The organism is Lampropedia aestuarii (genome assembly GCF_004803635.1).
Taxonomy (GTDB): Bacteria; Pseudomonadota; Gammaproteobacteria; order Burkholderiales; family Burkholderiaceae_C; genus Lampropedia; species Lampropedia aestuarii.
Genome location: NZ_SSWX01000005.1, coordinates 1 through 57,671, shown reverse-complemented (window position 1 = coordinate 57,671; position 57,671 = coordinate 1). Strand labels below are relative to the sequence as shown.

Below are 57,671 nucleotides of genomic sequence, written 5' to 3'. Positions count from 1 at the left end.
GGCGGAAAGCCCAGCGCCAACAAACTGGCCTTGACCCCTTGCGAGCAACCAATGATGCGGTCGGTGCGCTGCGCCAACCACAGCGACTGCTTCAAGCGCCACCAGGTGTAGCGCTCGCGGCTGTTGTGCTCAACATGCACCAAGTGCTTAACCCCGGCCCACAAGCCTGCATATCGGCCCCAAATATGGTCACTGAAGCCATGTGCGACCAGGATATCAGGCTGCCACTGCAGGCACAATTGACGCAATTGCCACACAGTGGCCATATGCGGCCAATGCGTGACCACCTCAACATGCACGCCTTGCGCACTCAGCGCATGCACGCGTTGCATATCGGTTTGGGGTTTGCGACGCAGCACCAGCATGGCGTCAAACTCACCGCTTAACGCGTGCGCTTGCACCAAATCCAATGCAACCTGGGTGGCTCCAGAAAAGCCGCCAGTGACAAAATGCATGACCTTGGGTCGGCGAGGCTGCGCGCCAATCGGCAGGGTTGCCGCAGCATCTGCCATTACATCCCCCCCACCCATTGGCAGCGTGCACGCGCAAGCCAGCACCCGATGAATGGGTTGGCCTGGGTCATACAGCACACTGCGCTCGTCACGGCATTCCTGTCAGATGCCGTCAATGGCCGCGAAACACTTCGCCTGCGCGCAAATGGTAAGCGTTGCCGCAATAAGGGCAGCGCGCACTGCCGGTCTGAGCCACATCCAAAAAGACTCGGGGATGGGTGTCCCACAGCTTCATACCTGCTTTAGGGCTAGGGCAGAATACGCCGCCATTTTCATTGAGGTCTTTGGCCAGCAGCTCGATACTGGAAGGGGTGGACGTGGTTGCGTTGCTCATAATGTCATCAATAGTAAGGTCACTCAAACAGATCGGCCCCAAAGGATAACTCCAGCAAGCAAGCTTGTGAGGACAATCGGCCCATTGGCGAGATTGTAGAGGCCTATTGGTTCAGTCTGGGCGCCTTGTCTCTAAACCGTGCAATGCAGCCCAAAAAAGCACCAACATGAACAAATAACTCATCGTGCCGCTATTGTGCGCAAAAAAGACTTGGCTGAAACCAAACGTGATGTACATCAGGACAATAGCAGATCCGCACAAGCGCAGCCAGAGCACAGCGCTGGCTGCCTGGTCGGCAGTGGCCGCAGGCATTGGCTGCAAGTGCTGCCGTACACGCCTCATGCGCGCAGCCGAAGGCCAAAACAAAGCCAGCGGGATCGCATAGAACAGCAGCAGCATGGCCACGCCCAGACTGCCGCGCTTGGCCCACATATCCAGCACTTCATTGTGCGCATGGTCATAGTAAGTGGTCGAGACATCAAATAGCCCCGCATCCACCAAACGCGCTTTCTCTTGTTTGTAGCCAGCATCGCCCCAACCCAGCAGCGGCTTCTCCTGCCCCAAATACCAGGCCAGTCGCCAGTGCTCCAAGCGATGGCCAATTGACGAGCTGGCCTCACCCTGGCTTTGGTAGGCCGCCACCTCCGAGCCCATCAAATCAATGCGCTGCTTGATCGTTGCCGTATTGCTCAGCAAAGGCAGGGCCACCAGCAAGGCCATGGCAGCCAACATCCCAAGCAACTGGCGCTGGTGTGTGGCGCGGCACTCGCGCAGCACGGGCCAGCACAGCAGAGGCAACCACAGCAAAGCCAGCCAGCCACCGCGCGAGAGCGACAACACTGAGGCCTGCAGAGCCAACAGCACAGCAATCGCATACAGGCCCATCCAGCCCCAGCTGAAAGCGCGCACATGGCACATCAGCGCCAATGCCAGCATGGCGGCCAGCAGCAAGGCCAAATTGCCAAACTGGATGGCATTGGTATAGCCTGAGGCGCGATCCAGCCCCTGACCATAAACTTGCCACAAAGCAATCAGACCTGCACCAAGACAGCCGACCAGTAAGCCGCTGCGCAGCGCTTTGTAGGAAGGCGGGTAAGCGACGGCAAACAACAAGCATGGCAGCGCCAGCGCATATTTAGAGAATTTGTCCCAGCGCGCCGAACTGCCCTGGCCATCACTTTGCAGTACCCAGACCAGGCCCATCGCCAAGATGGTGGCTGCCAGTACCAACGTGTCGCGGTCAGGTCTGTGACGTGGCCAGCGGTGCAAACTCGCCAAGCTGGCCAGCAATAAAACCACAGCCCCCCATGAGTAGCCTGACGGCAGCCACAAGGCCAGCGCAGGCAGCATGAAGGCGGCGGTATTGCTCAGCGTGTTCCAGCACAGCGGCACGCCATGCCACTCACGCACCACAGACCTTGGCGCCAGAGCGTCAGCTGAAGAAAGAGAATTGAGCGGCATAGAACGAGCGTGTGTTAGCCGACACGGCGCTGAACGTCGTCGCTGAGCTGTTCGTAGTCATAACGCAGTGCGGCATAACGGAAAAAACTCTCCAAGGCTTTGAACAGGCAGTACAAAAAGCCTGCGCCGCCGCCCAGAAAGCCCAAACGCATGAAGTAATACCGGAAAAAGGCCATGCTGCCAGCGGCCAGACCGCGCAGCACACCACCGCGCTTGCCCTGGGCCTTGCGTTTGGTCGCGCCCAGCATTGCGTACTGCACCATTTTCGCCATCGAGGTGCTGACATCCGGGTTGGTGTAATGCACCAACAAGGTCTGAATGTCGTGGCGCGCCACCTCGCACTCGCGCAGCACTGCTTCTTCGTGAACCACGCCTTCAAAACGCTCGATCAAGCGCCTTGGAAAGAGCCGCTCCACACGCGTGCGCGACATGCTGGCTGGCAAGACACGCCCAAAAGCGACCAACTGCCAGCGAATGCGCCAAATGCTTTTCTGGTCATTGGCGGCCACAATGCGCAATATTTCATCGCGAAAATCGGGCGTGATAACCTCGTCGGCATCGAGAAAAAAGACAAAATCACCCGTGGAATGCGTGAGCAAATGGTTGCGCTGAACCGCAAAACCGCGCCACTCCGGGTAGATAAACACCTGCGCGCCCTTGGCACGGGCAATTTCAACGGTTTTATCGGAACTGCCAGCATCCACCACCACCACCTCATCAGCAAACGAAGCGCTGTCAATGCACTGGGCAATCCAGCGCTCTTCATTGAACGCCAAAATCGCCACAGTCAGGCGCGGCGCTGCCGCACTGGCGCCGTGCGCAGGCTCAGGCGCTGTTTGAGGGTGTTCGAAAGAAGAAGGCACGCGAAGGAATGCTTATGAATGTAGTGAAGGCCGTACTCTAATGCACGCCAACAGGATCGGGTTGACGCATCAATAAAAATGGTAAACCGATGGTGCAAACGGGCAATTATCCACCTCTGGGCATGGCAAGTTACATATTTCTGGCGTTAGCTGTTAGATTGTGTTGCTTCCGTGCTCTCTGGACGGCCCATCTGCCACTGCTTGAGCTTGCCGTCGACAAAAATCGCATCAACCCATGCGCCGCCCGGATCGGTCCAACGATGGCAAACTTCGCGGGCATTCAAGTCACCTTGGGGTTCACTGATTGAGCGCGTCATCTGCACAACTTGCAACAAACTCATGCCTTCTTTGAGGCGGGAATTGATCATGACTGCGCTTGAAATGAGGCCTTTGGGAGCGGTCGATGCGGCTTTGAGCACCTTCATCACACGCGTCAAATACAGCAACACCACAAATACAATGGCACCGAGCACCAGCATAAAGCCGCCCCAGCCACGGTTGGAGTAGCCCACCATCAGCAAAGCCACGGCAACGACCAGCGACAACAAAATTTTGATATTGGATTGCATGGGGTCCTATTCTATCGGCGCGCTCATGCAGTGCATGCAGCAAATACTTTAATTCGCAACGCAGCACCCAAGCTCAGCCCTGCTGAGCCGCTTTGGTAAACACCTGCTGCAACTGCAGCACTGCCTCTTGGCCACTGAGCACCGCAGCCTCCAGCGTGGCCGGGTATGGGCCGTCAATATAGTCACCACAGGCCAGTAAGGTAGGCCATGCCGCATCTATTGCCATGGCGGGACGCTGTACGCCGGCTATGCAGCGAAAGGTTGCGCGCTTTTCAACAATCGTGGCCACATGTTCAAAGCCAGCCGATGTGCTGCCGGCCCCCTGGGCTTGTAAGCGCGCTTGCAGGCGCTCGGCTTGCTGCAGGACAGCCTGGCTAAGCGCAGCCTTGTCACCGGCCATGGTACTGGCCACCCAGGCCGTGACCCCCGCATCGCCAGTCAAGCGCTGGCGGTCAAACACAAACTGCGCTGGCCCATCGCCAACGGCCAACATCGCCTTGGGCAGCGGTGGCTGATCGGCTGGCTGCAAAGACTGCAGAAACACTGTACCAATGGCCTCGTATTCAAGCTGCTGGGCGCGGCTCAACCAGGCCTCTATAGAGGCCGCTTGCGGCAAGTCCACTGAGACTGGCTGGCTGGCAGCAGCGCCAACCAATGCACCACCCTCTGCCTGCGCCAAGCGTGACAACAAGCGCACCGCCTCCCAAGCAGGACAGGCCAGCAGCACGGCATCAAAGCACTGGCCTTGGAGCTGCCAGGCCGCGGCCGATCCTCCGACCCGCTCGGGTGCCACCGGCTCCAAGCGGTCGATCCGCTGCCCCAATACCAATTGGGCGCCACGCTGCTGCAGCCACTGCCAGGCCGGCTGCGCCAGCACATCACCCAAAGGTTTGGCAGGCAGCAACATGTCGGCACTGCCCGGCGCACCAGCCAAGCTGTCTTGCAGCACGCGTAAAAATACCTGCGCGCTGGCTTGCTCAATCGGGGTATTCAAAGCAGCCACGCACAAGGGATCGACCCATTGCTGCACCAGCTCCTCTGGCAGTTGCTGGCACAGCTGTGTCACCGTCATGCTGCTGGGCGCCTGGAAGCCTTGGCGCTGCCACTGTCGCAGAGCGCGCAGCAACGCCCAGCGCGTCTGCCAGCGCCAGCCTCGGGCGCTCATAATGGCCCAGGCTCCCGCCAAGGGTTGCAGCGCAGCCGGCCAGTCAGGCAAAGCCAAACCATTGCCCGCTGCATCTCTCAAATCCAAAGGCACTCGCTGTAAACAGGCACTGGGATCTGCGCCCACGGTGCGCATCAGGTCCAATGAGGCGCGATAAGCCCCAATCAGAATGTGCTGGCCATTGTCCAGACTCAAACCCTGGGCCAATGCAGCGCCCGATCTGACCTTGACAGGCACGTTACGGGCCCGCCCGCCTGGCTCGCGGGCGGCCTCGTACAGGCTCACACGCATGCCGGCCTGCGTGGCCGCAACGGCTGCGGCCAGTCCAGCCCAGCCTGCACCAATGATGGCCACTTGAGGAGCAGCGCGCGTTGGACTCATGCCAGCCTGGGTCAGCGTGGGATGCGACCAAGCGCCTGCACTTGCCAAGCCAGCCAAAGTTTGCGCAGTGGCGTCAGCTGGATGCGTTGGTGCAACACCTGGAAGTTGCTGCGCTCGATCTCGCGCAGCAAGGTGCGGTAGATGCTGGCCATCATCAAACCGGGTTTTTGGCTGCGCAAATCCTGCTCGGGCAGCAATTGCAAAGCTTGGTCATACAAGCGGTGAGCGCGTTCGGCCTGGAATCGCATCAGCGCGACAAAGCGGTCTGAATACTCGCGTTTGGTGATTTCGTGGGCCTTGACGTTGAATTGCTGCAATTCGTTGACCGGCAGGTAGATCCGTCCGCGCAGCGCATCTTCGCCCACATCGCGAATGATGTTGGTGAGCTGAAACGCCAACCCCAGGGTCTGGGCGTACTGGCTGGTTTGCGGCTGGCTTTGGCCAAAGATCTGCGCCGAGACCTCCCCCACCACGCCCGCAACCAAATGGCAGTAACGCTGCAAGGCGACAAAATCCAGGTAACGGGTTTGCTGCAAGTCCATCTCGCAGCCTTCAATCACTGCCAGCAATTGCTTGGCTTCAATGCCAAAAGGTCCGGTAGCAGGCATCAAAGCCTGCATGACTGGGTGCGAGGCTTGGCCTGCGTAAGCTTTTGTGACCTCACTGCGCCACCAAGCCAGCTTGGTCGAGGCCACGCCCAGATCGCTGACCTCGTCAACCACATCATCGACTTCACGGCAAAAGACATAAAACGCCGTAATGGCATCACGGCGCTCTTGCGGCAAAAACCGAAAGGCATAATAAAAGCTGCTGCCAGATTCTGCGGCTTTTTGTTGGACATACTGCTGTGGGCTCATGGGCAGCGATTGTCCCATGAGCGGCTGCCTGCGCAGACAAAACTGCACAGGCAATGCGTCTTTACTTTGATCCTGCCCGCACAAACAGCCCGCCTGAGGCCACTGGTGCGCCTCACATCCACAGAAACGCCAATGCAGTCTGCGCAAAAAACAGATGCAGCCCATGCATCTGCATGCGCCAAACGGGCAACGCTGCAATGCGCTTTTTTGTGCCTTGCCCTTCGGGCTAGACCCCAAAGACACATTGCTTTGTTAAAAATCCTCGCCGGGCAGGTAGCCCAACTGCCGTTTTGCCCCGCAACGTCTCTTTTTGGGCTCCAACACGGTCTGCGTCGAAATTGTGAACAGCCTTTTAAGCCAGCAGGCCCACTTGTCGCAAGCGCGCCTGCAGCAGTTGCGCAAACTCGGCATAACCTTGGGCATTCGCATGGACTTGGTCTGAGCGCAGCCGCTCCTGCGCCAATACCTCAGACCAGGCGCCCGCGAGCAAAGGCACTCCCAACTGCTGAGCAAGCTCGGCATACATCGCGTGGTCTTTGAGCCAGCCGGTCGATGCCAGCAGGTTCACCTCCGGCACGCCGACCAACAGCACCTGGGCCTTGGCATCCAAGCAAGCGCGCACGATCGCCTCCACATTGGCCTTGGTCGCTTGTGTCGACTGCCTGCGCAAAAAATCATTGCCACCAATGCCCACAATGACCAATTCGGGCTGGTACTGCGCCAATAAGCTGGGCAAACGCGCCAAGGCCTGGGCCGAGGTATCGCCCGAAACGCCCGCATTGACCACATGCCAGCCCGTGCTGTCAGCCAGCAGGCTTGGAAAATCCTGCGCAGCTGCAGCCCCCACGCCTTGGGTCAGTGAATCGCCCAAAGCCAACACCGTCGCCCCGGCTGGCACAGGCTGGGCCACCAAGGCGCGCTCTGAACAAGCGCTCAAGGCCCATAATCCGCAGGCAGCCAATAGCCCTGCGCCCATGCGCTGCATGGTTTGGCGCCGCGTCCATGCACTCGTATGGCCTTGCCACTCTTGCTGTGTTGTCACCCGCCTCACCTTTCCATGTATTGAGATTGACGCCACCATCCTGCGCGCTTTAGAACGTGTTTACGATCTTTTTACAGACCGCGTTGGAGTCCAAAAGGATACGATGCGCGGCAAAAACCGCCATCGGGCTAGCTGCCCGANATCGGGCTAGCTGCCCGACGAGGATTTTTAACAAAGCAGCGTGCCTTTTGGGCTCCAACCCAGAGGGCAAGGCACAAAAAAACGCATTGCGGCGTTGCCCGTTTTGCTCATACAGACGTATGAGCTGCAGCAGGCGCCTTGCACTGCCTCTTTTTTGTGCCTTGCGCGACTGCAAAAAGATCGAAAACACGTTCTTATGCCACAATTTGTGGTTTCATCGATTTGTACGTGTATATGGTTAACGCCGACTCTACTGATATTTCTCCTTGGGACAGTGTGCGCCGCGCCAAGCGCATTGTCGTCAAAGTCGGCTCTAGCCTTGTCACCAACCAAGGCCAGGGGCTCGACGCCGAGGCCATTAGCGAATGGTCGCGCCAACTCAGCCAGATTGTGCATGGCGATGCACAGGGCCAAGGCAAGCGCGAGGTGATCATGGTCTCCTCCGGCGCGATTGCCGAAGGCATGAAGCGCATGGGCCTGAGCAAACGCCCCAAAGAGCTGCATGAGCTGCAAGCGGCAGCTGCCGTCGGCCAAATGGGCCTGGTGCAAATGTACGAATCCATGCTGCGCCACTACCAGTTGGGCAGCGCCCAAGTGCTGCTAACGCATGCCGACTTGGCCGATCGCGAGCGTTATTTGAATGCCCGCATCACCTTGCTCACTTTACTCAAGCGCGGCATTGTGCCGGTCATCAACGAAAACGACACCGTCGTCAACGACGAGATTCGCTTTGGTGACAACGACACGCTAGGCGCCTTGGTCGCCAATCTGGTCGTGGCCGATTTGCTGATCATTCTGACCGACCAGAATGGTTTCTACACCGCAGATCCGCGCAAAAATCCCGATGCCACGAAGGTCCACCTGGCCCAAGCCGGCGACGAGGCACTCGAAGCCATGGCCGGTGGCGCAGGCTCGAGCATTGGCACTGGAGGCATGCTGACCAAGATCATCGCCGCCAAGCGCGCTGCCCGCTCTGGCGCCTCAACCATCATTGCCTGGGGTCGGGAGCCCGATATCTTGCCGCGTCTGATGTCCGGTGAGCAAAACATTGGCTCCTTGCTGTATGCGCCAATGCACAAGCTGCAAGCGCGCAAGCAATGGATCGCCGACCACCTGCAATTGCATGGCTCTGTCGTGCTGGATGCTGGCGCGGCCAAAAAAATCAAATCCGAAGGAAAAAGCCTGCTGCCCGTTGGCATGACCGAGGTGAAAGGCAGCTTCACACGCGGCGAGGTGATAGCGATTGAGGACCCATCGGGCCACCAGATTGCACGCGGCCTAGCCAACTACAACGACCAGGAAGCGCGCAAGCTCTGCCGCCAATCCTCCGATGCCATTGAGTCGATTTTGGGCTATGTCGCAGAGCCCGAGATGGTTCACCGCGACAACTTGGTATTGATATGAAAAAACGCCTGCACAGAATTGGCTGTGCAGGCGTTTTGAAAGCGCTCTGAAGATCGGTGACAGCGAGTGCTTATTGCTCTGGCTCTGGCACTTGCGGCAGCAATTCATCAATGCCGTAGACCTGGGCCAGCGACTGCAATGTCACCGACATGCCTTGTACACCGGCAAAAGCGACCCCCAGGCTTTGCGTTTCACGATGCACGGCCAGCAATGCGGCCAGCGCAGAAGAGTCAAACTGCTTCAAGGCTGAGGCATCTACGGCGACTGTCTCGCCCGAGGCTTTGGCTTGTTTCAGTAAGGGCTCAATGTCTCGGACCCAGCCCACTACCTCATCACGCGTCAACCGAACTGGCAATTGCAAATTGAGCATATCGTTTTGAATGGAATCCAATGAACTGATATCGTAGCGGATAACGCTGCACAAAGGGCAAATACACGCACAGCCTGCCATGCCCTCTAGGCCACGCTCCTGCTGCGCCTGAATTACTTCACGTCACCCTTTTTCAAGGCGTCAATCAAACCTTCAATCCCTTTGGAGTTGACGATTGATTGGAATTGCGAGCGGTACGAATCCACAATCCAGGCACCCATCACATTGACGTTATAGACCTTCCAGCCATGGCCTTGGCCTGGCGTGCGCTGAAGACGGTAATCGAGCTTGATCGGCTGATCGCCACCACGCACTTCCGTGCGCACCAAGACGTCGTTTTCGTCAGTTTGTGCGCGCATCGGCAGCACCACCACTTTCAAATCACCAATCTGGTCCAATGAGCCGGCATAAGTGCGGATCAGCATGGCTTTGAACTCATTGATCACTTGCGTGCGTTGCTCCTGCGTGGCGTTGCGCCAAGCCGGACCCACAGCTGCTGCTGTCATGCGTGGAAAGTTGATGTGCGGCATGACCAGGCGGTCAACAGCCTCGCGTGCGGCATTCAGGTTGCCCGAGCGCACGCCGCTATTGTCATGGATTTCCTTGAGCACATCGCTGGTCACTTTCTCGACCAACTCGTTTGGCGCCATATCCTGGGCTTGCGCCAAGCCAGGCATGGCCATCACAAATGCACAGCCACTCAACGCAGCAGCAGCCAACCATCGGTTCATTTTTTGTATAAACATCGTGCAATTTCCCCAATTTCTAGCCGCCACGGTGTGGCGGCATGCAAGACTGTTGAACGTTATAGGAATCATTCATCAGCCAGTTAGTTCCCTCAACCAGCTCGGCAAAACGAGCTACCAACATCATTTGCCAATGGCAGGCTGGGGAGCCTCAGCGGCTGGTGCATCCTCCGGCTCATCCGGAATACGGCCAGCCTCAAGATCTTCCAGCGCTTCTTCTTCATCATAGTAATCGTCATCCAGCATGCCGCCATCGTCATCAGAGTCCAGGGCTTTGCGCTGGGCCAGGTAGAAATCGCGCATCATGATGTACGGATCGAGCGCAGCACTCTCAAGCAAGTCGGTCGTGCCTAGCAAATTGGCGCGCGAGTCAATCACGCGCAGCCCCGTCAAAGCATAACGATGGCTGTCAGGGTGCAGTTGCGCCAATGGGTTGCCGTAGTAATCGACCGGCCAAGCCACCGTATCACGCACAGTCGATGGGCCTAAGAACGGCAGCATCAAGTACGGGCCAGTCGCCACCCCCCAATGCCCCAAAGTCAGACCGAAGTCTGTCTTATAGCGCTCCAGGCGCATCTCGGTGGCTACATCGAGCAAGCCGCCCAAGCCAAAGGTCGAGTTCACTGCCACACGGAAAAAGCTGCTCATCGCAGCCTCACCCTTGAGCTGCAAGCTGTTGTTGACCAATGACCAGACATCACCGAGGTTACCAAAGAAGTTGCTCACCCCGGTTCTGGCAGGCGAAGGCACCACATCTTGGTAGCCACGGGCAATCGGCTGCATGATGTTGCGATCCAGCGCCATATTGAAGCTGTAGATGCTTCGGTTAAAGGACTCATATGGATCTTGTGGTGACTGGCCATAGCCCTGCTGCGAGCCAGTCGTGGAGCAAGCTGCCAGCAGTACAACAGCTGACACAGTAGCGGCGCCATGCTGTAGCAAGCGGCGCCCCAAAGCAGGGGCTGCTGGGCTAGTAGCGGTGTTCAAAGTGGGCGATTGGATAGTCATATGCATCATCTCAAGCATCTCTCAAGTTCTTAGTACCGCAACACACCAAGGAGCAACCATCTGCCCGGTACGCGTATTAATCGATACGGCCATCATTGCCTGCATTGTGGTCAGCTTCAGCACCGGCTTCCGAATTGGCCTTGGAGTCATTCGAGGCTTGGCTGAACATGAACGCCGAGATCAAGTTCTCCAACACAATTGCTGACTGGGTCGCAGAGATGGTATCGCCTTGAGCCAAGTTCTCATCTTCGTAGCCAGGCTCCAAACCCACATACTGATCTCCCAGCAAGCCACTGGTGAGGATTTTCAATGCACTGTCTTTGGAGAAAGCATATTGATCATCCAAATCCAACACCACTTTGGCGCGGTAGACATGGTCGTCGTAGGTGATGGACTGCACACGCCCGACCACCACACCGCTGCTGCGCACTGCGGCACGAGGCTTGAGTCCGCCAATATTATCGAAGTAGGCTGAGACCTGGTAGGTATTGGTGCGCCAGTTGGTTTGCAGCAAATTGGCCGCCTGCAGCGCCAAAAAAGTCAGCGCGGCAAACCCAATAATGACAAAAAAGCCGACCCAGATGTCTAGTTTTGATCGTTGCATTTTAATAATTCCCTACTTGTTCAAAAGCAAGCTGTATCACTGTCAGCCGCATCAAATGGTAAACATCACCGCGGTGAGCAAGAAGTCCAGCGCCAATACACTCAGCGAGGCAATCACCACAGTGCGGGTTGTGGCCTGCGACACCCCTTCCGGAGTGGGTTTGGCCACATAGCCTTGCAGCAGCGCGATGAAGGTCACGGCGACTCCAAACACGATACTTTTAATAAAGCCATTGCCAACATCGGCCACCAAGTCCACGCCCGATTGCATCTGACTCCAAAAGGCACCGGCATCTACGCCCAGCATCACCACCCCGACCAGCCAGCCGCCGATGATGCCCACTGCATTGAAAATCGCCGCCAAAATCGGCATCACAATCACGCCCGCCCAAAAACGCGGCGCCAAAATACGCTGCACGGGGTTGACCGCCATCATCTCCATCGCGCTGAGCTGCTCGCCTGCACGCATCAAACCAATCTCAGCGGTCAATGAAGTCCCTGCCCGCCCGGCAAACAACAGCGCAGCAACCACAGGCCCCAGCTCACGAATCAGGCTGAGGGTCACCATCAGCCCCAGCATTTCCGCTGAGCCAAAGCGCTGCAAGATATAAAACCCCTGCAAGCTCAGCACCAGGCCCACAAACAAGCCAGATACGGCAATCAAACTCAGCGAGCGATTGCCCAGGAAATAGATTTGATCCACCACCAGCGAGAAGCGCTTGAGCGACAACACACCCGGAAAGCACAGCAGCGCAAACAAACGCGTGCCCATGCCCCAGCTGGCCATCAACTGGCGCGTGCGAAAACCGACCTCTGAGGGATGCCACCACTTCATGCGGAATGCCTCCTGTTATGTGGCGCCTCTGACAAGAAATCTTGTGCCAAGGACTGACCGGGGTAATGGAATTTCACCGGGCCATCGAACGCACCTTGCACAAACTGCTGCACCAGTGGATCTTGGCTGTGGCGAATCTGCTCGGGCGTGCCCTGTTCGGCAATGGCGCCATTGGCCAAAATCACCACATGGTCGGCAATCGAGAACGTCTCATCCAGATCGTGCGAAACCAGCACACTGGTCGTGCCCAACGCATCGTTGAGGCGGCGAATCAGACGCGCGGTCGTGCCTAAGGCAATCGGATCCAGCCCGGCAAATGGCTCGTCATACATGATCAATTCAGGATCCAAAGCAATCGCCCGCGCCAGCGCGACGCGCCTGGCCATGCCGCCCGAGATCTCGCTGGGCAGCAAATCCCTGGCCCCGCGCAAGCCCACTGCATTGAGTTTCATCAAGACGATGGAGCGCAGCAAATCTTCCGGCAAACTGCTGTGTTCGCGTAGTGGGAAAGCAACGTTCTCAAACACCGTCATATCGGTAAACAAAGCACCGAACTGGAACAGCATGCCCATACGCCTGCGCAGCGCATACAGGCCTTTGGTGTTTTGCGCCCCAACATCGACGCCATCAAATAGCACCGTGCCTGGCGCCGGCCTATTTTGCCCACTGATCAAGCGCAGCAACGTGGTTTTACCACCACCCGATGCCCCCATGATCGCGGTCACTTTGCCAAGCGGAATTTGCAGCGACACGTCGCGCAATATAGGCCTGTCGCCGTAACCAAAATGAAGCCGGTTGATTTGCACCAAAGAGCGGGCACCATCCGGCTGGGATGAGTCAATAGTCATAGGTGAGGGATATCAACTTGCGCCCGCACTTGCGGCCGCACGCGCCTATTCAGGCATTTATTGGGAAGGCACGCAGACATGGCAGACAGCCACTGGCCAACACGACTGGCGGCCAGCATGCGCATCCCCTACAGCCAGGTGGGATCAACCAAGACAGCCCGCTCGAAGGCGCCATTCTACAGAAGCGGCTTGCGACACGCCCGACAAATACGAATTGACTGTTACTTAGCCAGCAAAGCCGCCAGCATCAAGATAAGCCTGCTCCTGCGCGGTAGTGGTGCGCAGCAACTGTGGATTGCGATGGGGAAAGCGGCCAAACTGCGCAATGATGTCGCGGTGCTCAATCGCAAAGGCGAGCGAATTGCTTTGCAGCTTTTCGCATAGCGCGACACAGTGCTCTTGGTCTGGCAGATTTTCTGCGTGCATCAAGGGCAAATAAAAGAACAGCCGCAATGGCGCTTGCACCTGCTGGTCTAAACCTGCCTCCAGGGCCAGGTGCGCGTAGTGCAGCGCCAAGGCATCGGTCGCGAACATATGGGCCGTGTCGCGAAAGCTGTTGCGTGGGTACTGGTCCAGCAACAAAATCAGCGCCAGCGCGGACAAGGGCTGCTGCAACCAGTCGTCATATTCGCGGCGAGCCGCAGCAAAATGCGCCTCCCAGAACGACTCACGCAGCAACGCATCGAATTGTTCGTCCTTGCTAAACCATTTCTCTGGCCCTGCAGCGAGCCAAAAATCCACCATGGCCTGTGCCTGTGCAGGCATTTGAGGCGGCCTCAGCGCAGCAGCGCTGGCGGCATTTGAAGTCGTAGTAGAAGAGATCATGGTTCTGATTGTGCTGCATCGCAAAAGACCAGACCCATGCACAGCCAATTTGCATTTTTCTGGTATTTGGCTATAATGCGCGGTTCGCTCTTTTCCAAAAGGCAATTTGGTGCAGCTTACTTGATGCGGGCTACAGAGGTGCAAACTTTTGGTGCGCTTTGAATCGGGGCGCTGCTATCAAATCTTAAGGGTAAGAAGGCTGGCTGATGGGCTGCAGCAATGCGACCATCAACTGGCTGCGAATCAGTATAGCTTTTGGCTGAAGGCGCCACTCATGGCGCCAATCTGCAAAAGCGTTTTCTCAAAAGGTAATTTCAATGTACGCAGTCGTAAAAACTGGTGGCAAACAATACCGTGTTGCTGCTGGCGAAAAAATTAAAGTAGAACAGATTGCTGCGGACGTAGGCCAGGAAATCGTGCTGGATCAAGTGCTTGCCATCGGCAGTGGCGCTGATCTGAAAATTGGCACGCCTTTGGTTTCCGGTGCCAGCGTCAAGGCAACTGTGGTCTCTCATGGCAAGCACGACAAAGTGCGCATCTTCAAGCTGCGTCGTCGTAAGCATTACGTGAAACACCAAGGCCATCGCCAGCGCTACACTGAGCTGCAAATCGGCGATATCGCTGCTTAATGCAGCAGCACGAAAGGTTTTAAAATGGCACAGAAAAAAGGCGGCGGCTCTACGCGCAACGGACGTGATTCCAAGCCAAAAATGCTGGGCGTGAAAGCCTACGGTGGCGAACTGGTAAGCGCAGGCTCCATCATCGTGCGCCAACGTGGCACACGTATGCACGCTGGCTCTAACGTCGGTATCGGTAAAGACCACACTCTCTACGCTTTGGTAGACGGTCACGTGGTGTTCCGCAACAAAGGCGCTTTGAACAAGCACACGGTTGAAGTGACTTCTGCCTAATTCAGGCAGAGCACATGGCAATCTGTGAATAAAAGCCCCGCTTGCGGGGCTTTTTGTTTGCGTCATGCCAAGCACTGCCTATTGCAGCGCTTGTGCAACACAGGTTTGATACAAGGACAGTCATTATGAAGTTTGTCGACGAAGCATATATTGATGTCGCAGCAGGCGACGGCGGCAACGGCTGCGCCTCGTTCAGACACGAGAAATACAAGGAATACGGCGGCCCCGATGGGGGCGATGGAGGCCGTGGCGGCCATATTTATGTAGTGGCTGACACCAACCTCAACACCTTGGTCGACTACCGCTATGCGCGGCGCCATGAAGCCAAGCGCGGCCAGCACGGCATGGGCTCAGACATGTTTGGCGCTGCTGGTGATGACTTGGTGCTGCGCATGCCTGTTGGCACCATCATCATCAATGCAGACACCGATGAGGTCATGATGGAGCTGCTCACACCGGGTGAGCAAGTGATTCTGGCCAAAGGCGGCGACGGCGGCTTTGGCAATATGCATTACAAAAGCTCGACCAACCGCGCGCCACGGCAGAAAACCATGGGCCGCGAAGGTGATCGTTTCAGCCTGAAGCTGGAATTGAAAGTCTTGGCCGATGTAGGGTTGCTAGGCATGCCCAATGCGGGTAAATCGACCTTTATCACGGCCGTCTCAAACGCGCGCCCCAAAGTGGCCGACTACCCGTTCACCACCTTGCACCCCAACCTGGGCGTGGTGCGCGTGGGTCCAGAGCAAAGTTTTGTAGTCGCCGATATTCCCGGCTTGATTGAAGGTGCCTCCGAAGGTGCTGGACTGGGCCACCAGTTCCTGCGCCACCTGCAGCGCACAGGTTTATTGCTGCATATTGTCGACGTCGCGCCATTTGATGACAGCATTGACCCTGTCGCACAAGCCAAAGCCATCATTGAAGAGCTGCGCAAATACGACGATGAATTGCATGGCAAACCACGCTGGCTGGTACTCAACAAAATTGACGTACTAGACGAAGAGCAGCGCAAGGACATTCGCAAACGCATGATCAAGGGCCTGAAATGGAAAGATCCGGTGTATGAGATTTCAGCGCTGGCGCGAGAAGGCTGCGAAACCTTGATTCGCGACATCTACCAATACTTGCATGCCCAGAAACCGCCAACTGAAGAAGAAGTGCTGGCGAGCTTTGATCCGCGCTTTGATCGCTAAAACGCCAAGAACCATTGCTAAATTCACATCAAAAAGCAGCAGCACCATCGGCTGCTGCTGCTTTTTTTTCACGATGCCACACCAGTACAACAGATACGACCAGGTTGTATAGCAACCGTATCAAAGGTGGTGTGAGCCGCTCTTAGAGCCTGTTGGATATGGGGCAATTACGCCCTTGCTTTGCGCCGCACGCCCAAAGCGCCCGCAATGGCCATCAATGCGGCCAATAAGCCAAGCATCCAAACACCGTCTACTGGCACTGGAGTCAGATTGCCTATCGGCGGTGTCAGCGCAGTCGGCACCCCCAAACCGCCTGGATCAACAATGCGGCCATTGGCCTCCAAATCGCTGTCGCCCAAGCCACCATCTTGAATCTGGAACTGGATCTGTTGTGCGCCGGTGCGTGTGAACGGAATGGTGTACCAATGCGCAGTCTGGTTGCCTGCGGTTGGGCCCCACTTCCAGTATTGGGCATTGGCAGGCACTGGCCCTGGCAAGTTCAAGGTCACTGTGACCGAGCTTCCCACAGCACATTCCTCCACCGCCCATTGCAGCAACTGGTAAGGAAACTGCACGTTGGCCGGTGACGTCACTGGCGCCACCATAGCTGGAGCACCACCGGTCGCTAGCGTACAGGTTCCACCACCTCCAGCCAAAGAGCCGCTGAGCACCTGGCGCGAGTCAGAGCCTGGCAGCTCGAACTCAAAATCTGCAATCGGCTCGGGTTCGGGCTCTATCGGCGATGTGTCGTCACTCCCCAAATTAAAGCCCACCAAGACCGGGTTGTGGTCACTGGCACGGTAAAAATCAGGCAAGTAATAGCCGCTCGCTTGTGCCAAGGTTTTGAAGTTGTAGTTGTAATCCAGCAATGTAGGCTCTTCAGCATTGACGGCCCACTCCAGCACCACGCCAATTTTGTCCTCCAAGCTTGCGCTGGTCAAAATATGGTCCAGTGAACCCCATAAACCGGCAAAGGAGTACGAATACGAGTCACCGCCTTGTTTTTGCAGCTGGTAGCCTGCAGTCTCCAAAATGCGAATCGGATCTTCTTGGCTATAGGAGTTAAAGTCCCCCGTCAGCACCGTATGCGCTTGCGCAAAGCCGGTGGGGTTTGACGCCAACCATGCACTGAGCTGCTGGGCTGCGAGCATCCGCGATGGATTATTAGCGCCTTGGCCATCCCCCTGATCTCGTTCACCATTGATGATCGAGCCTTTGGATTTAAAGTGGTTAACAGCCACAGTCACCAGGGCATCTGGATCGTCTTCCTCCAATGCCAAAATTCTGAAGGTTTGCGCCACCGGTACGCGGCTGCCATGCGCCGCAGTGAACGCATTATTCTCAGGCTTGCTCACATCAGGGGCAACGGCTTGCCCTTGGGGAGCCACGCGCTGCGTGTTGTAGATGAGGGCTACGGCAATGGCATCGGTGCCCAGGGCTTGCAAGGCACGCACACCATCGGTGACACCATTGGCTCCTACATAGGCATACACCCCAGTGCCTGCTTTTTCATTGAGCGCGGCCACCAGCGTAGCCAGCGAGCCATTGGCGTCAAAACCATCGTTCTGAATTTCATTGAGACCATAGACATCCGCGTCGATCGCCAACAACTGCGCCACCAATTTATCTAGCTGCCTCTGGTATTCATCGGTAAAGGTTTGTCCTTCGATGGTGACACTGGCATCAGCGCCACGCCCCTGATGCGAGATGTTGGTGCCGGGCACCGTGAACGTGGCATTGCTTCTCGTCACAAAAAAGTTCAACACGTTCACGCTAGCGACCGTGAGCGTGCTGCCTTGCATGGCTTGTTGCAAGGCAGCTGCCGTAGGCCGCTCGCTGCCAGTGAAGATGGGCGTTTGCGTGGGCTGAATGCGGTAGTCAATTTCATGCTCGGCTCGGTTGTCCTGAAACTGGTCTAGCAAACCGGTGATACACCTTGTCTGGTCGCCAGCGCGCAAGGAATTCGATGCGCTCAGCGGCTCTCCATTGCGGCCTAAGTGATAGGCTGGATTTTGTGCAGAAATGCCATCATCCAAAATAATGCGGTTGAGCTTGACTTGCTGCAAGTACGCCCGATTGAGCTCCACGCTAGGCGCGTTGTGCTCAGTGAATTGCGTCTGGCGCTGGTCAGCGCTGAGCACGATGTTGCCATAGCGGCCCAACGAGTAGGTATCGGTTACCACCAATGGCTGTTCATTGGCCGCGCATACCTCGACCACCATGCCTTCACGGCGTGCCCAGACATTTTCACTCGCCACCGGCAGCGTAATGGTTTCAGGTGTAGGCAAGGTTTCTGCTGCGCCAATCTCGACCTGCCGGATATTGCTCAACTGCGTTTGTCCTCTGAACTCTGTCACCGTGCCAATCAGCGTCACCCGCTTGCCAACCATTTGGGCATCCACGCCAGGCGGGAGTGCATTGCCGTAATAAATGAAAATACCTTCAGAGGTCTGGGCATTGGCATCGCGCTCTGCCTCCTGCAAGGCAAAGCCACTCATGCCAGGCAAGAAGGCCGTAGCAATCGCAGATACCTTGACGGTTTGGTTCAGCAAAGGACTGGTGGCAGCGCCGCCTTGAATCGCTGAAATGCGCGTGATGGTCTCTGGATCCAACGGTGGTGGGTTGCCTGTGCCGTCGTCCAGATCGGCACAATCGGGCGCATTGCTGACCACCAAAGCGGCAGGAGCGCGAGAGGGGCTTGTTGCGGCACGCCCAGTCCAGTTGCTCTGCGTGGCAATCGCCGCCATCAGCTGCTCGGCAGTGCCATTGGTCAAACCGGTGTAGTCTTGCGCCGCCTGTTGGTTGCGCAATGCCAGGGCGGTCTGGCCATTGACCAAACCTGCAGGCAGCGCCGATGTATTGCTATTGATTGCATTCGCATCCCAAGCGCCGGAGGGCACGTAGTTCAAGCCAAAAATCAGCTTTGGCTGTGTGTTGCTGCCTTGGTAGGCAATCACCGAGTCGCCTGCGGCCGCAATATTGAACTGCCCCGCCTGCGTTGCTGAACCGGCATCGGCTGGGACCACTATGGGACTATTGCCGTCGGCGTTGAAACTGATCACCTCGCCTGCAGCAACATCACGCGCCGCCAGCCACGTCACCACCCCTTCACCTGACCTAAAGCCGCCAGCGCTGAGCCAACCGTTGTCGGTGAACTGGATCTGCGTGCCGGCCTTGGCATGGCACAGCAGCACAAAAGAAAGCGGTTTGGTGCCTGCCGAGCTGATCGACACCAACCCTAGCTGAGCGGCTGCCACAGCCGAAGGAGCGGCTTGGCTCAGGCCTGCCAGAGACAGTGCTGCAACCAAGCCAAGCGCTCGGTACGTGTGCACGCCCACTGAGGCGCATAGCTTGAGCGGCCTGCGCCACGCAGACAGTGCCTGCTGCTGTGGCAAGGGGGAATATTCATAAGACATGGTGGCTATCCATCGCGTTGGTGAAAATGCGATTTGTAGTAGCCTTGTATTGACAGCACGTGCAAGTTGTATGACAGCCCTGTCATAAACCAGCGATCCAATAGCGCAATCGCCGTGGAACATACGACAGGCCTGGCATTGGCTTTGAAGCATCACAAAGAGAACAATTGTCTTTGGAGCCCTATCCGCGCACGACCTAAGCGCACGATCCAAGCGTATGTCCAGCCAAGCATGTACCACTCATGCCGCACCAAAGCGCCGCAAAAGCCAATCCCCCGCAAGCGCGATGGCTGGCGGGGGATTGGCGTACTCAGCCGAAGTCGGGGCTTAGTTGCGTGTGCGGCGGCGAGCTCTCGCTGCGCCAATACCTGCCAGCACAGCACCCAACGCACCGAGCATCCATGGGCTATCCACAGGCACAGGCGTCAGCGAGCCGGTTGGTGGCACCACAGCCGCAGGCACACCCAATCCACCTGGATCGACAATGCGGCCATTGGCTTCTAAATCGCTATCACCCAAACCACCGTCTTGGATCGTGAACTGGATTTGTTGCTCACCGGTTTGTGTGAAAGGAATCGTGTACCAATGCGCTGTCTCGTTGTCAGTCGTTGGGCCGTACTTCCAGTACTTGGCATTCGCAGGCACTGGCTCAGGCAGGTTGAGAGTCACCGTCACACTGCTGCCGGTGGCACAGCCCTCCAGCTCCCAGGCCAGCAACTGGTATGGGAACTGCACATTGGCTGGCCAAGTGCTTGGCATGGCTGCAGCAGGCGCACCACCTTCGGCGGGCACACAGCTGCCACCGCCGCCAGCCAGCGAGCCGCTGAGCACCGCACCATTGCTGGCACCTGGCACATCGAATTCGAAGTCTGCAATCGGCTCTGGCTCCACAGGCCCAACACCGCCACGGCCCAGCTTCAAGCCGACCAGGATTGGATTGTGGTCACTGGCACGGTAGTAGTCAGCGCTGTAGTAGCTGGTGGTTTGTTCAAGTGTCTTGTAGTTGTAGTTGTAGTCCAGCACAGTGGGCTCTTCCGCGTTCACGGACCACTCCACAACCCCACCAATCTTCTCTGCCAGGCTGGCACTGGTGAAAATATGATCCAACGAGCCCCACAAGCCATCAAAGGAGTAGGAGTACACATCGCCGTCTTGTTTTTGCAGTTGGTAACCTGCACTCTCCAAAATGCGAATTGGATCTTCTTTGCTATACGAGTTAAAGTCGCCGGTCAGCACTGTGTGCGCCTGCTCAAACCCGGTTGGGTTCGTGGCCAGCCATGCGCTGAGCTGCTGGGCAGCAACCATCCGCGATGGATTGTTGGCACCCTGACCATCACCTTGGTCAGTCTCACCATTGATCACCGAGCCTTTGGATTTAAAGTGGTTCACAGCCACGGTCACCAAGGCATCTGGGTCGTCCTGCTCCAGTGCCAACACCTGGAAGGTTTGCGCAACAGGCACGCGGTTGCCGTGGGCAGCCGTGAATGCACTGTATTGTGATTGCCTCACATCAGGCGCTACTGCCTGGCCTTGCGGTGCGACACGCTGGGTGTTGTAGATGATGGCCACCGTAATGGCATCTGTGCCCAAGGCTTGCAGCGCGCGCGCGCCATCGGTGATGCCATTGGCACCTGCATACGCATAGGTACCAGCACCTGCCTTGGCATTGAGCGCGGCCACCAAAGTCGCCAATGAGCCATTGGCAGCGAAGCCGTCGTTCTGGATTTCATTGAGGCCATAAATATCGGCATCCAAAGCCAGCAACTGCTCGACCAGTTTGTCCAGCTGACGCTGGTATTCGTCAGTGAATGCTTGCTCAGAAATGCTGATGCGGGCTTCTGCGCCACGGCCTTCATGCGAGGTGCTGGTGCCAGGCACCGTGAACGTCGCAGGATCTAGCGTGACAAAAAAGTTCAGCACATTCACGCTGGCCACTTTGAGGTTGCTACCCTGCACCGCTTGCTGCAATGCGGCTGCCGTTGGCCGCTGTGCACCGGTGAACATCGCCTTTTGCGTGGGCTGGATGCGGTAGTCAATTTCATGCACCGCCTTGTTCTTGTCGGTGAATTGGTCCAGCAAACCGGTAATACAAGAGGTCTGATCGCCACCGCGCAAGGTATTGGATGCACTCAAAAGCGCGCCATTGCGCCCCAGGTGCTCGGCTGGATTCTGAGCCGAAATGCCATCGTCCAAAATAATCCGGCTGAGCTTGACCTGCTGCAAATAGGCCTTGTTGTTCTCAAGGTTGGGCGCACTATGCTCGGTGAATTGGACCTGGCGCTGGCCTGCGCTCAAAACGATGTTGCCATAACGGCCAAGCTCATAACTGTCGGTCACCACCAATGGCTGGGCATCCGCCCCGCACACCTGCACCACCATGCCTTCACGTTGCTCCCAGACGTCTGAACTCGCCACTGGCAGCGTGATGGTTTCAGGCGTTGGCAGTGCTTCTGGCTCGCCAATCACCAACTGGGCAATGCCGCTGAGCTGGGTTTGGCCTCGGTACTCCGAAACCTTCGCATTGAACGTGACACGTTTGCCAACCAAGTCTGCACTCACCCCCTGTGGAGGCGTATTGCCGTAATAAACAAAAATACCTTCTGAAGTGGCGGGATTGCCATCGCGGTCTGCATCGGCCTCTTGCAAGGCAAAACCACCGATGCCGGGCACAAACGCCGTCACCACCGCTGAGACCTTGACGGTACTGCCATCCATGGGGCTAGCCGCACCCGTGCCTTGGATGGCGGAGATGCGCGTGATCGTGTCTGGATCATTGGGCTGCGTCGTTTGCTCTTCCTCGGCGCAATCGGCGGCATTGGTGACTGTCAAAGCAGTTGCTGCAAGAGATGGGTCACCGCCTGGACGCGACGCCCAGTTGTTCTTGTCGGCAATAGCCGCCACCAACTCAGCGGCTGTGCCAGTACGCAAGGCACCAGTGTAGTCTTGCGCATGCTGTCCACTGCGCTGTTGCAGTGCAACAGCTGATTGGCCATTGGTCAGCGCTGCAGGCAATGAAGAGGTATTGGAGCTGCTGGCATCGGCATCCCATGCACCTGATGGCACATGGTTAAGACCAAAGATGAAAGCGGGCTGCTCAAGCGTGCCTTGGTAGACCAGCACCGAATCGCTCCCAGCCACATTGAATGTCTTCGGCGCGGTCACTGTGCCTGCATCGGCAGGCTCGACGGCTGGCGAGCCGGTGTTGCCAGCGCGCAGCGTAATCACTTCACCTGCGGCAACATCTCTGGCCGCCGTCCAAGTGGCCACGCCTTCACCAGATCGGAATACGCCTGTGCTGGTCCAACCATTGTCGGTGAAGTGGATGGTCGTGCCGGCTTTGGCATTGCACATCAGCACAAAAGAGATTGGATCAGGATCAGTAGAGTTCACCGAAACCAAACCCAACTGCCCAGGCGCAATCGCCGAAGGCGCAGCATGGCTGACACCCGCCATGCACAGCGCAGCAGCCAAAGCAACGGCCCGGTAGCTAGGCGCACTGATGGCGCCGCGAGACTTCAATGCGCTGCGCTGCGCAAACGAAGCGCGCGTCGTTTGCAACGAGGAGAATTCAAATGACATGGTGGCTATCCATCGCGTGAGTGAAAACGCGATTTATAGCGATGCAATCTGACAGCAATTCAACAATTAAATGACAATTTGACAACAATCCCAAGGCATTCCTCTCCGCCTCGATGCCACGCTATTGCGATTCAAGCGCGCAGTCGCTCCTGTATGCACAGCTGCGACATTGCATTTGCTTACACAATTGGTGTCAGTAGATCGTCAACAGGCTCTTAGGAGATTCACCAAAGCAAGGTAGAGCTGCTCACCGGCGCTCCTCAAGCCATTGCCACATCGCAAAGAAAAAGGCGGGTCATTGAGCCGCCTTGACACATTACTTCGGTGTACCGTCTGAGGCTTTGCGATTGAGCAATGCATACAACAGGATCGCACCAAAAGTGGCAGTACCAATGCCTGCCATCGCAAAGCCACCGAAATGCAGTGTGAAGTCACCAGTGCCCAGGATCAAGGTGATCGCGGCCACAATCAGATTCTTGTTTTGCGAAAAATCGACCTTGTTATCGACCCAAATTTTTGCACCAGCAATCGCGATCAAGCCAAATACCACAATCGAGACGCCGCCCATGACCGGCACAGGAATGGCGCGGATGACCTCACCAAACTTGGGCGAAAAGCCCAGCAATACCGCCACCACGGCAGCCACCAAGAAAATGGCGGTGGAGTAAATGCGGGTGGCCGCCATCACGCCAATGTTCTCTGCATAGGTGGTCACGCCAGTACCACCGGCACTGCCGCTGACCATGGTGGCCACACCGTCACCAATGAACGCACGGCCCATGTACTGGTCAATATTGCGCCCAGTCATTGCAGTCACCGCTTTGATATGGCCCAGGTTCTCTGCCACCAAAATAATCGCCACCGGCGCAATCAGCAGCATGGCACGGCTGTCAAACACAGGTGCCGTGAAGCTTGGCAAGCCAAACCAAGCGGCGTTGGCAATGCCTGAGAAATCCACGGGTTTGCCCAAACCCAGACCATTGGTCAACGCGATATAGCATATCGAGGCCACAATCAGGCCAATCAGAATCAGCAAACGCTGCACCATGCCCCGCGTGAACACCGCTACCAAGGCCACGCACACAAAAGTCAGCGCCTGCATCCAGGCTTCAAAGTTGTTGCTGGCCATGTTCTTGACCGGAATGGCCGCCAAATTCAAACCGATCACCGCCACAATAGCGCCCGTCACCACCGGTGGCATCAGCCGCTCAATCCAATCCGTGCCAATGGCGCTGACAATAAAACCAATCAAGGTGTAGATCAACCCGCACGCAATAATGCCGCCCAAGGCAGGGCCAATATTGGCATTGAGCCCCGGCCCTGCATAACCGGTGGCAGCCACCACGACGGCAATAAAGGCAAAGCTCGAGCCCAGATAACTGGGCACTTTGCCGCCGGTAATCAGGAAAAAGATCAAGGTGCCAATGCCGCTCATCAACACGGCGATATTGGGGTCAAAACCCATCAAGATCGGCGCCAGAATGGTCGAGCCAAACATGGCCACCACATGCTGCACGCCCATGATGCCAGTTTGCGGCCAAGGCAGCCGCTCGTCAGGAGCGATCACACCTCCATTGTCCAGTGCTTGTGATGATTTTTTTGTCCATTGAAACATGCGGGCCTCTTACCAAAACGGGTCGATTGCAGGGGTAATTTTTTGCACCGCGAGAATACACGCATCTGCTGCGAATGTGCACCATTTTGCGAACCAAATGGACAAAATATACGCAATAGATTGACGTTTAACACCCCCAACATCCAGCTCGTTCGGGGCTGGCAAAGATCGATAAGCTCAAAGCAGGTGCCCAGTCTTCAAAAAAACTGGCGCAAGCCCCACCTGCTTTTCAAGGCGCCGCCAAAGGCACTCATAGAAACAACGAGAAAAGCACGAGTTCCATGGGCGGCACAAGACAGACTCACCGCAAGTCAGTACAGCGGCTTCCCAGCGGCTTCCTATTGCTGGGCGCGCTCAGAGCCTGTTCACCACTGGATTCAGTGACCGACCTTGCTTGAAATAGGCCTGCAGATTCTCGATTGCCAGCTCCAGCATTGCTCGGCGTGTGGCTGCTGTGGCGCTGCCCAGATGGGGGCTCAGCAGCAGATTGGGCGCTTGCAGCAATTGGGGGGGTATTTGCGGCTCGCCCTCAAACACATCCAAGCCCGCACCCGCAATGCGCCCTTGTTGCAAGGCCTCTGCCAGAGCCAAGTCATCGACAACACCGCCGCGCGCGGTATTGATCACAATGGCGCTGGGCTTCATCAACGCCAGCTCGCGCCGCCCAATCAGGTGGTGGGTATCGGCGTTATAAGGCAGCTGCAACACCACAAAGTCAGCACGGGCCAGCAGCTCATCCAAAGGCAGGTATTGCGCGCCGTATTCGGCTTGCTGCGCTGCGCTCAAAGGGGTGCGCTGGGTATAGAGCACCTCCATATCAAAACCGGCAGCACGGCGCGCAATTTGCCGGCCAATACCGCCCAACCCCACAATCCCCAGTGTGCGGTGGTGCACATCCAGCCCCAATAGCGGGGCGATGGGTTGGCGCCATAAGCCTTGCCGAATAAAGGCATCGGCAGCAGCCAATTGCCGTGCTGCGCCCAACAGCAATGCAAATGCATGGTCAGCGGTCGGATGCTCGACCACGCCCGGAGTATTGCTCAACTGCACACCAGCGCGCTGGCATGCAGCCACGTCCATGTGGTTGGTGCCCACGCCCACGCTGGCAATCATGCGCAAGTGGGGTGCAGCGCTCAAATCGGCGGCCTGCACGCTGGTGAAAACACTGATCAGTGCAGCATCGGCTTGCGCCAAGCAGGCCTGCCATTCGGCCGCCTGCCAGGCCCTGTCAGATGGCGCAAGCATAGGCTGCGCCCAGCTTTGCAGGTCTGACAGCAGGTCTTGGGGCAAGGGCAGCGCAATGGCTATTTTGGGTTTCATCACAATCCTTACAAAGGCAATTCTGGCGCTCCAGCAAGCCAAAGGTTTGCGCTTGCGACCAGGCTCAAGGGTGGTGTTGGCAGCGCTTAGGCGCGTTTTTGTGCCTGCGGTGTGGGGCTGCTTGTCGGCTCCTGAGCCACAGACCACAGCAGCCATTTCTGGCGCCGCGCTTCATCGGCTTGTTCGGCTTGGCGCTCTTTGACATGGCCGTAACCACGAACCGATTCTGGCAAGGTCGCAATTTGCACAGCCAGATCGAGATTGCCAGCGTGCAGCTCGGCCAGAATGCGCTCTATGTCTTGCTCGTATTGCTGCAACAAGCGCTGCTCCAGTGCCCGCTCGGCACTCCAGCGAAACGGATCGAGCCAAGTGCCACGCAGACCGCGCAATTTGGCCAAGGTTTTAAAGACCTGCATCATCCAGGCCCCGACAGCGCTTTTTTGCACGGCGCCGGTGGTTGTATTACGCCGCGCAAACGGCCCCGATCCAAGGTAAAACTGCAGGCGAAAGCCGCTTTCAAACTGCTCCTCCAAGGCGCGCTGAAAATCGGGGTGGGCATACAAACGTGCCACCTCCCACTCGTCCTTCACCGCCAGTACGCGGTGGTAGTTATGTGCAACAGCGGCAGTCAAACGGCCTTGGTCCGAGACGGCCTGCTCAGCCAGGCGCACACGCTCCAACAAGGCCAGATAACGCGTTTGCAAAGCGGGCTTGCCATACTCTTGCAAATGCTGTTGGCGATGGGCCATGATTTCTTGGGCGCTTTTGTTCTTGCGCGGCACGAACTGCAACACTTTGGCTGGGCTGCGCGCCTTCGCCAATCGCTCGACCTGCGGCAAATCCACGGCGGCGCGGCGCCCCCACAGAAACGCTTCTTTGTTCATCGCAATCGCCACTCCATTGAGCTCAATCGCCCGCTCAATGGCGGCATAGCTCAAAGGGATTTGACCTAGCTGCCAGGCAGCGCCCAGCATGAACATATTGGCGGCGATCGGATCGCCCATCAATTCCTGCGCCAGGCGCTGGCCCTCTAAGAGCAGCAAACGCTCGCCCACACGTGCCCGCAGCTCATCCATCAATTGCGCAGTATTGACGCTCCAGTCAGGGTTGCGCGCAAAGGCTGCTGTCGGAATCAAATCGCTGCACACCACGGCTGCGCCATGCGCAGGCTCAATGGCCGCGAGCGAATCGTCAGAGCATGCGACCAGTAAATCACAGCCAATCAAGGACTGGGCTTCGCCTGCGGCAATGCGCGTGGCATGCAACATCTGTGGCTGAGGCGCCCAGCGCACATGCGAATGCACTGCCCCATACTTTTGCGCCAGGCCGGTAACATCCAGGTTGGAGCTGAAAAACCCATCCAGATGGGCGGCCATCGCCAGCGTCTGGCCAATCGTCACCACACCCGTGCCGCCAATGCCAGCAATCAATACGCTATGGGTTTGGGTCAGCACAGGCCACTGGGGCTCGGGCACGTCCCCCTGCCAGGCCAGCGTCGTGCCAGTTGCCGCGCGCTCTGGTGACTGGCCGCTGGCACGCTTTTTCAGGACTGCCCCTTCAACGCTGACAAAGCTGGGGCAAAAACCTTCGGTGCAAGTGAAGTCCTTATTGCAACTGCTTTGGTTGATGCGGCGCTTGCGGCCCAGCTCGGTCTCCAGCGGCTCAATCGACATGCAATTGGACACCTTGCCACAATCGCCACAGCCTTCACACACCGCTGGATTGATAAAGCTACGCCGATTCGGATCAGCCCATTTGCCGCGCTTGCGCAGGCGCCTGCGCTCAGTCGCACAGGGCTGGTCATACAGAATCACCGACACGTTCGGGTACTGGCGAAACTCCAGCTGCACGGCCTCCAGCTCGCTGCGGTCATACACCTGCACACCTGCCGGCAAGGCCATGCCCTGGTACTTCTCGACCTCGTCGGTGACCACGGCCATTTTCTTCACCCCTTCGGCTGCCAAACCGGCCAGGATTTGCAGCGGCGACAGGCCCGTCTCCACCGACTGCCCGCCCGTCATAGAGACAAAACCGTTGTAGAGAATCTTGTAGGTCATCGGCACGCCAGCCGCAATCGCCTGGCGCACGGCCAAGAAGCCCGAATGCGAGAACGTGCCATCGCCCAAGTTGGCAAACACATGGGGCTCACTGGTAAACGGCTGCTGACCCAGCCACATCACGCCTTCGGCCCCCATGTGCGAGACTGTGGTGGTGGTCAGCGGATCGGCCAGCATGGCCATGGTATGGCAGCCAATTCCGGCCAGCGCCCGGCTGCCTGCGGGCACGCGGGTCGAGCGGTTGTGTGGACAGCCAGAGCAAAAACTTGGGGCGCGTTGGGGTTTATTCATGACTGGCTCTCCAATGGGGTGGTGGCAGCAAATGCAGCGGCTGGCAGGTGGGCTTGCAAAGCACGGCGCAGCACCTGGGCAACCAAGGGCGGCGAAACCTCGCCATAATCGGGAAAGGCCATCGCGCTGCGCAGCGGATCAAACACGCTGCCATCAAAGTACTTGCCCACCAACTGCGGTGCCTGCGCCTGGCCGTACAAAATAGTGCGCAATTGGTCTTCGAGAATGGGGCGTTTTTCCTCGACCACCACAACCGTATCCAAGCCTGCGGCGAACTCGCGCACGATCTGCGGATCCAGCGGCCAAATCATGCCCACCTTGAGCAAGCGTATGCCCCAGTCCTGCAGATGCTGCTCACTCCAGCCCATTTGAGCCAGCGCTTGCAGCAGGTCTTGCCAGGCTTTGCCAGCGGCCACAATGCCCACCTTGGCTGCCGCCGGGTGCACGGTAATGCGATTGAGGCCATTGCATTGCGCATAAGCAAGTGCCGCATGAATTTTGTGCACATACAAACGCTGCTCTTGCGGCAGCGCCATATCCACCGCGCGAATGTGTACGCCATGCCCTTGTGCGTCCGCAGGCATGGCTGGCTGGGCTGGGGTGTGAATCTGCGGCGCATCGACGCTCACGCACACCGAGCCACCGCCTTCGACCACGTCAGTGACCACCTTCAAAGCCACCCAGCAGCCGCTGTAGCGGCTCATGGCGATGCCATGCAAACCATAGTCCAGCAGCTCCTGGGTGTTGGACGGATACAAGATGGGAATGCCCACGGCCATGAAGATCGGATCGGAGAAGTTCGCCACCGTCGAGCTTTTGGCGCCATGGTCATCACCCGCCAGGCAAATCACCCCACCGCGCGGCGCAGTGCCCGCCAAATTGGCGTGGCGCAGGGCATCGCCTGAACGGTCGACCCCAGGTCCTTTGCCATACCAAATACCGAATACACCATCGACTTGTGCCCCAGCGAAGTTGCCCACTTGCTGGCTGCCCCAAATCGCAGTCGCTGCCAAGTCCTCGTTCAGGCCGGCGCGAAACACCACATTGGCTTTTTTCAGCTGCGCCTCAGCCGCCCACAACTCCATGTCGTAGCGCCCCATTGGCGAGCCTCGGTAGCCCGAAATATAGCCTGCGGTATTCCAGCCCATCGCCGCATCCCGCGCGCGCTGCTGCAGCGGCAGCCGCACCAGCGCTTGCATGCCCGTCAAATACACCCAGTCGTTTTGCACCTCGTATTTATCATCCAGCGTCGTGGCACGACGCGCCAGCGTGTCGGTCATTGTCATCTCCTTGGGGCGCACAGTTTTGCGTTGTTATCAGGGCATTTTGGAGGCCCTTGTGCATTGCGTCCAATGAATTAATTGCCTAAGATCAATGCAATAAACGCAACAAAACCCCAGAAAAACCCGCATGCTCCCTAAGATCAAAGACCTGCAGCACCTGCTTTTTTTGGCCGAAGAAAAGCACTTTGCCAAAGCCGCGCAACGGGCTTTTTTGTCGCAATCGGCATTTAGCCGCAGCATTGCAGGCCTCGAAGCGGAGCTGGGTCTGAAGCTGTTTGACCGCGCCTCCCGCCATGTGCACATCACCACCGATGGTGCCCGCATCTTGAAACTGGCGCGCCACCTGCTGGCCTCAGCAGCCAACCTCAGCCGCGAAGCCGAGTTGCTGCGCTGCGGCGAGGCGGGCGATATCGCCATCGGCTCTGGTCCCTACACCAGCAACTTGCTGACCGTGCCGGTGATTGCCGCGGCCCGCCAGCGCCTGCACCATGTGCGTTTTCGGCTCGAGGTTGACCATACCGCCGCCCTGCTGCAAAAGCTCGAAGACGAAGAGATCCATCTGTTTCTCTCAGACATCCAAGAAATACCGATGCAAGGGCCTTGGTCGGTGGAGCCGCTGGGCTGCTACACCAGCAGCGTGCTGTGCAGGCGCGGTCACCCGCTGGCCAAGCGCCGGCAGCTGCCGTTGAGCGTTTTGCATGACATGGATTTGGCCTCGGTGCATATTCCCCGCCCGATCCGCCGCAACCTGGCCAATGCACTAGGCTACGCGCTGCCCGAGCAAGTGCCGATCGCCTTTGAGTGCGAAAGCGTGGCGGCCTTGCGCGACTTTGTGCTGAGCAGCGATGCCGTGCTGCTGGCCCCACCCGAGTTATTCCATCACGAGCTGCATGCAGGCCTGCTTGAGACACTGAGCATTACCCCTTGGCGCCTGCCGCATCACAATCCTTTGCGGGTGGATTTGGGCATGGTGTGGTTTGCCGAACGCACCCCGACCTCGGCCATGCGCACGCTGATGGAGCTGGTGCGCCAAGAGTCACAACAGCGCCTCTCACAAGGTTTAAAGGCCTATCGCGCACCGGCTTAAGCACCGCCTGACAAGCATCTGCTGGCTAGGGAAAACCTGCACGTTTGAGACCACCAGATTGTCTAGCACTTGACATTCTTGGGCCATGCCTCGGCCCTAGAGTTCAGGCACAAGGAGAGGGCTGGCATGCCATTGAACCAGCCCGAGCAATCACGATGACACAACCGACTCAACCGCAGCCCGACACCACGGCCTACGACCCCGCCCGCCGCTCGAAAATCGTCAAACACGGCCTAGAACGCGCACCGCACCGCTGGCAACTGCGCACCACCGGCCTGGACGATGCCGCCATCCAACAGCCTTTCGTGGGCGTAGTCCACACCTATGGCGAAGTCAGTCCCTGCTCCCAGTCCTTGCTGCCGCAAGTGCAGGCTGCGAAGCTCGGTATTGAAGTGGGCGGTGGCACTGCCCGCGAATTCTCCACCGTCTCGGTCTCCGATGTGCTGTCCCAGCAGCACGATGGCATGCGCTACAGCCTGATGTCGCGCGAAATCATTGCCGACTCGGTCGAAGTGGTGATGAAAGCCCAGTCCTACGACGCCCTGGTCGGCATTGGCGCCTGCGACAAAACCATTCCCGGCCTGCTCATGGCCATGGTGCGCATGAATGTCCCCAGCCTCTTTTTGCATGGCGGCCAAATGTTGGTGGGCTGGCACCAGGGCGAGCAGGTCAATCCGCTGCGCATGTTTGAAGGCGTGGGCCGCGTGCACGCTGGCGAGATCAGTGCAGCGCAATTGGAAGACATGGGCCGCAATATCGTCACCACCTCAGGCGCCTGTCCTGGCCAATTCTCCTCGGGCACCGCCGGCAGCATCGCCGAAGTGCTGGGCTTTAGCCCCTTAGGCTCTTCTGGCATTCCAGCGGCCTTCTCCCAGCGCCAAGCCGTCGCTCGCCGCGCCGCTGAGCAGCTGATGGCCAATGTGCTGCGCGATGGCCGGCCGCTGCCACGCGACTTGGTCACCCGCAAAGGGCTGGAGAATGCCGTGGCCGTGGTCGCAGCCACGGGTGGCTCCACCAATGCCACACTGCACTTGCCCGCACTGGCCCATGAAGCCGGCCTCTCATTCACCTTGGCCGATATGCAAGAGGTGCTGCAGCGCACGCCCACCTTGGCCAGCCTGATGCCAGGCGGGCCGCATGTGCCTTATGAGCTGCATCGCATTGGCGGCATTCCGGTGGTCCTCAAAGCCTTGCTAGACGGTGACTTTTTGCATGGGGACGTCCCCACTCTCGACGGGCGCTTGCTGCAGGATGCGCTGCGTGATGTGGCCGCACCAGACGGCACGATTGTGCGCGCCCACACCGATCCGTTCCGCGCCAGCGGCGGTCTGGTCGTGCTGCGCGGCAATCTCGCACCCGACGGCGCGGTGATCAAAATCGCCGGACTGACACGGCTTGAGTTGGAAGGCCCGGCGCGCGTCTTCGAAAGCGAGGCCGATGCCCTGCAAGCCATCAGTGCGCGGGCGTACGAAGAAGGCGATGTACTGGTGATTCGCAACGAAGGCCCACACGGCGGACCGGGCATGCGCGAAATGCTCTCCGTGACCTCGGCCATCGTCGGCCAAGGCCGTGGACAAACGGTGGCCTTGGTCACCGATGGACGCTTCTCAGGCGGCACCCGCGGTTTGTGCGTTGGCCATGTCTCGCCCGAGGCCTCGCAAGGCGGGCCACTGGCCCTGGTACGCAATGGCGACCGCATCCGCATTGATGCCAGCCAGGGCAGCTTGGCCCTGCTGGTGGACGAGTCCGAGCTGGCACGCCGCAAAGCCGCTTGGAGCGCACGCCAGCGCCCCGAGCCTTTGAGCGGCGTGGATGAAAAATACGCCCGCTTGGTCGGCCAAGCCGATCGCGGTGCGGTCACGCACTCTGGCGCAGCCGGCACCTCCACACCGGTCTAAGCGCTGAGCCTTTTAGCGCATGGGGACGGGCCGTGGCCAAGCCCCCATGCGGCTGCTGGTGCGGGGCCGATCCCACTGCCTCACGCGGCAGAACTGCGACTTTTTTGCCTAACGCCGCAACAGACGGCATTTACTTCACAATCATTGGAGACATACCATGACAGCCTCAACCTTGGAGTCCCGTGCGTCCGCCGCCCCGCTGGACACCACCATGCGCAAAATCATCCGGCGCATTGTGCCCCTGCTGTTCGTCTGTTATGTGATGAACTTTTTGGACCGCATCAACATCGGCTTTGCCCAGCTGCAGATGAAGCAGGACCTGGCCTTTTCAGATGCCATTTACGGCCTTGGTGCGGGCTTGTTTTTTATTGGTTATTTTTTCTTTGAAGTCCCCAGCAACGTGCTGCTGGAGAAAATTGGCGCACGCAAAACCATGCTGCGCATCATGGTGCTGTGGGGTCTGGCCTCAGCGGCGACGATGTTTGTGCAAACCCCGATGCACTTCTACATCGTGCGTTTTTTGCTGGGCGTGTTTGAAGCAGGCTTCTTCCCCGGCATTATTTTGTACCTGACCTTTTGGACCCCAGCGGCCTACCGGGCCCGAGTGCTGGCCCTGTTTATGAGCGCACTGGTGGTCTCCGGCATCATCGCCGGGCCTGTGTCAGGCTGGATTTTGCAATCCATGGATGGCTACGCCGGTCTGCGCGGCTGGCAGTGGATGTTTGTCATCGAAGGCCTGCCAAGCTGCCTGCTGGGCTTGATCGTGTACTTTTACCTGGACGACAAACCCAAAGACGCCCAATGGCTGAGTGCGGCAGAAAAGCGGGCGGTGATCGACACCATTGCCGCTGAAAACATGGCCAGCTCAGGCGGCCAGGCACAGCAGCCGACTTTGCGCAGCGCCTTCAGCCAGCCCTTGGTGTATTTGTTTGCCTTCGTCTATTTTGCGATTTTGGCCGGTGGCTACATCATTGCCTTTTGGCTGCCGATGACGATTCGCGAACTGGGCGTGTCGAACTACCTGCACATTGGCCTGTACTCTGCCATTCCTTACACCGTCGCGGGCTTGGCCATGATTGTCTTGGGCAAAAGCTCCGACCGCCTCAATGAACGGCGCTGGCACGTGGCCTTGCCCGCCTGTTTGGGTGTAATAGCCTTGGTGGTCCTGCCCATGGCCAGCAAGCAGTTCGCCATTTCACTGGCCTTGTTGGCCGTGGCCACGGCCGGTTTGTACTCCTCGCTGCCGCCTTTTTGGACCTATGCCACCACCACATTGTCACGCGCAGAATCGGCCGCAGGCATCGCCATCATTGCCAGCGTAGGCAACCTGGCCGGTTTTCTCAGCCCCTTCGTGATTGGCAAAATCCGCACCGAAACTGGCAGCGCCACGATGGGCATTTATTTGATGGCCACGATAGTTGTGCTGGGGGTTTTCGCGCTGCTGCTGGGCACTAGACAACGCGCGGCGCAATCGGCGTTGCAAGGTGCTGCGGCATGAGCGCCATCAGCCAAAAAACCGTGCGCGCCAACGGCCTGGACTTTGCCTATCTGGAAGCTGGCACAGGCCCACTGGTGTTGCTGCTGCACGGTTTTCCCGACAATGCCTGGACCTGGCAGGCACAAATAACTGCGCTGGCCAACCAAGGCTGGCGCGTGGTGGCACCTTGGCTGCGCGGCTACGCGCCGAGCCAAATACCCAGCCAGCCCTATTACGACCGCATCACCCTGGCCAAAGATGTGCGCGAATTGATCGGCGCACTCAACCACGGCCAGCCCGCCCATATCATTGCTCAGGACTGGGGCGCGGCGATTACTTACGGGGTGCTGGCCATGTACCCGCAGGCGGTGCGCAGCGCCGTCGTGATGGCCATCCCGCATGTCAACGCAGCGCTGGGCGATGCGCTCAGCCCGGTGCAAATACAGCGCGCTTTTCATTGGTGGTTTTTTCAAATCGATGGCATGGCCGAGCACGCCGTGCCACTCAATGACTACGCCTTCATTGATTTTCTCTGGCGCGACTGGTCCCCCAAACACCAGGAACATGCGCATCTGGCGCACATCAAGCGCATGCTGGCCGAGCCGGGTTGCTTGTCTGCCTGCGTCGGGTATTACCGTGCCTTGCTGCGCAGCGACTACCGCGACCCCGCCCACGCAGCCCTGTGGCACCAGCTGGATGCACCGATTGCCACGACCACCTTGGCGGTGTGCGGTGCAGACGATGTGCGCGCCGAGGTGATGTCCCAACAAGCCGGATTTTTTTGTGGCACCTACCGCTACCAGGAAGTCCCAGGCACGGGCCACTTTCTGCACCGTGAAGCCCCCGAGGCCGTCAATGCGCTACTTCTCGACTGGCTGGCTGAACACGCCCATACCGCCCCTGCCCAAGCCGTCATTTAACCCTTTGGAGCCTATCTCATGACCTCTACCCCACACACTGACATGCCCAGCGGGCTCATCCCAGGCTTTGAACGCCGCACACTGCTTGGCGCTGACGAAGTCCCCATCGATGTGCTCATAGGCGGCCAAGGCCCAGCCTTGCTGCTGCTACACGGCTGCCCACAAACACGGCTGTGCTGGAGCGAAGTGGCCCAGCAGTTGGCCACACAATTCACCATTGTGCTGCCTGATCTGCGTGGCTATGGCCGCTCTGGCAAGCCCGCCGGCAATGCCGACCACAGCAACTACGCCAAACGCACCATGGCGCTGGACCAAATAGCGGTGATGCAAGCCCTAGGCTATAGCCGCTTTTTGCTCGCCGGCCATGACCGCGGCGGCCGAGTCGCCTATCGGCTGGCGCTGGACCACCCCGAGGCCGTGGCCGCCATCGCGGTATTGGATATCGTCCCCACTCTGGATGTGTGGAACGCGCTCAACAGCACCAGTGCCATCCGCATGTGGCATTGGTCCTTGTTTGCGCAAGACGGCGGTCTGCCAGAGGCCTTGCTGGCCGGCAATCCGGAGTTTTTTGTGGATTGGGGACATCAATACCAATCCGCGCCCGGCTTTGAATTTCCCGCCGCCCACATGGCCGACTACCGCGCTGCGATCCGCGATCCGGCCTGCGTGCATGCGATGTGTGAGGACTACCGCGCGGGCTGGCACCTGGACAAACTGCACGACGCACAAGATCTGGGCCAGCGCTTTATTCAGGCGCCGTTGCTGGCCTTATGGGGCGAGCACGGTAATATCGCCAAAGCCGAGCCGGTGCGCATCTGGCGTCAATGGGCCCACCACGTGCAAGGCAAGGCATTGCCTGGCGGGCATTTTTTACCCGAAGAAGCAGCCGATGCCGTGGCCGCTGAGCTGCGAAATTTTTTCAGTGCAGTGGCCTAACAGCGGCCTCACGCGATCTCTATAAAAAGAAAGGTTGCCCCTATGCAAGCCCCTAAAGCCCTGGCTTTTGATGTGTTTGGCACCGTCGTTGATTGGCGCAGCAGCATTGCGCAGCAAGCCAGCGGTTTTGTCGCCCAGCACCTGCCACACATCAGCCCAGAACAATTTGCCGATGGCTGGCGTGCGCTCTACCAACCGGCGATGGCTGCCTGCCGCAGTGGCGCACGTGATTTTGTGGCGCTGGATACCTTGCACCACGAAATGCTGCAGTTGCTGCTAGCACAGCACGGCCTGCCAGCGGCACTGCAGCACTCTGCGGAAGTGGCCGAGCTGGCACTGGCATGGCGGCAATTGCAGCCCTGGCCAGACGTGCCACAAGGCTTGGCACAACTGCGCCAACTGCTGCCTGTGGTCACCTTGTCCAATGCCAATGTGGCTTTGATGGTGGCCATGAACCGCTTCAACGGCTTGCAATGGGACGCGGTATTGGGCGCTGAGGTGTCACAGCACTACAAGCCCGCCCCTCAGGCTTATTTGCGTACCGCCGAGTTGCTGCATCTTCAACCGGGCGAGCTGTGCCTGGTGGCCTGCCACCACAGCGACTTGGCAGCAGCGCGCGACTGCGGCCTGCAAACAGCCTATGTGGCACGCCCCAATGAATACGGTGGCGCCCCCGCGCCCGACCGCGCTGCCGAGCAGGTCTGGGACTTCCATGCCAACAGCTTTGGGGAGTTGGCAGAGCAGCTGGCTGCCGTGCTGTAAGCGGCCTGCCGGCTCTGCCGCCACGAGCGCTGCAGATGCCCCTATGATGCGGTTTTCAAAGGGCAATCTCGCGTACCCATGGCCTATACCAAGTTTGATTTACTGCAATGGATGGAGCCAGAGCTCAGTCGCGCCTTTGTGGCCAAGCTGCGCAAACGTCTATACCGTCCTGGGCAATTGATTTACCAGCAAGGCTCGCCAGGCACAGAAATGTTTCGCCTGGTATCCGGCCATGTGCGCATCTCGGTGTTGCGCCCAGACGGCAAGCACATCACCTACACCCTGTTTGAGCCTGGTGATTGCTTTGGCCAGACCAGCTTGGTCGACCATGAGCCGCGCCCACAAACGACCGAAGCCAGCACGGCTGTCGAGGTGGGTGTTTTGAGCCGCAGCGCCTTTGTGCAGCTCAGCACAGAATTCCCTAGCTTTGACCGCACCATCATGCGCTTGCTGTCCGCGCAGTTGAGGGTGGTCTCGCACAGCTACGAAGGCGCCAGCCTGGATGCAGTCACCGTGCGGGTTGCGCGGCAGATTTTAGCGGTGCATCGCGGCTTGCCCTCTAACGGCGCCGCTACCCGTGCAGCGGGCAGTGCCTCTAGCGCCAGCAGCACGGTGCGTTTGTCGCAATCCGAGCTGGCCGCGATGGTTGGGGCCTCGCGCCAGTCGGTCAACAAAGTCTTGCAAGCGTTTCGCCAGCATGGCTGGATTCGCATTGACTACGGCGGCATTACCGTTTTGGATGCGGCTGGTATTCAGCAGGCCTGCAACAGCCAATAGCACCAGGCACTAAACTTGGCACTAAGCGTGCACCACGCATTGGACGCAAAAAAACGCCCGCATGGGCGTTTTTTATCGCACGCAGGCCGTCACACTCGCACAGCCAAGCCGTGGCCGCCTATTTCTCTGCGAATGCCCGCTCCACTACAAATTCGCCTGGCGTCGAGGTATTGCCTTCAATGAAGCCACGGTGCTCGAACAGATTTTTCAAATCAAACAACATGGCAGGGCTGCCGCAAATCATGATGCGGTCTTCTGCGCGGTTGATGGCGGGCAAGCCCAAATCGGTGAACAATTTGCCATTCTCAATCAAGGTCGTAATACGGCCTTGGTTGCGGAAATCTTCACGCGTCACGGTGGGGTAGTAATGCAGGCGGCCTTTGACAAACTCACCCAAAAACTCGTGCTCTGGCAAGGTGTGGTTAATCAGTTCCTGGTATGCCAGCTCATTCACAAAACGCGTGCCATGCACCAGAATGACTTGCTCAAAACGCTCATAGGTTTCAGGGTCGCGAATCGTGCTCAAGAACGGCGCCAAGCCAGTACCAGTTGAGAGCAGGTACAAGCGTTTGCCTGGTAACAAATAGTCCAACAGCAACGTGCCTGTGGGCTTCTTGCCCACCAGCAATGTATCGCCCACCTGGATGTGCTGCAAGCGCGAGGTCAAGGGGCCGTCCGGAACCTTGATGGAGAAAAACTCCAAATGCTCTTCGTAATTGGCACTGGCAATACTGTAGGCGCGCAACAAGGGCTTGCCATTGACCGGCAGTCCAATCATCGTAAAGTGGCCGTTGGAGAAACGCAGTGAAGGATCACGCGTGGTTTTGAAACTGAATAAGGTGTCGTTCCAGTGGTGGATGGAGAGAATCTTCTCTTCGTTGAATGCAGCCATGTTGCGCTTCCAGTAATTGATACACGATGGGCCTGCTGCAGCACGCAGGCATTCACTTTTTTCCACACGCAGGCCGTTAAGCCAAAAACGTGCAACGCAAAAGTGGCGATTTTCCCTGTTTTTTTAAAACTTCAGGTTATATGCTGCTTTCATCGCGAGAAATGCAATGCACAAGCGCAGCAAAGCGGTCCTGATCGCAAGACCACTGTGCTGCACCACGAGTGCAAATCCAAGTGATGGTTTATGCGTTGGTGCTCAGCCAAGTTGCTTGGCGGCGCTCAATCGCATCGATGTACAAGGCGGCCACATCGCAACCGGTTTGATTGAAAATCTCCTGAAACCCGGTGGGGCTGGTGACATTGATTTCAGTGACAAAATCCCCAATCACATCAAGGCCAATCAAGAGCAAGCCACGCGCGGCCAAACGTGCACCAATCGCCTCGGCAATCTGCACATCGCGCGCGCTCAGCAGCTGGGCTACGGCTTTGCCGCCCACGGCCATATTGCCGCGGATTTCGTTGCCTTGCGGAATGCGTGCCAGTGCATACGGCACGACCTGGCCATCAATGATCAAAATGCGCTTATCGCCCTGCTTGATCGCCGGAATGTAGCGCTGCACCATCACCGAGGTGCGGCCATGGTCATTGAGGGTTTCAATGATGCTGCCCAGATTCATACCGTCAGCCCCCACCCGGAAAATGCCCATGCCGCCCATGCCATCAAGGGGTTTGAGAATGATGTCGCCATGCTCGGCATGGAAGGCGCGGATACGCTCTGGATCACGCGTGACCAAGGTCGGGCCAATCCACTCTGGGAACTCCAAAATATCTAGTTTCTCAGGATGGTCACGCAGCGCAGCAGGCTTGTTAAACACCTTGGCGCCTTCGCGCTCGGCCTGGCTGAGCAAATGGGTGGTGTAGAAGAACTCGCTGTCAAACGGCGGGTCTTTGCGCATCAGCACCGCATCAAAGTCCGCCAAGGCCAGTGTGTGCACTTGCTGCAGCTGCCACCAAGCCTCTGTGGCGCTGCCAGCGGCATATGCGGCCATATCGACCTCAGGCAACGCAATCGTTTCCACCTGTGCGGTCACACGGCCGCCCTGCAACCAGAAAATATCGCTTGGCACGCAGACCGAGACCTCATGGCCGCGACGCTGTGCCTCGCGCATCATCACGTACGTCGTGTCTTTGTAGATCTTGAAGCTCGCCAGGGGATCCACCACAAATAACAGTTTCATAAACGCTTTTCTTTGACTATTCAACCTCTGCACAAGCAGCAATAGACGCCAGTCTACTGCCTGCCACATTGCAGCGACAAGCAACGCACAGCTGTAAGACAATTACCTCAGAGCCTGCTGGCAGGCTTTTCCAAGTCGTCATGGCGTCCCAAAAGATGCCATGCATGGCGCTTTTTATCTGAAAAAAGCAAACCTCACTGTATGCAGGTCTTCATGGCACACTCGGCGTCTGTTGCGCGCAGACAAGCCAATCCATGGCCAGGCCCTGAAGAAACAAAGTGTTCATAATAGGTATGCAGGACATCTTAGAACGTGTTCATCCTCTCAATGCAGCCGCAGAAGCTGATGAACAGGCTCTTACGCTTTGAACTTTCATGGTGCAGCCCAGCACAGACCCAATATGTTTCCAGATACCAAAACCGAAATTGCCCACGCCGCAGCTGCTTTGATTGTCGAAGAAGGCATGGAGAGCGGTCCGGCAAAAAAACACGCGCTCAAGCAGCTCGGCCTGCGCGCCAATACGCCGCTGCCAGACAACCAACTTATTGAAGAGGCCGTGCGCGAATACATTGCCATTTTCAAAGCCGAGGAACAACCGATCGAGCTACAAGCGCTGCGCCAAATTGCACAGCACTGGATGCTGCAGCTCGCAGACTTCAAACCGCTGGTGGGCGGCGCAGTCTGGAGCGGCACGGCCACGCGCCATAGCAATATCCATTTGCAGCTTTTTTGTGATGACAGCAAGGCCTTGCCAATTGTTTTGCTCAATCAGGGTCTGCATTTTGAGGTCGAAGAAGCCACAGGCATATCAGGGATATCGACGGAAGTTCTGGTGCTGGAGGAGCGCACCAAGCACCCACAGCTCGAAGCTACGGTCTTGATTTGTCTGTGGAATAACAGCGAAGCGGCGCTTCGAGGCGCGCTGCAAGCCGATGCCGATGGACGCCCGCCGCGGGGCGCACTGCCTGCACTGCAAGCGCGCATGGCAGAATATGCCGCACCATGAAGAATGTGGCCCCCCCCTCCCACCCCCCACTCACACCGATCAACTCCCTTGCATCTCTGCACATGCCGCGCAGGCGCTGGCTCGCTTGGGCTTTGGCGGGCGCAAGCTTTGCAGCACTGGCGACCACCCGCAGCTGGGCAGTCGAGCCCCTGAGCACAGAAAACACCGCCAGCGACAAATCCAATGACCCTCTGTGGGACTTGGTTCTGCCAACACCTGATGGCGGCCAACTGGTGCTGGCAGAGCATGCCGGCAAACCGCTGATCGTCAACTTCTGGGCGACCTGGTGCGCGCCGTGCGTAGAAGAGCTGCCGCTGCTCAACGCCTTTCATGCCAAAGACAATGGCTGGGCCACGATTGGCATTGCCGTTGACACCCCTGCCAATGTAGAGCGCTTTGTGCAGCGCTTTGCGCTGGCCTTCCCCATTGGGATTGCAGGCACGGCGGGCTTGCGCTTGTCCCAGGAGCTGGGCAATACCAGCGGCTTGCCCTATACCCTTGTGGTAGACAAGAAAGGCATGATTCGTGACCGTAAAATTGGTCAAATCACTGCCGACGACTTGGCCAATTGGGAGCTGCTTGCCTAACATCCCGTAGAATGCGCCTCCTGCGCAGCAGAGTCACTATGCGGTCAACGCATGTGGCCCACTTCGTGCTCCCAAAAAGCAGGCCAATCTGCGGATTGCATGCAAAACAGCACAAATGCGGCCAATAGTCGGCTTTTTTTGCGAATAGGGACTGTCGAAGTGATAAAGCAGTGTTTTGATTGCTGCAAACACAAAAACACTCACAATCACACACATTGAAAACAATTGGCGTAAAATAAGAAAAGTTAGGGGCAGTTGCCCTTTTATTTCTTCAATATCGCCATATTTCTGGAGCTAGACCAGCATGGATCTCAGGAAACTCAAAACCCTGATTGACCTCGTTTCCGAATCAAACGTGACCGAGCTCGAAATCACCGAAGCCGAAGGCAAAGTGCGCATCGTCAAAGGTGGCGCAGCTCCCGTCTATGGACAAGCCCCCGTCGCGCTGGCCCCCACCCTGGTCGCCGCTCCCCAAGCCGTGCAAACCACGATCGAGCCAGCCACAGCCAGCAATGCAGCTACAGCAGCAGGTGCGGCCATTACCGCACCGATGGTGGGCACGTTCTACCGCTCGCCCAACCCATCGGCAGACCCATTTGCCGAAGTTGGCATGCAAGTCAAAGAAGGCCAGACCGTATGCATCATTGAGGCCATGAAAATCCTCAACGAAATTGAAGCCGACCGCTCAGGCACCATCAAGCAGATTCTCGTCGACAACGGCCAGGCTGTTGAATACGGCCAGCCGCTGTTCATCATTGAGTAATCTTGAGTAATCGGCTGTTGGCGCTGCGCCACTGCTACGCTGCGACCGCCGCAAGGCACATGAGGCTCTCCCATGTTTAAAAAAATTCTCATCGCCAACCGTGGCGAGATTGCACTTCGTGTTCAGCGCGCCTGCCGTGAGCTGGGCATCAAATCGGTGATGGTTTACTCTGAAGCCGATCGCGACGCGAAGTACATTCGCTTGGCCGACGAGGCCATTTGTATTGGCCCCGCATCCGCTGGGGCGAGCTATTTGAAAATGCCCTCGATCATCTCAGCGGCGGAAGTCTCCGATGCTGAAGCGATCCACCCAGGCTACGGTTTTCTGAGTGAAAACGCGGACTTTGCCGAGCGCGTCGAGCGCAGCGGCTTTGCCTTTATTGGCCCCACTGCCGACTCGATCCGCATCATGGGCGATAAAGTCTCGGCCAAACAAGCCATGATCAAGGCTGGCGTGCCCTGCGTGCCTGGCTCAGAAGGCGAGCTCTCGGATAACCCCGCAGAGATGCAAGCCACTGCGCGTGCGATTGGCTACCCGGTCATCATCAAAGCCGCAGGCGGCGGCGGCGGCCGAGGCATGCGCGTGGTGCACACTGAGGCAGCGCTGGTGAACGCGGTACAAATGACCAAAAGCGAAGCGCAAGCGGCCTTTGGCAATCCGGCCGTGTACATGGAGAAATTCCTAGAAAACCCGCGCCACATTGAAATCCAAATTCTGGCCGATACCCACGGCAATGCCGTGTACCTGGGCGAGCGCGATTGCTCGATGCAACGCCGCCACCAAAAAGTCATTGAAGAGGCACCAGCTTTCGGCATTGAGCGTCGTTTGATCGAAAAAATCGGCGAACGCTGTGCAACTGCATGCAAACGCATTGGTTACCGCGGTGCTGGCACATTCGAGTTTTTGTATGAAAACGGCGAGTTCTACTTCATTGAAATGAATACCCGTGTGCAGGTCGAGCACCCAGTGACCGAGATGATCACCGGCATCGACATTGTGAAAAACCAGATTCTGATTGCCGCTGGCCACAAACTGCCTTTTGCACAACGCGACATTGAAATTCGTGGCCACGCCATCGAATGCCGTGTCAACGCCGAAGATCCTTACAAGTTCACACCATCGCCTGGCAAGATCACCACATGGCATGCGCCGGGTGGTCCAGGTGTGCGGGTGGACTCGCACATGTACTCTGGCTACACCGTGCCGCCCAACTACGACTCCATGATTGGCAAGGTAATTACACACGGCGACACACGCGAAGAGGCCTTGGCCCGCATGAACGGCGCCTTGTTGGAAACCGTGGTCGAAGGGATTAAAACCAACATCCCATTGCACCGTGATTTGATGGTCGATGCCAAGTTTGCAGCTGGCGGCACCAACATCCACTACCTTGAAAAGTGGCTCGAGCAGCGCCACAATCGCGCGTAAACGGCACCTCCCACCACTGCAAAGCGCAGTATTTTCCCTTCAGGCGGCAAGTCGGATGCACCCCATCCCTTGCCGCTTCAGCATGAAAGCCCCCCAATGTTTGCCCTGACCATTTTGTGCCCGCAAGACAATGTTGATATCGTCAGCGAAGCACTTGAAGCATTGGATGCCTTGAGCGTCTCGGTAGAAGATGCCGATGCGCAAACCGCCGACGAACAAGCCTTGTTTGGTGAGCCAGGCATGGAGCCCGAGCGCCTGGCATGGAACCGCAGCGTCATCACCGCCTTGTTTGCCGAACAGCAAAAAGCCCACGAAGCCCAGCAAATCCTGACCGTGCAAGATTTTTATGCGGGCTGCCACACGCAGTCACTGCAAGAGGTTCCTGACCAAGACTGGGTCACACTGACACAGTCGCAATTCACAGCCGTAGAAATCACGCCTGAATTTTGGATTGTGCCCAGCTGGCATGAAGTCCCAGCCCAGGCCAAGGTCACGATTGAACTCGACCCAGGCATGGCCTTTGGCACCGGCACCCACCCCACCACACGCATGTGCTTGCGTTGGTTGGCAGAGCAAAACGCCGCCGCGCAAGCATTGCACAACAAATCGGTACTCGATTACGGCTGCGGCTCTGGCATTTTGGCTATTGCTGCGGCCAAATTTGGCGCCGCCCCCGTTGATGCCGTCGACATTGACGAAGCGGCGATTGCTGCGACCGCCAACAATGCCGAGAAAAACCACGTTGCGCTGCGCAGTGGCATGCCCGACATCATCTCTGACCAATACCATGTGGTGCTGGCCAACATTTTGGCCAACCCACTGCAGGTCCTGGCCCCCCTGCTGTGCAACCAGGTCGCGCCCGGTGGCCATTTGGTCTTGGCTGGCATTTTGGAGCGCCAAGCCGAGCTGCTCAAAGCCGCCTACGCACCTTGGCTGCAGCTGGAGGTGCACGACAGCGAAGACGGCTGGATTTTGATGGTCGCGCGCAAAGCTGCTTAAGTACACAGCCGCAGCTGCTGCAAACTGATGGCCGTGCAGCAGCCGCAAGCCTGCGCTGCTGTGCTGCCGCAGCGCTTACTCCCACCACAGCAAGGATGCGGCACAATAGCACGGTCCCCATCGGCCCCGAGTCTATTTGCATCCATCCTCAATGACGATGACTTCCAGCACGAGCTTCATCACACAATGTCCGCGTTGTGCCACCAAGTTCAAGGTCACCCAAGAGCAGCTGAGCGTCTCAGAAGGCTGGGTGCGCTGTGGTCGCTGCCAGCATATCTTTGATGCCAACAACCATCTGAGCGAGGGGCCAGGCAGCCCAGCTCAGACCGGAGCGCCGCCGGAATCAGCAGCCCTGCCCGAGCCATCGACTTCGGCCATTGAGTCAGACAAGGCCGACACGGCATCCGCTGCCCCAGAGCAGAGCGCCGAGCCGCTCAGCCCATACCCCGCCGATGCGCAGGAAAGCGCCCCTCGCCCCAGCGAGCGCTGGCTCAAAGAGCTCTCTGACACCTTCTCCCCCACATCGCCTACAGCGGGCTTGGCCATCGCAGCAGCCAGTGCCATCACCGCCCCAGCCAGCAAAGCGCCTGGCCAGCCTGGCGCCAACGAGCACGCTGAGGAAACACCGAACGAGCCAGGCAAAGCGACCGAGGGCGAGCCCGACGGCCTGGCTACAGAGATCCCAGGCCCAGCGCAAACCAGCAGCAGCAGCACCAGTACGCCACGGTCTGCAGCGGATATACCGACAGAGCCCAGCGCGCCTGCTGCTGAGCCAGATCAGGCTGAAAGCGACAGCGACAAGGACAGCAACATCTCCCGCTTCCATGATGAGCTGACGCAATGGCAAAACAAGCAAAACCCACGCCCTGCGTCCGAGCCGCAATTGCCCAAGTCGGCAGCAGCCAGTGCCTTCACCGATGGCCATGCCAGCCCTGTACTGACCCACGCCAGCGGCACGCCAGCGCCAGAGCGCCAGCACAGTCAAGACAAGCACCCAGCCCCAACTGGCGCCACGACCACCGAGTCCGCCGCCAGCCCTACCACAACCGAAGCGGCAGTTGAGCCAGACACCCCAGAGCAGGCAGCCAGCACAGCCGCCGGAGCCAGCGATGCCCCAGAAACCGATGAAGCGCGCGCCGCACGTGAAGAAGAAGAGCGGCTAGAGCGTTACCGGGCCGAATTCAGCGAAACCCAGGAGCTACGCTTTATGCGCGAGGCCGACCAAAAAGCCTTTTGGCGCCGGCCCATCGTGCGCTTGTGCATGGCAGTGCTGGCCTTGCTGCTGCTGACACTGCTGGCGGCGCAATGGGCCTATGTACAGCGCGACTCGATTGCGGCGCTGTCGCCACAATGGAAAGCCCGCATGCAGCAAGCCTGCACTTGGGCCAACTGCCGCATTGTGCCCTTGCAATCGATAGATGACCTGGTGCTCGATGGCTCGACGTTCCAGCACGTTGGCGGCAATCGCTACATCCTGTCATGGACGCTGCGCAATCGCAGCAAGCGCTGGATAGAGACCCCCGCCCTGTCACTGAGCCTGCGCAACGAAGCGGGCCAGACGCTGGTGCGACGCACCATCACCACGGCCGATATAGCACAGTCACCGCCCGAGCTGCCCCCTGCGGGTGCCTGGAAGGTTGAGCAACACATGGAGCTGAGCGACTATGCCAAGGCCATCACCGGCTACCAGTTGCAGATCTTTTATCCGCATGCAGCCCCATGAACCACAGCAAGCCGCCCAAGCCTCTCAGCTGAGAACTTGAGGCAGGCGCACCACACAGCACACGTTCTGTGGCCTCTGCGCAGCTCGCCGAGCTGGCCGCCACGCTCTGCCAATTTTGAAATGTAAAAGGACTTGACCATGGCCGTATTGATTTGTGGCTCCGTAGCGTTTGACACCATCATGAATTTTGATGGCCGCTTTGCCCAGCAAATTATGCCCAACCAGCTGCATATTCTGAACGTCTCGTTCCTGGTGAATACGCTGCGCAAAGACTTTGGCGGCTGCGCTGGCAACATCGCCTACGGCCTGCAACTGCTGGGCGGGCGGGCCGTGCCCATGGCCGCAGTCGGTCAGGACGGAGGCGACTACCTGGCCCGTCTGGACCAATTGGGCATTGACCGCAGCAAAATCCTGCAGCTGAGCGACAGCTTTACTGCGCAGTGCATGATCATGACCGACCAGGACAATAACCAGATCACCGCCTTCCACCCCGGTGCGATGTCACTGGCGCACCAGAACGCCATTGATGGCCTGCCTGCAGATATCAAGTTGGCCATCATCTCGCCAGACGGGCGCGATGCCATGCTGGAACATGCACAACAGCTGACCGAACAAAACATTCCATGGGTATTTGACCCAGGCCAGGGCCTGCCGATGTTCGATGGCGCGGAGCTGCTGCGCTTTGTCGAGCAGGCCAGCTGGGTCACCGTGAACGATTATGAAGGTCAAATGCTGCTGGAGCGTACCGGCCTGTCGTTCGAAGAGCTGTCACGCAAAGTCAAAGGCCTGGTTGTGACCTTGGGCGCCGAAGGGTGTGACATCTGGATCGACGGCCAAAAAGAGCATATTCCTGCGTTGCGCGTCGAAGCAGCACTCGACCCAACCGGCTGCGGCGACGCCTGGCGCTCGGCCCTGCTGTACGGCCTGGAGCGCGGCTGGAGCCTGGCGCAATGCGCTCGCTTAGGCAACGCCGTGGCGGCACGCAAAATCGCCATCCGTGGCCCACAAAACTACACGCTCGAAGGCCTCGATATCGCATCGTTTGCCGCCTAAGCCAGCGCTCGACCACGCGCGCCAATCAGCCGCGCCAGCGCCGATGCTACTCGGCACTGGCTGCGCCCACACTCCCCTACCCATCAGCCCACACCATGCATATCCATATCCTCGGCATTTGCGGTACTTTCATGGCCGGCGTCGCTGCGCTGGCCAAAGCCAGCGGCCACACCGTCACCGGCTGCGACGCACAGGTCTACCCGCCCATGAGCGACCAACTGCGCGCGCTGGGCATTGAATTGATTGAGGGCTATGGCGCAGACCAAGCCAGCATTGGCGCCGATTGCTTTGTCGTGGGCAATGTGGTGAGCCGTGCCCGCCTGGCCGATGGCTGCGCCCGCTACCCACTGATGGAAGCCATTCTGAATCAGGGCCTGCCCTATACCAGCGGGCCGCAATGGCTGTCCGAGCACGTGCTGCCTGGGCGCCATGTGCTGGCCGTGGCGGGCACCCACGGCAAAACCACCACCAGCTCGATGCTGGCCTGGATTTTGGAAGCCAATGGCCAGAACCCCGGTTTTTTGATTGGCGGCATTCCGCAGAACTTTGGTATTTCAGCGCGCTTGGGCAGGCCGGTGCAAGCCGAGCGCCCCAGCTACTTTGTCATCGAAGCCGACGAGTACGACACGGCCTTCTTCGACAAACGCAGCAAGTTCGTGCATTACCGCCCACGCACGCTGGTGCTGAACAACCTGGAATTCGACCACGCCGATATTTTTGAGAACCTGGCGGCGATTGAGCGCCAGTTCAACCACGTCATTCGCACGGTCCCCGGCCAAGGCCGCGTCATCAGCAATGCCGAAGACGCCAACCTGGACCGCGTACTGGAGCAAGGTTTGTGGAGTGAGCTGCGCGGCTTTGGCCATGCCAATACTGGCGCTTTGGCAGACAAAACCTTCAGCGCCAGCGGCACGGACCAGCACTTCAGCGTGCATTACGCCGGGCAGGTCGTCGGCGAGGTGCAATGGGCCTTGAGCGGGCGCCACAACCAGCTCAATGCCTTGGCCGCAATCGCCGCGGCCGAACATATTGGCGTCGCACCCGCACAAGCGGCCACTGCGCTGTCCCGCTTTGAGAACGTGCGCCGCCGCATGGAGCTGCGCGGCAGCGTGAGCGGCGTGCAGGTCTACGACGATTTTGCCCACCACCCAACAGCCATTGCCACCACACTGGAAGGCCTGCGCCGCACACTGCCCGCTGGCGGGCGCATCCTGGCCGTGTTTGAGCCGCGCAGCAACACAATGAAGCTGGGCACCATGGCCGCGCAACTGCCTGCCGCACTGGCCAGTGCGGATGCGGTTTACGCTTACACCTACCAGCTGGGCTGGGATGTCGCCGGTGCCTTGGCGCCACTGGGCGACAAAGCCCACAGCTTCGAGCAACTGGATGCGCTGGTACAACGCCTTGCGCAAGACAGCCAGCCAGGCGACCACATCGTCTGCATGAGCAATGGCAGCTTTGGCGGCATCCATGCGCAATTGCTGGCCGCGCTGCACAATCAGCACCAAGGCAATACCTGAGTGGCCTACGCGCAGATGTCGCAGCACTGCCACGCCGCGTTTGGTCAGCACGGCATAGAGCCGTTATAGTGCAGCCATCTTTTCACGCACCGAGTCCCCATGCCTTTGACTTTGCAACAACTGGCGCCACAGCTTCAAAAGGGCTTGGCGCCGCTGTACCTGCTGCACGGCGATGAACCGCTGCTGGAGCAAGAGGCGCTGGATGCCATTCGCAGCGCTGCCCGCGCGCAGGGCTTTCTTGAGCGCACCGCCTTTGTTGGCGCCGCCACGCAATTCGACTGGTCGGCCGTGCAAGCGGCCAGCGCCAGCCAAAGCCTGTTTGCCGACAAGCAAATCGTTGAAATTCGCCTGCCCACTGGCAAACCGGGCAAAGACGGCGCTGCGGTCTTGCTCAAACTGGCCGAACAAGCGGCCCAAGACACCAGCGCGCAAGACAATTTGCTCATCGTCTTGCTGCCACGCGCCGACCGCACCATGCAACAAACCCCGTGGTTTGCTGCAATGGAGCGCGCTGGCATCAGCTTGCGCATCGACCCGATTGCCCGGCGTGACATGCCCGCTTGGCTGGCCCAGCGCCTCAAAGCCCAAGACCAGCATGTGGCCGCCGGTGACGAAGGCCTGCATGCGTTGGCTTTTTTCGCCGATTGCGTTGAAGGCAATCTGATGGCCGCGCACCAGGAGGTGCAAAAACTCGGCCTGCTCTACCCGGCCGGTCTCATCACGCAAGCGCAGATCGAAGCGAGCGTGCTCAACGTCGCCCGCTACAGCATCAACGACTTGTCAGAGGCCATTTTGCTGGGCCAGTCGCTGCGCAGCCAAAAAGTGCTGGACGGCTTGCTCGCCGAAGGCGAAGCGCCGGTGCGGCTGCACAGCGTCCTCAGCGCCGATGTGCTGAGCCTGTACTTTGCCAAACGCGCGATCGACGAAGGCCTGCCGCTGCCCCAGGCGCTGCGGCAAGCGCGTGTCTGGGGCCCGAAAGAAAAATTGTTTGAACGCCTGCTGCCACGCCTGCGCCTGCCGCTTGTGTCGCGGCTGGTGCAATCGGCCCATATTGTCGATGGCATTAATAAAGGCTTGAAATTCCCTGCCTGGCCCCAAGATGCCCCCAGCGCCTTGCAACGCTTGGTCATGCAAATGTGCCGCGCTGCGCAAGCGCCTCTCTCTCGCCGCTAAGGACGCCGCCGCTGCGCCGCCCTGGCCTTCACCGGCTTGGCCTGCCAGTATCCCGCTCTTGGCTGCTGCCTCCTGTCTCCCGTACTGCGGGGTTTGCGTATCCAGCCCTCTGGTGCTTGGTCACACTCCTCTCCTACAATTAAACGGTTTTATTTCTGAGGACACCTATGGTTCCGCACCTCGTTACCGCGCTGACTGGCCCTATCAGCGAACTTGAGCAACGTATTCTCGAATCCATGCCCGCTGTCGAGCGCTGGTTCCGCCTCGAATGGATGGAGCACACGCCGCCGTTTTACAGCTCGGTCGATGTGCGCAACGCAGGCTTCAAGGTCGCACCAGTGGACACCAACCTGTTCCCTGGCGGCTGGAACAACCTGACCCCAGAAATGCTGCCACTGGCCGTACAAGCGGCGATGGCGGCGATTGAAAAAATCTGCCCAGAAGCACGCAACTTGCTGCTGGTGCCTGAAAACCACACGCGCAACCAGTTCTACCTGATGAACGTCGCAACGCTGGCACGCATCTTCCGCGCCGCCGGAATGAATGTGCGCATTGGCTCGATCAGCCCGGAAATCACCGAGGACACGGCCATCACCTTGCCCAATGGCGAAGAACTGGTGCTTGAGCCAGTGAACCGCAGCCAGTACCGCCTGGGGGTCAAAAACTTCGATCCGTGTACGATCTTGCTCAACAACGACCTGTCGGCTGGCGCACCTGGCATTTTGGAAGACATCAACGAGCAATTCCTGCTGCCACCGCTGCACGCAGGCTGGAACGTGCGCCGCAAAACGCACCATTTCAAAGCCTACGAAGAAGTCGCCAAACGCTTTGGCAAAATGCTGGGCATCGACCCCTGGCTGATCAACCCGATCTTCGGCCACGCCAATAAAGTCGACTTTGCCGAAGGCAATGGCATCGAAGCGCTGCAGGAAAGCACCCACAGCGTGCTGACCAAAGTGCGCAAAAAATACAAGGAATACGGCATCAACGACAAACCGTATGTGGCCATCAAGGCCGACAACGGCACCTATGGCATGGGCGTGATGATGGTCTCAGACGCAGCCGAATTGGCCAGCCTGAACCGCCGCACGAAAAACAAAATGTCGGTGATCAAAGATGGCCAGCAAGTGAGCGACCTGATCATCCAGGAAGGCGTGCCAACGATTGAGAACATCGCAGGCGCCACCGCCGAGCCAGTGGTCTACATGATGGACCGCTACGTGGTCGGCGGCTTCTACCGCAGCCACGCCAGCAAAGGCGCAGACGAAAACCTCAACGCCCCAGGCGCGACCTTCATGCCACTGGCCTTCGAGCCTGAGCACGTGATGGACGCGCAAGGCCATCCCGGCGAGCTGCTGCCCAACCGCTTCTACATGTACGGCGTGATTGGCCGCTTGGCCATGCTGGCAGCCAGCTACGAGCTGGAGCAAACCAACCCTGAAGCAGAAGTGTATTAACTCTGAGGCGAAAGAACATGATTCTTGTGACTGGCGGCGCGGGCTTTATTGGCGCCAACTTTGTGCTCGACTGGATTGCCCAAGTGGGCGAGCCGGTAGTGACTCTGGACAAACTCACCTACGCAGGCAACCGGGCCAACCTGGCAGCCCTTGAAGGCGATGGCCGCCACACTTTTTTGCAAGGCGACATCACCGATGGCGCCTTGCTGGAGCAGTTGCTGGCCCAGCACCAGCCACGCGCCATCGTGCATTTCGCCGCCGAAAGCCATGTGGACCGCTCCATCCATGGCCCGGAAGACTTCATCCAGACCAATGTGATTGGCACCTTCCGCCTGCTTGAAGCGGCCCGCAGTTACTGGAATGGTCTGCAAGACCAAGCCAAAGCGGCCTTTCGCTTCCTGCATGTCTCCACTGACGAGGTTTACGGCTCGCTGGCACCTGAGGCGCCCGCATTTACCGAGCAGCACGCCTACGAGCCCAATAGCCCATACAGCGCCAGCAAGGCCGCCAGCGACCACCTGGTGCGCGCCTGGTTCCACACCTATGGGCTGCCGGTGCTCACCACCAATTGCAGCAACAACTATGGCCCGCTGCATTTCCCTGAAAAGCTGATCCCGCTGGTCATCACCAACGCCTTGGCCGGCAAGCCACTGCCCATTTATGGCGATGGCCAGCAAATCCGCGACTGGTTGTTTGTCAAAGACCACTGCAGCGGCATTCGCCGCGTGCTCGAAGCCGGTCAATTGGGCGAAACCTACAACATCGGCGGCCACAACGAAATGGCCAACATCGACATTGTCAAACGCATCTGCGCACTGCTCGACGAGCTGCGCCCCCGCGCCGACGGCCAAGGCTACGCCACGCAAATCACCTTCGTCAAAGACCGCCCCGGCCACGACCGGCGCTATGCCATTGATGCCAGCCGCATGCAAAACGAACTGGGCTGGCAACCTGCCGAGACCTTTGACAGCGGCATTCGCAAAACCGTGCAGTGGTATTTGGACAATGCTGCCTGGGTTGAGAACGTGCAAAGCGGCGCTTACCGCGACTGGGTGCAAAAGCAGTACGCGTAAACACGTTCTGAAACACCAACGTTTGCGAACCCGCTGAACTTCAAGCACCACTAGAGCACTGTATGCCCAAGCCCAATCAACGCTCCGCTAAACTCCGTTGTTTCAATGCACTCTGCAGTCTGGCACTAGTGGGCAGTTTGCTTGCATTGTTGTTTTTGGGTTGGCATTGGGCGGCCGCCTCAATGGCCGCACTCGCATTGGCAGGTGTTGTTGCGCCGGTGGCTGTGACAGCCGACAGTGCGCTCGCCATCATGCAAGAAAGTGTGCTGGCCATACTGGATTGGTCTGCTGGCTATCGTGCAATGCATCACGGCAGCGGTATCGGCGGTTTTTAGCTGAAAACAACGCGCGCGACCGAACTACAGAGGCCATGATGAAAGGCCCAATGCCCCTGCACCTGCCAGTGTGGAAGGCAGCGCAGTTAGACTCAGGTTTGGACCGACAGGAGCTTCCAATGAAAATACTATTACTCGGAAAAAACGGCCAAGTGGGCTGGGAACTGCAACGCAGCCTCAGTGTATTGGGAGAGGTGGTTGCGCCTGAGCGCGGCGATCCAGTACTCAATGGGGATTTGGCCAATCTGGAGTCGCTGCGCGCCACCGTGGCGCAGGTCGCACCGCAGGCCATTGTCAATGCCGCCGCCTACACCGCCGTCGACAAAGCCCAGAGTGAGCCCGAGCTGGCCCACACCATCAACGCACTGGCCTCCGAAGTGCTGGCCGAAGAAGCCGTCAAGCTGGACGCCTGGCTGGTGCACTACAGCACCGACTACGTGTTCGATGGCAGCGGCCAAACACCGTGGAGCGAGAGCGATGCCACAGGCCCTTTGTCGATCTACGGCCAATCCAAGCTCGATGGCGAAAAACGCATCAGTGCCAGCGGCGCCAAGCACCTGGTATTTCGCACCAGTTGGGTCTATGGCGCGCACGGCAATAATTTTCTGAAAACCATGCTGCGCTTGGGCGCAGAGCGTCCTGAGCTGCGCATCGTCGCTGACCAGATTGGTGCGCCCACCGGCGCTGAATTGCTGGCGGACGCCACAGCGCAAGCCTTGCGCCAGGCTTTGGTGGGCAGTCCGGCGCTCAGTGGCATTTACCACTTGGCCGCCAGCGGGGAAACCGATTGGTGCCAGTACGCGCAGTTCGTGTTTGAGCAAGCGCGCTTGTGGCTGCCAGAGCAAGCCTTTGCCCGCACGCAAGCGATCACCTCGGCCGAATACCCAACGCCTGCCGCACGCCCACACAACTCGCGCCTGAACACCGAGCTGTTTCAAAACACCTTTGGCCTGCGCTTGCCCGCGTGGCAAGAAGGCGTGGCCCGTGTGGTGCAAGAGTTGCTCAAGCGCTAAGCGCGTTGTGATAGCGCGAAATCTGCACACTCCTCTCGCACGCCAGAAGAAGCCCCCACAGGGGCTTTTTTTATGGCTGGCGCACAGCAAGCGCCTGCTACGCAACACCAGCCGCTTCCATCTTTCCAGATAGTCCAGCGACGGCATGCGGCAATGGCCTCATACGAGGTGCACAGGCCCTACCTTGACGCATCTGGGCACGCGTGGGCACGTGCGCGCGCGGCGGGATGATTGGCAAGATCAGCCGCTCAATGGGACATACCACGTATTGTGAGCAATGCATTGTGCGGTACTTGGGCCTAGACCACGTCGATGCACGCATCACCTGAACCGACCTGCTTGCAATAGCCCATGTGTGCAACCAAGACCCAATACATGGCCCATATCACCATCGACTGGCAAACCACGCCCAAGCTCAACACCGTCCTGACCACCGAGTGCCGCTCCAAGCGCTAACGTGGTTATGAGAACCTGTTGGACCGCGACTTCACCAGCTACCGCACCTTGTGTGCAGCGGACGACAACAGCGGCTATGACGCGCCCCTCCAGGATGACTACAACCACAAAGCCGCACGCCACAGCTTTTGAACCAGCCTGAGCGCACGCTTTTAAACATTCAAGCCAAGCGCTGCCTCTTAGAGACTGTTCTTCAGCACCGCTTGTGCAGACCCGGCCCTGCTGCCACTATGATCATGGCTTGGAGCCTGCCAATGCCCGCACACCAACACGCGCATGTGTCAGCCTCCCTCCCCTTAGATTCGCCACGACCGCCTATGCACACCGCCGACAAACACCCCATCATCGCCATTGCCACTGCTTCAGGACGGGGGGCGGTTGGCATCGTGCGTATCTCTGGCCGTAATTTGCGTGCTTGGGCGCAGCAGTGGCTAGGCCAAGAACTCAAAGCCAGGCATGCCCACTACCTGCCGTTTCCTGATGCAACAGGACGCGCCATCGACCAAGGTTTGGCGCTGTTTTTCCCAGCACCACACTCCTACACCGGCGAAGACGTATTGGAGCTGCAAGCCCACGGCGGCCCCATCGTGCTGCAAATGCTTGTGGCACGTGCCATGGAAACGGCCAGCGCGCAACAAGACAACACCGCTGCCAACACACAAGCATGGCTGCCCAACTTGCGCTTGGCCGAACCGGGCGAATTCACGCGCCGCGCCTTTTTGAACGACAAGCTCGATTTGGCCCAGGCCGAAGCCGTGGCCGACCTGATTGATGCCAGCACCGAAAGCGCTGCCCGCAGCGCCAGCTTGTCACTGAGCGGTGCATTCTCTGAAGCCATTCACACGCTGCGTGATGGCTTTACCCATTTGCGCATGCTGGTCGAAGCCACGCTGGACTTTCCTGAAGAGGACATTGATTTTCTGGAAGCTGCCAATGCCCGTGGCCAACTGGCGGATTTACGCGCCCAACTCACCACCATCGGCCAGCGCGCCCGCCAAGGCGCACTGCTGCGCGACGGCATGCACATCGTCATTGCGGGCCAGCCCAATGCCGGCAAAAGCTCGCTGCTCAACGCACTGGCCGGCGCGGAGTTGGCCATCGTCACACCGATTGCAGGCACGACCCGCGACAAGGTCGAGCAAACCATCCAGATTGAAGGCGTGCCGCTGCACATCATCGACACCGCCGGCCTGCGCGAGACCGACGATGTGGTCGAGCAAATCGGCGTGCAACGCGCCTGGGAAGCGGTGGACAAAGCCAATGTCGTGCTGTTCTTGCACGACAGCGCCCAAGCCAACAACAGCGCCTACCAAGCCGGTGACGCAGCCATTCTGGCGCAGCTACAAGCACGCCTGCCTGGCCATGTGCCAGTTGTGGATGTGTGGAATAAATCCGATCTGACCGGCACAGATGTTGCGGCTGTTGCAGCGGCTGAAGGTGCTGCGCTACACATCTCGGCCAAAACCGGCCAAGGCCTGGACGCGCTACGCCAGCAGCTGCTGCAACTGGCCGGGCATGAAACCGTCACCGAAGACATTTTCACCGCCCGTGCTCGCCACCTGCAAGCACTGGCCGAAGTGGACGAGCACCTGGGCAATGCCGAAGCCCATATCGACAGCCCCGCCCCGGCTTTGGATTTGCTGGCCGAAGAGCTGCGCCTGGCGCAATTGGCGCTGAACCGCATCACCGGCGAGTTCAGCGCCGATGATTTGCTGGGGGTGATTTTTTCAAGCTTTTGTATTGGCAAATGATGCGCGTCTAAAGCGCGCCTCACTCACACATCAATCGCCTGCGCAGAACCGACCTGGTTGCGCAACTCAAACTTCTGGATCTTGCCGGTGCTGGTTTTTGGCAAACTGCCAAACACCACGGCACGCGGCACTTTGAAGCCAGCCAAGTGCTTTTTGCAGTGCTGCACAATGTCTTCTGGTGTCACGTCAGCACCCTCTTTGAGCTCAACAAACGCACACGGAGTCTCGCCCCATTTGGCATCCGGCTTGGCCACTACGGCAGCGGCCAGCACTGCCGGGTGGCGGTAAAGCGCATCTTCGACTTCAATGGATGAAATATTCTCACCGCCAGAGATGATGATGTCTTTGCTGCGGTCCTTGATTTTGATGTAGCCATCTGGGTATTGCACGGCCAAGTCACCGGAGTGGAACCAGCCGCCAGCAAAGGCTTTGTCGGTGGCTGCCGGGTTTTTCAAATAGCCTTTCATCGCGATATTGCCGCGGAACATGATCTCGCCCATGGTTTCACCATCCCATGGCACAGGCTGCATGGTCTCGGGGTTGAGCACCTGGGCGTCTTGCTCCATGTGGTAGCGCACCCCCTGGCGGGCATTCAATTGGGCACGCTCGCCGATGTCCAGGTTTTGCCAGGAGTCGTGCTTGGCACAGACAGTGGCCGGGCCATACACCTCGGTCAAGCCGTAGACATGGGTCAGATCAAAGCCCATTTCTTCCATGCCTTCAATCATCGAAGCCGGTGGCGCTGCGCCAGCGACCATGGCCTTGACACCGGTTGGCAAGCCTTCTTTGAGCGCAGCCGGCGCATTGACCAGCATGCCGTGCACAATCGGCGCGCCACAGTAATGTGTGACGCCATGGTCACGAATGGCATTGAATACAGCGGTCGCTTCAACACGGCGCAAGCACACATTCACACCTGCGCGCGCAGCCACCGTCCACGGAAAGCACCAGCCATTGCAGTGGAACATCGGCAAAGTCCACAGGTAAACCGAGTGCTTGGGCATGTCCCATTCAAGAATGGCAGAAATGGCATTGATCGCCGCCCCACGGTGGTGATAGACCACGCCCTTGGGGTCGCCGGTCGTGCCGCTGGTGTAGTTCAAGGCAATCGCATCCCACTCATCGGCTGGGCGCTGCCAGTCAAACTGTGCATCGCCATCGGCCAGAAATTCTTCGTAATCCAACGCGCCTTCGAGCTGCACCGGCGCCGGTCCGTACAACTCGTCTTGCACGCTGATGATGGTTTGCAAATGCTGGGTTTTGCGCAGCGGCAATGCCTGGGCGATCAAACCTGCAAACTCAGGATCGACAACCAGCACTTTGGCCTCGCCGTGGTCGAGCATGAAGGCAATGGTTTCTGGATCGAGCCGAGTATTGAGTGCGTTCAGTACAGCGCCAGCCATGGGGACACCAAAATGCGCTTCGACCATCGGCGGTGTATTGGGCAGGATCACCGCGACCGTGTCATTTTTCTGCACGCCAACACGTTGCAACGCACTGGCCAGTTGGCGACAGCGCTGGTAGGTCTCTTGCCAGTTGCGGCGCAACTGGCCATGCACGACGGCCAATTGCGTAGGATAGACCTCAGCGCTGCGGCGAATAAAGTCCAAAGGTGTGATCGCAGAGAAATTCGCTGCATTGCGATCCAAATGTTGGGTGTACGCATTCATCGTGCCTGGCTCCAGATTTTTTAAAATAGGGGGAAAAATGGCCTCAGTTGTA

The 57,671-nt window shown here is 58.4% G+C and carries 48 protein-coding genes (1 of these 48 running past the window's edge); 24 read left to right on the top strand and 24 right to left on the bottom strand.

What is annotated here, in order from left to right:
- From E8K88_RS05110 to E8K88_RS05075, 8 genes are all read right to left on the bottom strand, one after another.
- On the bottom strand, positions 1–512 hold the beginning of the coding sequence (locus tag E8K88_RS05110) for a glycosyltransferase family 4 protein (RefSeq protein WP_136405586.1). 667 nt of this gene lie to the left of the window's left edge; only the first 512 of its 1,179 coding nucleotides appear in the window; its start codon is at positions 510–512; the stop codon falls past the left edge of the window.
- 112 nt (positions 513–624) lie between these two features.
- Entirely contained in the window at positions 625–846 is a 222-nt protein-coding gene (locus E8K88_RS05105; protein WP_136405585.1) for a zinc-finger domain-containing protein, read from the bottom strand.
- Between the two features lie 111 nt (positions 847–957).
- Positions 958–2,256, bottom strand: a complete 1,299-nt coding sequence (locus E8K88_RS05100) for an O-antigen ligase family protein (RefSeq protein WP_240754339.1) — start codon at positions 2,254–2,256, stop codon at positions 958–960.
- A 65-nt stretch (positions 2,257–2,321) separates the two neighbouring features.
- Positions 2,322–3,170 carry a glycosyltransferase family 2 protein gene (locus E8K88_RS05095; RefSeq protein WP_136405583.1) on the bottom strand — a complete coding sequence of 283 codons (849 nt, stop codon included), beginning with the start codon at positions 3,168–3,170 and terminating at the stop codon, positions 2,322–2,324.
- Between the two features lie 146 nt (positions 3,171–3,316).
- Positions 3,317–3,739, bottom strand: a complete 423-nt coding sequence (locus tag E8K88_RS05090) for a glycerate kinase (RefSeq protein ID WP_136405582.1) — start codon at positions 3,737–3,739, stop codon at positions 3,317–3,319.
- 73 nt (positions 3,740–3,812) lie between these two features.
- Positions 3,813–5,285: a hydroxysqualene dehydroxylase HpnE gene (hpnE, locus tag E8K88_RS05085; protein WP_136405581.1), complete on the bottom strand. Its 1,473-nt coding sequence runs from the start codon at positions 5,283–5,285 to the stop codon at positions 3,813–3,815.
- An 11-nt stretch (positions 5,286–5,296) separates the two neighbouring features.
- Entirely contained in the window at positions 5,297–6,142 is an 846-nt protein-coding gene (hpnD, locus tag E8K88_RS05080; protein WP_136405698.1) for a presqualene diphosphate synthase HpnD, read from the bottom strand.
- A gap of 352 nt (positions 6,143–6,494) precedes the next feature.
- A complete protein-coding gene (locus tag E8K88_RS05075; protein ID WP_240754337.1) occupies positions 6,495–7,184 on the bottom strand; it encodes a DUF459 domain-containing protein in 690 nt (229 codons plus the stop codon).
- Positions 7,185–7,559: 375 nt separating this feature from the next.
- On the opposite strand from E8K88_RS05075, the gene proB reads away from it, so the two are divergent.
- Positions 7,560–8,729, top strand: a complete 1,170-nt coding sequence (gene proB / locus E8K88_RS05070; protein WP_136405580.1) for a glutamate 5-kinase — start codon at positions 7,560–7,562, stop codon at positions 8,727–8,729.
- A 70-nt stretch (positions 8,730–8,799) separates the two neighbouring features.
- On the opposite strand, the gene E8K88_RS05065 is transcribed toward proB, so the two are convergent.
- The 7 genes from E8K88_RS05065 to E8K88_RS05035 all read right to left on the bottom strand — a co-directional run bounded on the left by E8K88_RS05065 (position 8,800) and on the right by E8K88_RS05035 (position 13,964).
- On the bottom strand, positions 8,800–9,099 hold the full coding sequence (locus E8K88_RS05065) for an STAS domain-containing protein (RefSeq protein WP_136405579.1): 300 nt from the start codon (positions 9,097–9,099) through the stop codon (positions 8,800–8,802).
- 113 nt (positions 9,100–9,212) lie between these two features.
- Positions 9,213–9,830 carry an MlaC/ttg2D family ABC transporter substrate-binding protein gene (locus E8K88_RS05060; protein WP_240754335.1) on the bottom strand — a complete coding sequence of 206 codons (618 nt, stop codon included), beginning with the start codon at positions 9,828–9,830 and terminating at the stop codon, positions 9,213–9,215.
- 138 nt (positions 9,831–9,968) lie between these two features.
- Entirely contained in the window at positions 9,969–10,853 is an 885-nt protein-coding gene (locus E8K88_RS05055; protein WP_136405577.1) for an MlaA family lipoprotein, read from the bottom strand.
- A gap of 76 nt (positions 10,854–10,929) precedes the next feature.
- Positions 10,930–11,457: an outer membrane lipid asymmetry maintenance protein MlaD gene (mlaD, locus tag E8K88_RS05050; RefSeq protein ID WP_136405576.1), complete on the bottom strand. Its 528-nt coding sequence runs from the start codon at positions 11,455–11,457 to the stop codon at positions 10,930–10,932.
- Between the two features lie 51 nt (positions 11,458–11,508).
- Entirely contained in the window at positions 11,509–12,291 is a 783-nt protein-coding gene (gene mlaE, locus E8K88_RS05045; protein WP_136405575.1) for a lipid asymmetry maintenance ABC transporter permease subunit MlaE, read from the bottom strand.
- The gene (locus E8K88_RS05040) at positions 12,288–13,139 is read right to left on the bottom strand and encodes an ABC transporter ATP-binding protein (RefSeq protein ID WP_136405574.1); all 852 of its coding nucleotides are present in this window, start codon (positions 13,137–13,139) and stop codon (positions 12,288–12,290) included. The genes mlaE and E8K88_RS05040 overlap by 4 nt, the downstream gene beginning before the upstream one ends.
- A 225-nt stretch (positions 13,140–13,364) precedes the next feature.
- The gene (locus tag E8K88_RS05035; protein ID WP_240754334.1) at positions 13,365–13,964 is read right to left on the bottom strand and encodes a DUF924 family protein; all 600 of its coding nucleotides are present in this window, start codon (positions 13,962–13,964) and stop codon (positions 13,365–13,367) included.
- Positions 13,965–14,281: 317 nt separating this feature from the next.
- Between E8K88_RS05035 and rplU the strand changes: the two genes are divergently transcribed.
- From rplU to cgtA, 3 genes are all read left to right on the top strand, one after another.
- The gene (rplU, locus tag E8K88_RS05030) at positions 14,282–14,593 is read left to right on the top strand and encodes a 50S ribosomal protein L21 (RefSeq protein WP_136405573.1); all 312 of its coding nucleotides are present in this window, start codon (positions 14,282–14,284) and stop codon (positions 14,591–14,593) included.
- A gap of 24 nt (positions 14,594–14,617) precedes the next feature.
- A complete protein-coding gene (rpmA, locus tag E8K88_RS05025) occupies positions 14,618–14,875 on the top strand; it encodes a 50S ribosomal protein L27 (protein ID WP_136405572.1) in 258 nt (85 codons plus the stop codon).
- Between the two features lie 125 nt (positions 14,876–15,000).
- Positions 15,001–16,065: an Obg family GTPase CgtA gene (cgtA, locus tag E8K88_RS05020; RefSeq protein ID WP_136405571.1), complete on the top strand. Its 1,065-nt coding sequence runs from the start codon at positions 15,001–15,003 to the stop codon at positions 16,063–16,065.
- Positions 16,066–16,232: 167 nt separating this feature from the next.
- On the opposite strand, the gene E8K88_RS05015 is transcribed toward cgtA, so the two are convergent.
- From E8K88_RS05015 to E8K88_RS18270, 6 genes are all read right to left on the bottom strand, one after another.
- Positions 16,233–19,481, bottom strand: coding sequence for an ExeM/NucH family extracellular endonuclease (locus tag E8K88_RS05015; protein WP_168797251.1), 3,249 nt, complete (start codon positions 19,479–19,481; stop codon positions 16,233–16,235).
- Positions 19,482–19,808: 327 nt separating this feature from the next.
- A complete protein-coding gene (locus tag E8K88_RS05010) occupies positions 19,809–23,060 on the bottom strand; it encodes an ExeM/NucH family extracellular endonuclease (RefSeq protein ID WP_136405569.1) in 3,252 nt (1,083 codons plus the stop codon).
- A gap of 316 nt (positions 23,061–23,376) precedes the next feature.
- The gene (locus E8K88_RS05005; RefSeq protein WP_136405568.1) at positions 23,377–24,675 is read right to left on the bottom strand and encodes a solute carrier family 23 protein; all 1,299 of its coding nucleotides are present in this window, start codon (positions 24,673–24,675) and stop codon (positions 23,377–23,379) included.
- Between the two features lie 354 nt (positions 24,676–25,029).
- A complete protein-coding gene (locus E8K88_RS05000; RefSeq protein WP_168797250.1) occupies positions 25,030–25,995 on the bottom strand; it encodes a 2-hydroxyacid dehydrogenase in 966 nt (321 codons plus the stop codon).
- Between the two features lie 86 nt (positions 25,996–26,081).
- Entirely contained in the window at positions 26,082–28,343 is a 2,262-nt protein-coding gene (locus tag E8K88_RS18275; protein ID WP_240754332.1) for an indolepyruvate ferredoxin oxidoreductase family protein, read from the bottom strand.
- On the bottom strand, positions 28,340–29,623 hold the full coding sequence (locus tag E8K88_RS18270) for a hypothetical protein (protein WP_240754331.1): 1,284 nt from the start codon (positions 29,621–29,623) through the stop codon (positions 28,340–28,342). The genes E8K88_RS18275 and E8K88_RS18270 overlap by 4 nt, the downstream gene beginning before the upstream one ends.
- 130 nt (positions 29,624–29,753) lie before the next feature.
- Here E8K88_RS18270 and E8K88_RS04990 point away from each other — a divergent pair, with 130 nt between their 5' ends.
- From E8K88_RS04990 to E8K88_RS04960, 7 genes are all read left to right on the top strand, one after another.
- Positions 29,754–30,713, top strand: coding sequence for a LysR family transcriptional regulator (locus E8K88_RS04990; protein ID WP_136405566.1), 960 nt, complete (start codon positions 29,754–29,756; stop codon positions 30,711–30,713).
- 155 nt (positions 30,714–30,868) lie between these two features.
- Positions 30,869–32,611: a dihydroxy-acid dehydratase gene (locus tag E8K88_RS04985; RefSeq protein ID WP_136405565.1), complete on the top strand. Its 1,743-nt coding sequence runs from the start codon at positions 30,869–30,871 to the stop codon at positions 32,609–32,611.
- 157 nt (positions 32,612–32,768) lie between these two features.
- Entirely contained in the window at positions 32,769–34,109 is a 1,341-nt protein-coding gene (locus tag E8K88_RS04980; protein WP_136405564.1) for an MFS transporter, read from the top strand.
- Positions 34,106–35,008 (top strand): alpha/beta fold hydrolase, encoded by a 903-nt coding sequence (locus E8K88_RS04975; protein ID WP_136405563.1) that lies wholly within the window; start codon positions 34,106–34,108, stop codon positions 35,006–35,008. Before E8K88_RS04980 ends, E8K88_RS04975 begins: the two co-directional genes overlap by 4 nt.
- 18 nt (positions 35,009–35,026) lie before the next feature.
- Positions 35,027–35,944, top strand: coding sequence for an alpha/beta fold hydrolase (locus E8K88_RS04970; RefSeq protein WP_240754330.1), 918 nt, complete (start codon positions 35,027–35,029; stop codon positions 35,942–35,944).
- A gap of 42 nt (positions 35,945–35,986) precedes the next feature.
- On the top strand, positions 35,987–36,706 hold the full coding sequence (locus E8K88_RS04965; protein ID WP_136405562.1) for a haloacid dehalogenase type II: 720 nt from the start codon (positions 35,987–35,989) through the stop codon (positions 36,704–36,706).
- 78 nt (positions 36,707–36,784) lie between these two features.
- Positions 36,785–37,483: a Crp/Fnr family transcriptional regulator gene (locus E8K88_RS04960; RefSeq protein WP_136405561.1), complete on the top strand. Its 699-nt coding sequence runs from the start codon at positions 36,785–36,787 to the stop codon at positions 37,481–37,483.
- Between the two features lie 118 nt (positions 37,484–37,601).
- Here E8K88_RS04960 and E8K88_RS04955 read toward each other — a convergent pair whose 3' ends face one another.
- Both E8K88_RS04955 and gshB read right to left on the bottom strand, forming a co-directional pair.
- The gene (locus E8K88_RS04955; protein ID WP_136405560.1) at positions 37,602–38,375 is read right to left on the bottom strand and encodes a ferredoxin--NADP reductase; all 774 of its coding nucleotides are present in this window, start codon (positions 38,373–38,375) and stop codon (positions 37,602–37,604) included.
- 241 nt (positions 38,376–38,616) lie between these two features.
- Positions 38,617–39,612 carry a glutathione synthase gene (gene gshB / locus E8K88_RS04950; RefSeq protein WP_136405559.1) on the bottom strand — a complete coding sequence of 332 codons (996 nt, stop codon included), beginning with the start codon at positions 39,610–39,612 and terminating at the stop codon, positions 38,617–38,619.
- Positions 39,613–40,012: 400 nt separating this feature from the next.
- On the opposite strand from gshB, the gene E8K88_RS04945 reads away from it, so the two are divergent.
- From E8K88_RS04945 to mnmE, 13 genes are all read left to right on the top strand, one after another.
- On the top strand, positions 40,013–40,618 hold the full coding sequence (locus E8K88_RS04945) for a hypothetical protein (protein ID WP_136405558.1): 606 nt from the start codon (positions 40,013–40,015) through the stop codon (positions 40,616–40,618).
- The gene (locus E8K88_RS04940; RefSeq protein ID WP_136405557.1) at positions 40,615–41,205 is read left to right on the top strand and encodes a TlpA family protein disulfide reductase; all 591 of its coding nucleotides are present in this window, start codon (positions 40,615–40,617) and stop codon (positions 41,203–41,205) included. Before E8K88_RS04945 ends, E8K88_RS04940 begins: the two co-directional genes overlap by 4 nt.
- A 304-nt stretch (positions 41,206–41,509) precedes the next feature.
- Positions 41,510–41,968: an acetyl-CoA carboxylase biotin carboxyl carrier protein gene (accB, locus tag E8K88_RS04935; protein WP_136405556.1), complete on the top strand. Its 459-nt coding sequence runs from the start codon at positions 41,510–41,512 to the stop codon at positions 41,966–41,968.
- A gap of 72 nt (positions 41,969–42,040) precedes the next feature.
- Positions 42,041–43,396, top strand: coding sequence for an acetyl-CoA carboxylase biotin carboxylase subunit (gene accC, locus E8K88_RS04930; protein ID WP_136405555.1), 1,356 nt, complete (start codon positions 42,041–42,043; stop codon positions 43,394–43,396).
- 96 nt (positions 43,397–43,492) lie between these two features.
- Positions 43,493–44,395, top strand: coding sequence for a 50S ribosomal protein L11 methyltransferase (gene prmA, locus E8K88_RS04925; protein WP_136405554.1), 903 nt, complete (start codon positions 43,493–43,495; stop codon positions 44,393–44,395).
- A 151-nt stretch (positions 44,396–44,546) separates the two neighbouring features.
- The gene (locus tag E8K88_RS04920; protein ID WP_136405553.1) at positions 44,547–46,118 is read left to right on the top strand and encodes a DUF3426 domain-containing protein; all 1,572 of its coding nucleotides are present in this window, start codon (positions 44,547–44,549) and stop codon (positions 46,116–46,118) included.
- A 138-nt stretch (positions 46,119–46,256) separates the two neighbouring features.
- Entirely contained in the window at positions 46,257–47,171 is a 915-nt protein-coding gene (locus E8K88_RS04915) for a carbohydrate kinase family protein (RefSeq protein WP_136405552.1), read from the top strand.
- A gap of 95 nt (positions 47,172–47,266) precedes the next feature.
- A complete protein-coding gene (gene mpl / locus E8K88_RS04910) occupies positions 47,267–48,691 on the top strand; it encodes a UDP-N-acetylmuramate:L-alanyl-gamma-D-glutamyl-meso-diaminopimelate ligase (RefSeq protein ID WP_136405551.1) in 1,425 nt (474 codons plus the stop codon).
- Positions 48,692–48,790: 99 nt separating this feature from the next.
- A complete protein-coding gene (holA, locus tag E8K88_RS04905; RefSeq protein WP_136405550.1) occupies positions 48,791–49,864 on the top strand; it encodes a DNA polymerase III subunit delta in 1,074 nt (357 codons plus the stop codon).
- Between the two features lie 167 nt (positions 49,865–50,031).
- Positions 50,032–51,321: a glutamate--cysteine ligase gene (gene gshA / locus E8K88_RS04900; RefSeq protein ID WP_136405549.1), complete on the top strand. Its 1,290-nt coding sequence runs from the start codon at positions 50,032–50,034 to the stop codon at positions 51,319–51,321.
- A 17-nt stretch (positions 51,322–51,338) separates the two neighbouring features.
- Positions 51,339–52,394 carry a dTDP-glucose 4,6-dehydratase gene (gene rfbB, locus E8K88_RS04895; RefSeq protein WP_136405548.1) on the top strand — a complete coding sequence of 352 codons (1,056 nt, stop codon included), beginning with the start codon at positions 51,339–51,341 and terminating at the stop codon, positions 52,392–52,394.
- A gap of 454 nt (positions 52,395–52,848) precedes the next feature.
- Positions 52,849–53,742 carry a dTDP-4-dehydrorhamnose reductase gene (gene rfbD / locus E8K88_RS04890; protein WP_136405547.1) on the top strand — a complete coding sequence of 298 codons (894 nt, stop codon included), beginning with the start codon at positions 52,849–52,851 and terminating at the stop codon, positions 53,740–53,742.
- Positions 53,743–54,515: 773 nt separating this feature from the next.
- Entirely contained in the window at positions 54,516–55,949 is a 1,434-nt protein-coding gene (gene mnmE / locus E8K88_RS04885; protein ID WP_136405546.1) for a tRNA uridine-5-carboxymethylaminomethyl(34) synthesis GTPase MnmE, read from the top strand.
- A 23-nt stretch (positions 55,950–55,972) separates the two neighbouring features.
- Here mnmE and E8K88_RS04880 read toward each other — a convergent pair whose 3' ends face one another.
- Positions 55,973–57,619, bottom strand: a complete 1,647-nt coding sequence (locus tag E8K88_RS04880) for an acyl-CoA synthetase (RefSeq protein WP_136405545.1) — start codon at positions 57,617–57,619, stop codon at positions 55,973–55,975.
- Between the last annotated feature and the right edge of the window lie 52 nt (positions 57,620–57,671).

What these genes read in the sequence shown, in the direction of transcription:
- E8K88_RS05105 (WP_136405585.1), bottom strand. Translation starts at nt 846, where the DNA reads ATGAGCAACGCAACCACGTCCACCCCTTCCAGTATCGAGCTGCTGGCC.
- E8K88_RS05090 (WP_136405582.1), bottom strand. Translation starts at nt 3,739, where the DNA reads ATGCAATCCAATATCAAAATTTTGTTGTCGCTGGTCGTTGCCGTGGCT.
- hpnE (WP_136405581.1), bottom strand. Translation starts at nt 5,285, where the DNA reads ATGAGTCCAACGCGCGCTGCTCCTCAAGTGGCCATCATTGGTGCAGGC.
- hpnD (WP_136405698.1), bottom strand. Translation starts at nt 6,142, where the DNA reads ATGAGCCCACAGCAGTATGTCCAACAAAAAGCCGCAGAATCTGGCAGC.
- proB (WP_136405580.1), top strand. Translation starts at nt 7,560, where the DNA reads ATGGTTAACGCCGACTCTACTGATATTTCTCCTTGGGACAGTGTGCGC.
- E8K88_RS05065 (WP_136405579.1), bottom strand. Translation starts at nt 9,099, where the DNA reads ATGCTCAATTTGCAATTGCCAGTTCGGTTGACGCGTGATGAGGTAGTG.
- E8K88_RS05060 (WP_240754335.1), bottom strand. Translation starts at nt 9,830, where the DNA reads ATGAACCGATGGTTGGCTGCTGCTGCGTTGAGTGGCTGTGCATTTGTG.
- E8K88_RS05055 (WP_136405577.1), bottom strand. Translation starts at nt 10,853, where the DNA reads ATGACTATCCAATCGCCCACTTTGAACACCGCTACTAGCCCAGCAGCC.
- mlaD (WP_136405576.1), bottom strand. Translation starts at nt 11,457, where the DNA reads ATGCAACGATCAAAACTAGACATCTGGGTCGGCTTTTTTGTCATTATT.
- mlaE (WP_136405575.1), bottom strand. Translation starts at nt 12,291, where the DNA reads ATGAAGTGGTGGCATCCCTCAGAGGTCGGTTTTCGCACGCGCCAGTTG.
- E8K88_RS05040 (WP_136405574.1), bottom strand. Translation starts at nt 13,139, where the DNA reads ATGACTATTGACTCATCCCAGCCGGATGGTGCCCGCTCTTTGGTGCAA.
- E8K88_RS05035 (WP_240754334.1), bottom strand. Translation starts at nt 13,964, where the DNA reads ATGATCTCTTCTACTACGACTTCAAATGCCGCCAGCGCTGCTGCGCTG.
- rplU (WP_136405573.1), top strand. Translation starts at nt 14,282, where the DNA reads ATGTACGCAGTCGTAAAAACTGGTGGCAAACAATACCGTGTTGCTGCT.
- rpmA (WP_136405572.1), top strand. Translation starts at nt 14,618, where the DNA reads ATGGCACAGAAAAAAGGCGGCGGCTCTACGCGCAACGGACGTGATTCC.
- cgtA (WP_136405571.1), top strand. Translation starts at nt 15,001, where the DNA reads ATGAAGTTTGTCGACGAAGCATATATTGATGTCGCAGCAGGCGACGGC.
- E8K88_RS05015 (WP_168797251.1), bottom strand. Translation starts at nt 19,481, where the DNA reads ATGTCTTATGAATATTCCCCCTTGCCACAGCAGCAGGCACTGTCTGCG.
- E8K88_RS05010 (WP_136405569.1), bottom strand. Translation starts at nt 23,060, where the DNA reads ATGTCATTTGAATTCTCCTCGTTGCAAACGACGCGCGCTTCGTTTGCG.
- E8K88_RS05005 (WP_136405568.1), bottom strand. Translation starts at nt 24,675, where the DNA reads ATGTTTCAATGGACAAAAAAATCATCACAAGCACTGGACAATGGAGGT.
- E8K88_RS05000 (WP_168797250.1), bottom strand. Translation starts at nt 25,995, where the DNA reads ATGAAACCCAAAATAGCCATTGCGCTGCCCTTGCCCCAAGACCTGCTG.
- E8K88_RS18275 (WP_240754332.1), bottom strand. Translation starts at nt 28,343, where the DNA reads ATGAATAAACCCCAACGCGCCCCAAGTTTTTGCTCTGGCTGTCCACAC.
- E8K88_RS18270 (WP_240754331.1), bottom strand. Translation starts at nt 29,623, where the DNA reads ATGACCGACACGCTGGCGCGTCGTGCCACGACGCTGGATGATAAATAC.
- E8K88_RS04990 (WP_136405566.1), top strand. Translation starts at nt 29,754, where the DNA reads ATGCTCCCTAAGATCAAAGACCTGCAGCACCTGCTTTTTTTGGCCGAA.
- E8K88_RS04985 (WP_136405565.1), top strand. Translation starts at nt 30,869, where the DNA reads ATGACACAACCGACTCAACCGCAGCCCGACACCACGGCCTACGACCCC.
- E8K88_RS04980 (WP_136405564.1), top strand. Translation starts at nt 32,769, where the DNA reads ATGACAGCCTCAACCTTGGAGTCCCGTGCGTCCGCCGCCCCGCTGGAC.
- E8K88_RS04975 (WP_136405563.1), top strand. Translation starts at nt 34,106, where the DNA reads ATGAGCGCCATCAGCCAAAAAACCGTGCGCGCCAACGGCCTGGACTTT.
- E8K88_RS04970 (WP_240754330.1), top strand. Translation starts at nt 35,027, where the DNA reads ATGACCTCTACCCCACACACTGACATGCCCAGCGGGCTCATCCCAGGC.
- E8K88_RS04965 (WP_136405562.1), top strand. Translation starts at nt 35,987, where the DNA reads ATGCAAGCCCCTAAAGCCCTGGCTTTTGATGTGTTTGGCACCGTCGTT.
- E8K88_RS04960 (WP_136405561.1), top strand. Translation starts at nt 36,785, where the DNA reads ATGGCCTATACCAAGTTTGATTTACTGCAATGGATGGAGCCAGAGCTC.
- E8K88_RS04955 (WP_136405560.1), bottom strand. Translation starts at nt 38,375, where the DNA reads ATGGCTGCATTCAACGAAGAGAAGATTCTCTCCATCCACCACTGGAAC.
- gshB (WP_136405559.1), bottom strand. Translation starts at nt 39,612, where the DNA reads ATGAAACTGTTATTTGTGGTGGATCCCCTGGCGAGCTTCAAGATCTAC.
- E8K88_RS04945 (WP_136405558.1), top strand. Translation starts at nt 40,013, where the DNA reads ATGTTTCCAGATACCAAAACCGAAATTGCCCACGCCGCAGCTGCTTTG.
- E8K88_RS04940 (WP_136405557.1), top strand. Translation starts at nt 40,615, where the DNA reads ATGAAGAATGTGGCCCCCCCCTCCCACCCCCCACTCACACCGATCAAC.
- accB (WP_136405556.1), top strand. Translation starts at nt 41,510, where the DNA reads ATGGATCTCAGGAAACTCAAAACCCTGATTGACCTCGTTTCCGAATCA.
- accC (WP_136405555.1), top strand. Translation starts at nt 42,041, where the DNA reads ATGTTTAAAAAAATTCTCATCGCCAACCGTGGCGAGATTGCACTTCGT.
- prmA (WP_136405554.1), top strand. Translation starts at nt 43,493, where the DNA reads ATGTTTGCCCTGACCATTTTGTGCCCGCAAGACAATGTTGATATCGTC.
- E8K88_RS04920 (WP_136405553.1), top strand. Translation starts at nt 44,547, where the DNA reads ATGACGATGACTTCCAGCACGAGCTTCATCACACAATGTCCGCGTTGT.
- E8K88_RS04915 (WP_136405552.1), top strand. Translation starts at nt 46,257, where the DNA reads ATGGCCGTATTGATTTGTGGCTCCGTAGCGTTTGACACCATCATGAAT.
- mpl (WP_136405551.1), top strand. Translation starts at nt 47,267, where the DNA reads ATGCATATCCATATCCTCGGCATTTGCGGTACTTTCATGGCCGGCGTC.
- holA (WP_136405550.1), top strand. Translation starts at nt 48,791, where the DNA reads ATGCCTTTGACTTTGCAACAACTGGCGCCACAGCTTCAAAAGGGCTTG.
- gshA (WP_136405549.1), top strand. Translation starts at nt 50,032, where the DNA reads ATGGTTCCGCACCTCGTTACCGCGCTGACTGGCCCTATCAGCGAACTT.
- rfbB (WP_136405548.1), top strand. Translation starts at nt 51,339, where the DNA reads ATGATTCTTGTGACTGGCGGCGCGGGCTTTATTGGCGCCAACTTTGTG.
- rfbD (WP_136405547.1), top strand. Translation starts at nt 52,849, where the DNA reads ATGAAAATACTATTACTCGGAAAAAACGGCCAAGTGGGCTGGGAACTG.
- mnmE (WP_136405546.1), top strand. Translation starts at nt 54,516, where the DNA reads ATGCACACCGCCGACAAACACCCCATCATCGCCATTGCCACTGCTTCA.
- E8K88_RS04880 (WP_136405545.1), bottom strand. Translation starts at nt 57,619, where the DNA reads ATGAATGCGTACACCCAACATTTGGATCGCAATGCAGCGAATTTCTCT.